Genomic DNA, 57,183 nt, shown 5'->3' with positions numbered 1-57,183 from the left:
CTCGGGTGCGAGCGCGCCGAACGCCTCGGCATCCCTGCCGAGCGCATCGTGACGACGTGGCCGGTCGAGGACGTGCGGGCGTGGGCCAAGGGCTGACCGGGGGCCGATCCGGGGCTCCTGACGGCGGATTTGGCGGGTGCCCGAAACTCCCCTATAGTTTCGACGTCCCAACGGATAGGTAGGGCCGGTCCCCATCGTCTAGCGGCCTAGGACTCCGCCCTTTCACGGCGGCAGCACGGGTTCGAATCCCGTTGGGGATACGCAGTACAGTTCAACCCGCACCACCCAGTAAGGCCCCGTAGCGCAGTTGGTTAGCGCGCCGCCCTGTCACGGCGGAGGTCGCCGGTTCGAGCCCGGTCGGGGTCGCAGCACACGAAGCGCCGCTCTCACACGAGAGCGGCGCTTCGCGCATTCCGGGCCCGGACGCCGCCGTCGGTGACCGCCGCCTACGCTTGCCCCGTGCGGATCGCGGTGCTCGACGACTACCAGGGCGTGGCACTGACGAGCGCCGACTGGTCTCCCGTGACCGCCCACCCGACGGGCCCGTGCGCGGTCGACGTCTTCCGCGACCACGTGAGCCAGCCCGACGTGCTGGTGGCGCGGCTGGAGCCGTACGACGCGGTGGTGGTCATGCGCGAGCGCACGCCGCTCACGCGCGAGGTGCTGGCCCGCCTCCCCCGCCTGCGGCTCGTCGTCACCACCGGGCGCCGCAACCCGAGCATCAACACCGCAGCCGCGGCCGAGGCCGGCATCACGGTCTGCGGCACCGACAGCCTCGCCACTGCTCCGGCCGAGCTGACCTGGGCCCTCGTGCTCGGGCTCTCGCGCCACGTGGTGCTCGAGGCCGAGGCGATGCGCAAGGGCGGCTGGCAGACGACGGTCGGGCGCGACCTGGCGGGGCACACGCTCGGCCTGCTGGGACTCGGGCGCATCGGCAGCCAGGTCGCCGCCGTCGGCCGCGCCTTCGGCATGCACGTCGTCGCGTGGAGCCGCAGCCTCACCCCGGAGCGCGCCGAGGCCGCCGGGGCGCGCTCGGTCCCCTTCGACGAGCTGCTCTCGTCCTCTGACGTCGTGTCGGTGCACCTGCCGCTCGCGGACGGGACCCGCGGCCTGCTGGGTGAGCGCGAGCTCTCGCTCATGCGCCCCGACGCGCTGCTCGTCAACACCTCACGTGGCCCCATCGTCGACGAGGCGGCCCTCCTCGCGGCGCTCGAACGGGGTCATCTCGGTGGCGTCGGCCTCGACGTCTTCGACGAGGAACCCCTGCCCGCCGACCACCCCCTGCGCACGGCGCCGCGCACGCTCCTCACGCCGCACCTCGGCTACGTCACGCGCGACGTCTACGCGACGTTCTTCGCGGGCGTCGTCGAGGACGTGACGGCATACCTCGACGGGGTGCCCATCCGGTTGCTCTGACGCGTGGTCGTTCCCGACGACACCCATGGCGTATGCCGTCGCCCGCGCCCCGCCCGCGCCCGCGGTCCGTGACCCCGTGGTTCAGCGGTGGCCGGCGCGCAGCACGAGCTCCAGCTCGAACCGGACCTCGGGGTCCTCCAACGCGTCGCCGAAGAGCTCCTTGAGCTGGGCAACCCGGTAGCCCACGGTCTGCTGGTGCACGAAGAGCTCCTCCGCGATCGGCGCCCGCTGGCCCTGGTGGCGCAGCCACGCCAGCAGCGTCTCGGTCAGGCGCTCGCGCACGGCCGGTCGCAGCCCGTCGAGGGGGGCGAGACGGGTGCGGGCGAGGTCCTGGGTGGCGAGCGGCTCGGCGTGCACGACGAGCTCCGCAAGGTGGTCCTCGACCCAGACCGGGGCCGTGTCGCGCACGGGCTGGTCGGGACCGGGGGCGAGACCGTGGGCACCTGCCGACGCCGCCAGGTGCAGCGACTCGCTCGCCTGCTGCCACGGACGAGCAGGCCCGACGATCGCACGGCGCCCACGCAGCGCCCGCTCGAGGTCGCGCCGGCGCGGCTTGCGACTGACGAAGGGAAAGACGACGACGACGTCGGTGCCGCGCTCGGCAGCGAGCCCGTCAGGGCCCAGCGCAGCCCGCAGGCCGTCGACGTGCGGGAACGGCACGAGCGCCACGACGACGACGTCGGGCAGGGTCCAGCCGACAGCGGCAGCGAGGCGCCCCACCCCGCCATCGCTCGAGTCCCCGCGCAGGATCATCTCGAGCAGCTCACCCCGCAGCCGCAGCTGCTCGCCCGCGCGCTCGGACTGCTCCTGCGCATAGCCCTGGGCGCTCGCGGCCGACAGCTCGTCGATGTAGGCGAAGAGCGACTCACCCAGCGCGAGCAGCGTCTCGGGAGGCAGCTGCGACACGTCGATGGTGCGCGAGATCGCGCGGAAGGTGACGCGCGCGCCGTAGCGGTAGGCCGCGAGCAGCGACTCGAGGCTGCGGCCCGAGCGCACCTCGCCGCGGCCGAGGCGCTCGTAGACCCACTTGCCGTCCTCGGAGAGGGCGGGCAGGTGGGTGCCGGGCAGGTCGAGGAAGCGGTTGAGCGCGACGGTCACGCCCTGCCGGACGCCCTGGCCGAAGCGTCCCTCCATGGGCATCGCGTAGACCGGGACGTCACGGGGTATGCCCTCGATGATCGCCTCGACGATGTCACCCACGACGGGACGCAGTACTGTGCTGACTTCGGCCGGAAGAAACAACCACGGCGGATCAGAAGTGGTCTGCGCCACTGACTCCACCTCCTATTTGTTGCCTCGCAACAGTTTCTCACTTCAAACCCTACGCGTCGCCGCAAGACAGGGAAGGGGTCGGAGCGCGACCATGGAGGTATGGCCCAGATCAGAGCTCTCCGGCGTGTGGCGTCGATCCTGACGACCCCTCTCGCGCCCGAGGACGTCATCGGGCTCTTCAACCCCCTGTCCTCCTCACGTCAGCTGCGCGGCGTCGTCACCAAGGTGACCCGCGAGACGCCCGAGTCGACGACGATCCACTTCCGCCCCGGACGCGGCTGGAACCCCCATGCCGCCGGCCAGTGGGCGCGCATCGGCGTGGAGATCGACGGCGTGCGGCAGTGGCGCAGCTACTCGCTGTCGGCAGCCGTCGGCCACGACCCCGCCATCACGGTCACCGCCATCGGCTTCGTCTCGACCGCCCTGGCCCGCAACACCAAGGTCGGCGACATCCTCTTCCTCGACACCCCGCAGGGCGACTTCGTGCTCCCCGAGCACCCGCGCCCGCTGCTCATGCTCACCGCCGGCAGCGGGCTCACCCCGGTCATGTCGATGATCCGCACCCTGGTCCCGCGTCGCCCGGACGCCGACGTCGTGCTCGTCCACTCGGCGCGCACCCGCGAGGACGCCCTCTTCCACGACGAGCTGCTCGAGCTCGCCGACCAGTTCCCGGGCCTTCGGGTCGAGCACTGGTACACCCGCGAGCAGGGCGGCCGCCGCCTCGACCTCTCCACCGTCACCGACCTCGAGACGCTGTGTCCCGACTGGCGCGACCGGGCGGCATACGCCTGCGGCCCCACCGACTTCCTCGACGCAGCCAGCGAGCTGTGGCTGCGCGACGGGGACGACGAGGCGCACACCAACCTCACCATCGAGCGTTTCGCGCCCGTCCTGCTGGAAGGATCCGGCGGGGAGGGCGGCCTCGTGACGTTCGAGAAGTCCGACAAGGAAGTGGAGGTGGGCGGCGACGTCCCCCTCCTCGAGGCCGGCGAGAACTGCGGAGTGGTCATGCCGAGCGGGTGCCGTATGGGCATCTGCCGCAGCTGCCTCACGCCGCTCGTCGCCGGCAAGGTCCGCGACCTGCGCACCGGTGAGGTGCACGGCGACGAGGGTGAGCTCATCCAAACCTGCGTCAACGCGGCCGCCGGACCCGTCCACCTGGACATCTGAGAAGGGAAACCCATGACCGCCACCATGAACCGACCGACCACAGCGCCCACCGGCGCACGTGTCGCCGTCGACGGCGCCACCACGACGATCCGGCCCAGGAAGCCGATCCTCGCGTCGTCCGGCGGCCCCACGAAGCGTCCCGCCGCCGCGGCGCACCTGTCCGACGCCGACGTCGAGCGGCTCGGCCAGGAGCTCGACGCCGTGCGCGACCGCATCATCGCCTCCCGCGGGGCCAAGGACGCCGCGTACATCCGGCGCGTCATCCGCGTCCAGCGCACCCTCGAGATCGCCGGCCGCGCCACGCTGCTCCTCTCCAGGCGCAAGAGCGCCTTCGTGGCCGGCACCGCGATGCTGTCGGTCGCGAAGATCCTCGAGAACATGGAGATCGGCCACAACGTCCTGCACGGCCAGTGGGACTGGATGCGCGACCCCGACATCCACTCGACGACGTGGGAGTGGGACTTCGTGACGCCGGCCGCGGCGTGGAAGCACACCCACAACGACCTGCACCACACGTGGACCAACGTGCTGGGCAAGGACAAGGACGTCGGCTACTCGACGCTTCGCATGGCCGAGGACCAGCCGTGGCGTCCCTTCAACCTCCTCAACCCCGCCATCAACGCGGTGCTGGCTCCCTTCTTCGAGTGGGGCATCGCCATCTACGACCTCGAGCTCGAGGCCGTCAAGGAGGGCGAGAAGTCCAAGGAGGCCCTCAAGAAGGACCTCAAGGCCGTCGGCCGCAAGGTGGTGCGACAGGTGACCAAGGACTACGTGGCCACACCGGTCGCCGCGTTGCCGTTCGGGTCGTCGAAGCAGGCCCTCATCGGCACGTTCACGGCCAACGCGATCCGCAACGTCTGGGCGCACTCGGTCATCTTCTGCGGCCACTTCCCCGACGGTGTCGACACCTTCACGGAGGAGGAGATCGAGGGCGAGACCCGGGGCGACTGGTACATCCGCCAGATGCTCGGCTCGGCCAACATCTCGGGCAGCAAGCTCATGCACCTCATGACCGGCAACCTCAGCCACCAGATCGAGCACCACTGCTTCCCCGACCTGCCGAGCAACCGCTACCACGAGGTCGCCGTCGAGATGCGGGAGATCTGCCAGCGGTACGGCCTGCCCTACACCACCGGCCCCATCCACCGTCAGGTCGGCCAGGCCTGGGCGAAGGTCTTCCGCCTCGCGCTGCCGCCGCGCCCCAAGGCGCTGCCGAAGAACGCCGTCAACGCGCCGGTCCCGCCGCGCCGCGCCGCCCTCCCGATGGTGGCCAGTGTCGGGTGAGGCGCAGGCACGACCCGCGCCGACGGCCGCCTTCTTCGACCTCGACCGCACGCTGATCCGCGGGTCGGCCAACTACCCCCTGGCGATCGCCGCCTTCCGTGGTGGCCACGTGCCGTGGCGCGACCTCGTCAAGGACACCGTCAACGCGATCACCTTCCACCGCAAGGGATCCACCGACGCCGGCTCGGAGGCACTGCGCGAACGCATCCTCCGGGCCGTTGCCGGCATCCGACAGGCCGACATCATCCACCTCACCGACGCGATCGTCCCGGGCATCGTGCGCAAGGCGATCCCCGCCTCGATGACGCTGCTCTCCGACGCGAAGGCGCTCGGCCAGGACCGCATCGTCGTCTCGGCCTCGCCCATCGAGCTCGTGAGCCGCATCGCGGCGGCGCTCGGCCTCGAGGGCGCCGTCGCCACCCGTAGCGAGCTCGACGACGAGGGGCGTTACACCGGCCACCTCATGGGCGAGTTCTGCTACGGCGCCGGCAAGGTCATCGAGATCGAGAAGCTGGCCGCCGAGCGGGGCTACGACCTCGCGCAGTGCACGGCCTACAGCGACTCGATCAGCGACCTGCCGATGATGGAGCGCGTCGGCACCGCCGTCGCCGTCAACCCCGACCGTGAGCTGCGCGACCTGGCCCGCGAGCGGGGCTGGCGCGTCGTCGAGGTCGGGCGCCAGCGCCACTGACGCCAGCGCCGCGTCATCCGCCGGGACGTCAGCGGAGCTGATCGTGTCGCAGGTCGAGGGAGGCCATCGTGTCCTCGACCCGGGCGAGCGCCTCGTGGACGTTGCGCAGCGCCTTCTTGATCGTGTCGCGCACCGCGAGGTCGGTGAAGACGTTGTCCCACCAGATGTCGAGGCCCCGCGTCATGCCGCTGATCTCGGGAAGCGTGATGCCGGGCATCCGCAGGTCGTCGAGCTCGTGGGTGAAGCGGTCCAGGGCGTCGGTCGCGAGCGCGAGACGCTGACGAGCCTCGTCGAGGCGCTCGTGCTTCAGGGCCGACGAGAGCATGCCGCCCCCGCCGAAGGTGTCCCAGCCCGACCAGGCGTCGGCGCTGTCGAGCTTGTCCTTGGCCGCGAGCAGGGCCTGGAGGGCCGACCTGCCGGCCACCCGTGCCTGGTCGACCTCGCGTAGCTCACGCAGCCGGTTCAGCTCGCCGACCGCGGCGCGCACGTGCTCGTCGGCGACGGCTCCCCCGCTGCCGGCGACCGCCTCGAGAGCCGAGACGTACTCGGCGTCGGCGTCCTCGAGCTGCGCCGCTCGACGTGCGAGCGAGGCCGCACGGTCACGCAGCGCGTCCACGACGGCGGCCTGGGCGGCGACGGCGGCCTCCGCCTCGCCCGCCTCGGCCCGCTCGCGGACGAGGTCCTGCTCCCGGGAGCCCTTCAGCGAGGACCAGACCCTCAAGGCGGACACACCTTCGAGGCGCTCGACGTCCAGCTGCTCGCGGGTGAGCCGGTCGCGCAGCAGCTGGTGCTGGGCGCGAGCCTCGTCGAGGGCGATGTTCTCGCGGCGGAGCTCGCGGTGGAGACGGGCACGCTCGGCCAGGTCGTCCCTAGCGTGCTCGAGGCGGCGGAGTGGGTGGATCACGTCGTCGGGCACGGCACCGTGGCTCGTCATGCCACAACGATGGCGCAGCGCCGCGGCAGGTTCCCGCTGCCGTCCACAGGCCCGTGCGACACTTCGCCGCATGACCCGACGCCGGCCGCGTTCCCCGTCTGCGCCACCGGCCGTGCGCGCTCTCGTCGCCGCCGGCGCGGTTGCGGTGCTTGCCGGGTGCGGGTCGCCGCACGGCCCCGCCGGAGCGGCGACCCCGGTCGCGTCGGTGGACGCGTCCGGGTGGTTCTCGTACGCCCCGACGGCAGGGCCGCCGCCGTCGACCGGCGGCGTCTACGCGACCGGCACCGCGTCGCCCGCCCCGTCGCCAGATCCGACCGGTCCGACCACGACAGGAGTGGCAGGCATGACGCCGGATGAGTTCTGGGCGGTCGTGGACCGCGTCTCCGACCAGGACACCGAGGCCGCCGCTGCGAAGCTGGCGACCGAGCTCGAGCCCCTGAGCCCCGAGCGCCTCGTCGCGTTCGAAGCCCAGTTCGTGGCCCAGATGGCCCGCGCCAACACGTACCGACACCTCGGTGCGGCCGAGGTCATCCTCGGCTTCACGAGCGAGGACGTCTTCGTCGACTTCCGGACGTGGGTGCTCTACCAAGGCCGGGCGGTCTACGACGCGTTCGTGGCCGACCCGGACTCGCTCGCCGCGCACGGTCCCAGCGACGACGAGCAGATCGGCGCCGCCGAGCTGCTCGAGTCCACCCCGATCGAGGCGTGGCAGACCAGGACGGGACGTGACCCGTTCGCCGAGGGCAGCGGGGCGCCCGACGGCGGAGACGTCTACGACGAACCGTCAGGGACGCCGGTGGAGCGGTCGCAGCTCGCGGCGCGCTACCCCCGGCTCACGGCGGCATACGTCGGCGGCGACCCGTCGGCAGGCCCGGCCCCGGTCAGGCCCCGCTGACCGTCACCAGGAGGTGTGGAGGGGCCGGCCCTCGGCGAAGCCGGCGGTGCTCTGGAGGCCGACGACCGCCCGCTCGTGGAACTCCTCGAGACTGCGCGCACCGGCATACGTGCAGCTGCTGCGCAGCCCGGCGACGATCTGGTCGATGACGTCCTCGACGGAGGGACGGGCGGGGTCGACGTACATCCGCGCCGTGCTGATGCCCTCCTCGAAGAGTGCCTTGCGGGCGCGGTCGTACTCGGAGTCGGTGGCGGTCCGGTTGCGCACGGCGCGCGAGCTCGCCATGCCGAACGACTCCTTGTACTGCCGGCCGTCGTTGTCGGTGTAGAGGTCGCCGGGCGACTCGAGGGTGCCCGCGAACCACGACCCGACCATGACGTTGGAGGCGCCGGCGGCGAGCGCGAGAGCGACGTCGCGCGGGTGGCGCACACCCCCGTCGGCCCAGACGTGCTTGCCGAGCTCCCTTGCCGCCGTGGCGCATTCGAGCACGGCCGAGAACTGTGGGCGACCAACAGCTGTCATCATGCGCGTCGTGCACATGGCGCCGGGGCCCACGCCGACCTTGACGATGTCGGCACCGGCCTCGATGAGCTCGCGGGTGCCGGCGGCGGAGACGACGTTGCCGGCGACGACCGGGACGCCGGGGTCGAGGGCGCGGACGGCGCGCAGCGCCTCGATCATCTTGTCCTGGTGCCCGTGCGCGGTGTCGATGACGAGGACATCCGCGCCGGTCTCGAGCACCTCTCGCGCCTTGGCGGCGACGTCGCCGTTGATCCCGATGGCGGCGGCGACGCGCAGGCGACCCTGCGCGTCGACGGCCGGCCGGTAGAGGCCGGCGCGCACCGCACCGCCCCGGGTGAGGATGCCGACGAGCTCGCCGTGCTCGGAGACGACCGGCGCCACCTTGCGTCGCGCGGCCGAGAGGCGTTCGAAGGCCTCCTGCGGGTCGATGCTGTCGGGCAGCACGACCATGTCCTCGTGCATGACGTCGTGGACCTGCGTGTAGCGGTCGACGCCGGTGAGGTCCTTCTCGGAGACGATGCCGACCGGCTTCGGGCCGTCGACGACGACGGCCGCACCGTGGGCACGCTTGCCGATGAGCACGAGCGCCTCGCCTGCCGTCATGTGCCGCTCGAGCGTGATCGCCGTGTCGTGCACGAGGTCACGCTGCTTGACCCAGCCCACGACGTCACGCACGACGTCGACCGGGATGTCCTGCGGGATGACGGCGATGGCGCCACGCCGGGCCACGGTCTCGGCCATGCGACGCCCGGCGATGGCCGTCATGTTGGCCACGACGAGCGGGACCGTCGTGCCCGAGCCGTCGACCGACGACAGGTCCACGTCGAGTCGGCTCGTCACGGACGAGCGGCTCGGCACCATGAAGACGTCGTCGTAGGTGAGGTCGAGCTGGGGCTGGAGGCCGTTGAGGAACTGCACGAGCAACCATGCTAGGCGGCTCGCCGCGGTGCGGGGCGCACGGCCACCGGTCAGGGTCAACCCGGAGCGACCCCTGAGGCCGACCCCGGTTCCTCGCCGAACCCCTGTGCGCGGGCGCCGCCCGGCCCTAGCGTGGATGCGGGCCGCTGGGCGCGACTCCACTCCGGCAGAGGGGCAATCACCATGCAAGAGAACAAAACCGGTGAGATCGGACGCTTCGCGAGGATCCCGTCGACGCGGGTGACGAAGTGGCTCGTCGTCGGCTTCTGGATCGTCGTCCTGGGCCTGATGTTCGGCCCCGCGTCGAAGCTGCCCGACGCCCTCAACAACGAGGCCGCCTCCTGGCTGCCGCAAGACGCACAGTCGACGCAGGTCGTCGACCAGATCGCCGACTTCCAGAGCAAGAACGAGTTCCCTGCCGTCGTCGTCTACGAGCGCCCTTCGGGCATCACGCCCGCCGACCTCGCGGCCGTGTCGGCCCAGGTCGCACGGTTCGACGCGATCGACACCGTGAAACGCGATGCGGTCGGCCCGATCCCGTCCGCCGACAAGCAGGCGCTCCAGGTCATCGTCCCGGTCGACGCCGGCGACGCGGGATGGGACTCGCTCGGGGCCACGGTGACGAAGATGCGTGACGCCGCGAAGGACACCCCGACCGGCCTGTCCATGCACATCACCGGCCCGGTGGGCTACGCCGCCGACTCGTCCGAGGCGTTCTCCGGCATCGACGGCAAGCTGCTCTACAGCGCGATGGCGGTCGTCATCGTCATCCTGCTGATCACCTACCGCAGCCCGGTCCTGTGGCTCGTCCCGGTGCTGTCGGCCGGCACGGCACTCTTCGTGGCCCAGGGCGTCATCTACTTCCTCGCCGACGGCGACGTGCTCACCGTCAACGCGCAGAGCTCGGGCATCCTCACCGTCATCGTGTTCGGCGCCGGCACCGACTACGCGCTGCTGCTCGTCGCCCGCTACCGCGAGGAGCTGCGGCGGCACGAGGACCGCCACGAGGCGATGGCCGTGGCGCTGCACCGCGCCGGGCCCGCCATCATCGCGTCCGGCGCCACCGTCATCGCCGGCATGCTGTGCCTGCTCTTCGCGACGATGAGCTCGACGAAGGGGCTCGGGCCGGTCGCCGCCATCGGCATCGCCGTGGGCCTGCTCGTCATGCTGACCCTGCTGCCTGCGCTGCTCGTCGTGCTCGGCCGGTGGGTGTTCTGGCCGGTGCGCCCGACCTTCGGCTCGGTCGACCACACCCGTGACGGAGTCTGGGCGCGCATCGGCGCTCGCATCGCCCGCGCCCCGCGACGCACCTGGGTCGTCACCTCGCTGCTGCTCGCGATCGCCTCGATCGGCGTGCTGCAGCTGAACGCCGTCGGGCTGTCCAACAAGGACTCCTACTACACCGCGCCGCCCTCGGTCATCGGCGAGCAGATCGCGGCCAAGCACTTCCCCGCCGGGGCCGGATCGCCGGTGCTCGTCCTCGCCGACGAGGCCAGCGCCGGTGCCGTCTCGACCGCCGTCAAGGGCGTCGACGGTGTCGACACCGTCGCGCCCGCGATCTCGCGCAACGGCCGCTCGCTCATCCAGGCGACCCTGGCCGACGCGCCCGACTCGGATGCCGCGACCGCGACCCTGGACCGCATTCGTGAGGCGATCAGGACCGTGCCGGGCGCCGACGCCATCGCCGGTGGCGACACCGCCACGCGCGCCGACACGCTCCGCGCCAGCGCCGACGACAACGTCCGCATCATCCCGGTCATCCTCGGCGTCGTGCTGCTGATCCTCATCCTGCTGCTGCGCGCCGTCACGGCCCCGCTCGTGCTGATCGGAACCGTGGTGCTGTCGTTCGGAGCCGCAATCGGCTTGTCCGCATTGGTGTTCCGTCACATCCTCGGCTTCGCCGGCGCCGACTCGTCACTGCCGCTCTTCGTCTTCGTCTTCCTCGTGGCGCTCGGCATCGACTACAACATCTTCCTCATGACGCGCGTCCACGAGGAGGCGAAGCAGGTCGGCACGCGGCGCGGCGCCCTCATCGGTCTCGCCGCGACCGGGGGCGTCATCACGTCCGCGGGACTCGTGCTGGCCGGCACCTTCGCCGTCCTCGCGACGATGCCGATCGTCGCCTTCGCCGAGATCGGTTTCGCGGTCGCCCTCGGCGTGCTGCTCGACACCCTGGTCGTGAGGTCGGTGCTCGTCACTGCGCTCAACCTCGACATCGGCGGCCGCATGTGGTGGCCGAGCCGGCTGGCGCGCGACGACCGCGCCCTCGGCGACCGCGCCGACTCCGCCGAGCGCTCCCCGGAGGCCGAGCCCGAGCTCGCCCCCACCCGCTGAGTGCCGGCCACGCACCCGAGGACGTATGCCGTCGCGCCCGGCGGGACGGCATACGTCCTCGAGGATCTGCCGGGGGCGTAACCCGTTGACCACCGCTCGTAATGGAGTAATCCTGATTACATGATTACGAACGAAGCACTGGAGCGGGTGCGCGGCTGGTTCGTCGGCCGCCTCCCCGAGGAGTGGCGCTCGACGCCACCCGAGATCACCGTCGACCGCGAGGAGATCACGGTCGTGCTCACGGTCGACGACGTCGACCTGCCCGACGGGTCCAGCGACGCCGAGCGCGACGAGGCACGCGCGGGCCGCACCAAGGCGTTCCGGGAGGACACCCGCGGTCGCCGCATCGAGATCGCGCGCGAGGCGGAGCACCGATTCGAGCGCAAGGTGTCGTGGGCGGTGCGCGTCGGCGACCGCACCGAGCTCTTCACGCACGTCGCGGCACCGGCGATGACCCGCCTGCGCCAGCCCGAGCGGCTCGTCCTCGACACCCTCGTCGACGCGGGTGTCGCCCGGTCACGCGCGGAGGCGCTGGCCTGGTGCGTCAAGCTCGTCGGCCAGCACGAGAGCGACTGGCTCGGCGAGCTGCGCGAGGCGATGTCGCACGTCGCGGACGTGCGCACGAAGGGTCCCGCCGCCTAGGCGAGACCCTTCGGGGCGGTCGCTCAGCCCTGGTCGCCGCTGCCGCGCTTGACGGCCGAGATCTCGAACTCGAGCGAGATCTTCTCCGACACGAGCACACCGCCCGCGTCGAGCGGCATGTTCCACTCGAGGCCGAAGTCACGCCGGTTGATGCGGCGCGAGCCCTCGAAGCCGGCGCGCAGCGCACCGAACGCGTCGGTCTGCACCCCCATCAGCTCGAGTGGGATCGAGACCGGCTTGGTGATGTCGCGGATCGTCAGGCGACCGGCCACCATGTAGGCGTTCTCCTCGATCTCCTCGATCTGGGTGCTCTCGAAACGGATGTCGGGCCACTTCTCGACGTCGAAGAAGTCGGCGCTGCGCAGGTGGTCGTCGCGCTGCTGGTTGCGGGTGTCCACGCTGGCGGCCTTCAGCGTCACCTCGGCGTAGGACTTCGACATGTCGTCGAGGTCGGCGTAGAAGCGGCCGGTGACGTCGTTGAACGAGCCACGCACGGTCGTCACCATGGCGTGGCGCGCGGAGAAGCCGATGCGGGTGTGGGCCGGGTCGAAGTCCCAGTCCCCGCTCAGCGCGGAGGCGTTGTCGGTCATGGTCTCTCCCCTGGCACGTAGGACGGGTCGTCGAATGGTTTCACGAGCCCGTTGTCATTGAATACTTCACGGTCGTCGCCGCCGGAGGCAAACCGGCTCTCGCCGGCCGCCCGCACAGCGTGCCGAACCCCCGACCCGACGAGCCTATCCATACCCCTCCCCACTCCCGCTACGACGCACGGAAGCGCGGCGAGCAGGCCCTCCCGGGGCGGTTTGCGAGAGGGGGTGAGGGGTCGGCTATAGTTCGTCACGTTGTCCCGGCCAGGTAGCTCAGTTGGTACGAGCGTCCGACTGAAAATCGGAAGGTCGGCGGTTCGACCCCGCCCCTGGCCACTCACGAAACCGCAGGTCAGCGCTGTGCGCGGCCTGCGGTTTGTGCTTTCTCAGGGTGGTTGACACCAGTAATTGACACCAACGCCGGCGGGGCGGACGTCACCCGAGACGCTCACCGAGCAGCCGCAGCGCCTTGCGCTTCTCCTCCAGCGAGGTGTGCGCATAAATCGTCATGGTCACGTCGATCGCGCTGTGACCGACGATCTCCTGAACGATGTGCGGCGCGACGCCCTCTGTCAGCAACAGGGTCACGCAGGTGTGTCTCAGGTCATGGAAGCGGGGCCGCGGCTCCGGCAGGACCTCACGCACCCGATACCAGCTGCGGCGCAGGTTGTCCGGCTCCATCGGTGTACCGACGGCCGAAGGGAACACCATGCCCGCATCACGCCAGTCTGGACCGGCCGCCAACCGCTCCTTCCCTTGCGCGATCTTGTGCGCCTTCAGCGCCTCGACCACCGGTGGCGGCAGCGGCACCGTGCGTCGCGACTTGCGCGTCTTGGGCGACTTGAGCTGCAGCTCGCCACCGACTCTCTGGAGGCTCTGCACGACCTGGAGCGTTTCGGCGTCGAGGTCGACGTGCTGCCATTGGAGCCCGAGCAGCTCGCCGCGACGCAGACCGAGGTAGACAGCAACGACGTACAGCGCAGAGAGCCGCTCCGACTTGGCGGCCTCGAGCAGCTTCCTTGCCTCGTCGGGCTTGAGGCCTTGGCCAACGGCGTACTCGGGTGCGGGCACCTGGACGAGCTTGGCGACATTCCGGCTGACCAGCTCGTCTCGCATGGCGTTCTGCAGCCCAGCGCGCAGGACGGCGTGAACGAACTGGACGCCACGACGTTGCATCCCGCTTTGGGCGAGGTCTTGGCACATGAGCCGGACGTCCCGCACGGTCAGGGTCCGGAGCTTCTTCTTGCCGAGGCGCGGTGCGATGTGGCGTCGCACCGCCAGTTCGTAACCTTGGTACGTCTTGGGTGCCCGGTTGGGTTTGACGACGATCTCCAGCCAGTACTGGAGGTAGCCCTCGACGTTCCAGTTCTCCACCGAGACCCGGACGCCGGCGTCCACCTCACGGAGCAGCTTTTCCAGCTTCTCCTTGGCCTCGGTTCGGGTGTGAGCGTAGAGCCACACGCGCTTGCGTCCCCCGGTGTTAGTGGGCACGAAAGCCACGGCTGCCCACCTGCCATCCTGCCGCCGGTAGATCGTGTGATCTCCGTTGGCGCGCCTGGTCACGCCGACTCCTCGACCATGCGCTTGACCATCTCCTGACAGGCCTCAACCGGCACGAGACGACGACGGCCGATCTTGATTGACGCGAGGATGCGCATACGCATGAGGTCGTAAATCGTCGACCTCGTGACGCCCAGGATCTCGGCCGCCTCCTCCGGACTCAGCAACAGCTTCTCCACTCCACTCACCTCTTCCAGTTGGTCTTCGTTGTCAGGTCGGCGGCGTCGCTAGGCAGTTCGAGCCATCGCGGCCGAGCGGACGGCCTCGGCGGCTTGGTCCAGCTGCAGATAGCCGCGACCGACATAGACGAAGCTCGACACAACCTCGAAGCCCTCTGGTGCCGGCTCGTCCAGGACTTCACGGATGTTCGCCTCTGGGTCGAGTGCCGCCGGGCGGGACCGGAAGAGTCGTCTGGCACGTCGGATCTGTCCGAACGTCACGGAGTAGAGCCGGGACTTGGTGATCGGGTGGCCGCGGTAACCCAGGGTGGAGTAACGGTCGGCGATGCGGGCGTACTCGTCGCCTTCGCGACTCAGGGCCTCTGCGGCCTGAATGATCCGCACCACGTGCGGCGTCGCGCCGAGCAGGCGAGCATGCACCGATGACCCCACGGCGCTGGACAACCCGAAGTCCTCGGTGGTCTTGGTCAAATACTTGGCCAGGTAAGCGGCGACCTGCTCAGGGTGAACCCGTTTGGTGCTGCGCGCCGAGTCCCGTCCGGCTCCGTCGCTGATCGTTCGTGTATCCGCCTGCGTTCCCCAACGCAGACGGTAGGACGTGCTGTCAGCCAGTGGAGTCGAGTCCAGGTACACAGCAGCGGCAGCCGCCGAGACTGCCGCCTCGAGGTCGACCACGGTCAGCGCGAGGGGGCAGGCCGGACCATCAGGACCGGAGGAACCGTCGAGCCGAATCGGCGCGTGGACGTGGACGAGACCGCGCGCCTGGAACTCGACGACCTTGGAGTAGGAGATTCGGCAGGCCTTACGAAAGTGCGTGACCTTGAGGCCGGCGCGCTTCGCCAGGTCGCGTTGCAGCGCGATCGTGAACCGCCTCCAGAGCTCAGGCGCGTGCCACTGCCAGAGCACATGCCCCATGTAGTCGTAGCACTCCCAGCAGAGGGGCTGCCCGACCTGCCGGTCTTGTTGCGCATGACGCTTGCTGCACCACAGCGGCCGGCCGTGCGCGCACACCGGATGGTCGCGACGAGCGCGGCAAGGGCCCTTGTCCCGGACTCCGTGAACCGTGCCGAACGAGGGTGCCGTGAGCGTCACGAAGGTGCAGGGCCGGTCAGCGACCGACTCAGGGATGCCCTTCCCGCCGGCCAGGCCACACATCAGGAGGTGCCAGGCGTCGCCCTTGTACTCGCGGCTGCAGGTCGGACAGACGCTGGCCCGGCGGTTGTTGCACCTGACGTACGTGTGGCCGTCGAGCTCGGCCGAGGAGCTGTAGAGGGTCTGGACCTCGCCCGTTTCGGTGTTCACGAGCTGTTTGGAGCCCTGCAGGCGCACGGGACGGGCGCAGCCCGAGGCGCGCCGTTCGGCAGACTCAAGACCCGCAGAGCCCAGGAGCGAGTCGCTTGGTGTCGAGACCTCACTCGTCGCCGTCATCCTCCGGCCTCGACCCTCAGGAGATCGCGACGAACAGGCGGCATCTGAGCTGAAACATCAGGCGGCCCCCCGCTGGTCGCGTTCGGTGGCGCGGGTCAGGCCGGCAGCGAGGACATCCCCGAGCGCCTGGCCTCGCATGAGGCGTTGTTCGAGCGGCCGACGCTGGCTGGGCGTGAGGCCGCCGCTGATGCCGTACTCCTCGCGGAACACGAGGGCGGAGGCAAGGCACATCTGCCGCACGGGGCATTTATGGCAGAGCGAGATGGCACGTCGCGCCACGGAGGTGTCGGACTCTTCGAACCACATCTCCGGGTCGACGCTTGCGCATACGGCTCCGCGCATCCAGGCGGGATCGAGCAGGGATTGAAGACTCGGTCCTCGGCTCGAGTTGAGGCTCTCGATCGGCTGTCCGTAGTCGCGCAGCCAGTTGCCGGGGGTCGCCTGAACGCGCCCGTACGGGGCAGGTGCGCGGCGCTGGGTCGTCTCCTGCTCGCTCATGACGCCTCCACGTTGCTGGTGGGCGGGTAGTAGCCCTGTCGGGTGATGTCGGCCTGGGCGAAGTCGAGTACCTCACCGAGACGACTTGCGTGGCCGGCGGCAACGCGCATGCTGTCCATGGCGTAGGCGACGCTTTCCTCGGGGTTGCCGCCGTCCTCCTCGAAGACCGCGTAGACGGCCAAGGAGGAGGCCAGCGACCGCGCGAGCTGACGAAGTGCTTGGTCGAGGCCGTAGCCCAGGCACTTGAGATCGCCGAGCACCTCGAACATCTGTGGGGCCGGGATCGGGGGCGAGCCAAGCGTCAGGTGGGCGATCCCGCGGATGGCCTCTGTCGCGGCGTTGGCGAGTTCGCGCTCCTGGGCGCCGGCTGTCCCCGGCGGCTGTTGCATGTCGTTCGTGGTCATGAGGGGTCTCCTTCAGGAGTGGGCCGCATCGTCGGTGGCAGGTCTGCCGTCGTCAGAACGGGCTCACCAGTGTTGTGGCTTTCGGTTCGGTTCGCCCGTTGTGTCGTGACGTCGTCGACCAGTCGGGCGATGGCCTGGTCATCGAGGTAGGCGGCGCGGGCGCGAACGATCTCGCGCGTGCCGTCGGTGCGGACGTAGGCGACGCCGGGTGTGAGCTCGCTGATCTCGTCGGCCCGGGCGCCGTCGTCGCGGGCCGAGTCGCCCAGGACCATGGCGACCTGCACCGGGTTGTCGAGCCGCATGGCAACTCGGGTCGGGAAGAGATCCCGCCACCCGACGATGTCCTTTCCGGGGTCCTGCACGGCGGCGACGACGGTGATCCCGCAGGCCCTGCCCTGGGTGAGCAGCAGCCCCAGGGCGGTGTCGATGCGTCGGGTCACGGAGCGGTCCGCGAAGGCGGTCAAGGTCGCCAGCTCGTCGAGCACCGCAATGATGTGCGGGGACCCCGGGTTCGGCTGGTGGACTCGCACGCCTTTGTCGGCGAGGTCCTTCGATCGTGTGTCCTTGACCTCGACGAGGTCCTCGAGGAGTCGGCACATGTCCTCTGGCGAGGCATCCGCGTACCGGGTGAAGAGCGGGCGACCGGGTCGAAGCTCCATCCCGCCCTTGGGGTCGACCGCCCATATCTGGACGTTCCCGGCAGCCAAGCCACGAGAGACACCCTGGAGCAGCGACCACAGGACGGAGCTCTTGCCGGCTCCCGTTGCTCCTGCGATCAGGAGGTGAGTGCCCGCCACCTTGAGCTGCCACCGTGTTCCGTCCTCGCGGGATCCAACCGGGACTGCCGCGAGGTCGACGACGCCCATGGAGGGCAGAGGATCAACCGCCCGGATGAGGTTGTCTCGTCGGGCCAGCTCGAGCCAGCACCGACCGGGGCGGTCACCGTGCACGCTTCCCCACAGGCACCCAGTCGCGTGCGCGATCGCCTCGGCTCGGGCTGCGACGTCCGCGGGGACGAGCCCGTTGGGCAGACGAAGTAGCAGCCTGTCGGTCCCGTGCGCCGTGGCGTGGACCTTGAGCAGCCGGACAGAGCCAGCCTCTCGACCGCGCCTGCCACTTCTCCGATGGGCACCTTGCACCGACTCGTGGACCACCAGATCCACACTCCGCGCGATGCTCTGCCAACGGACCCGGTAGTAGGTGGATCGGGTCAGCGTCAGGACGGTGACCACGACGCGCTGCTGGTAGCTGATCGGGTGCGAGAGACGCCAGGTAACGAGGGCGATGGTCATCACGACAAGCCCAACGACCAGGCTGCGCCAGCCGAGGAAGAGGCCCCATGCAGCAATCACCATGCCCGCGATGGTCAGGGCCGGAAACCGGACCATGGCCAGCAGGATGGACGCGACAGCGCGGATGATGCCCCAGGTGGTCCAGAGGACCGCCTCCAAGGCGACAGCCAGAAGGTCGTCACTGCCGAGCAGTGCCTCGTGCGTCTCGCGATTCCGGTAGATCATCGGTTCACCTCCCTGGCCTGCACTTCGGGTTCGCGTGTCCTCATGCCGAGCCCCGGCTCATCTGCCGGATGGCGATCTGCAGGCACTCGACCGCTTGTGACATGGACCGCGTTGCCGACCGGATGGACAGAAGCAGCTCGTCGTCGGGCACGTCCCTGAACGCGGTGTACAGGGAGCGGAGCTCCTCCTCCGTGTCCTGGAGCCGTCGCAGACGCTGCTGTAGAGCGCGCTCGACGAAGCCGTGGTGCACGCCGAAGGCTTCGGCCCAGGCGGTGGAGTCAGCCGTGTACATGTCGCGTCACCGCCCTACGCGGCCTTGTTCGGCGAGCTGGGTGCCTGCGACGCGTGGCCGTCGGTCGGCTTGCTCGATGCCGACTTGCCGGGAGCGGACATCCCGTCGGCTCGCATGGACCATGCGGCCTGTGCACCGCAGCGGTGGGACCGACCCTCTTCCGGCGGCCGGCACTTCGACGAGTCGACCCACAGGGTCGCAGTCAGGTTCTCGAACACCACGCTGGTGAACGGCGACGTCCCGTCGTTGGCCGGCGGGACCGGCTGAACCTTCGCCAGGATCTTGACCGACAGAGTCCGGTCCTTCTTCTTCGCCTCCGGGTCCGCGTCGATGACGTCGATCGACCACATGGGCAGGCCCGTGTCGACGTCGACTTGCTGGACCTTGTTCTCGCGGGTGGACCGGTCGTAATCGACGACCGGTGTCACCTCGGACACGATGTAGGCGCCATGCGGGAACACCTCGTCGTGGCCGAGCTTGAGCTTGCGTGCGACTGCCATCTCGATCTCCTTCGACTGGCAGCAATGCCCTATGCATCACTGCATGCTTCGAGGGTATGCACAACTGCATAGATGGCACGACTTCAGGTAGCCCCCGGCGTGTCGCCGAGGCGCAACTCAGTCGCCCCCTCCGCGCGGCAAGGGCGATCCAGCACAGCTTCTATAGTCCTCGTCGAGTCCCAGCCACTCTCTTACGGCAGGGGCGGTGACGTGTTGTGCATGCCCGACCTGAGTTGCGCCGACCTGGCTGACCAGTGCCAGATGGCAACTGCCAAGTCCTGTGTCCACTTGGCGGCAGAGCCCTCGCGAGACCGCACGGCTCTACGTCAGTCTGAGAGCCGTCCGCAATCGAGCGTCCTGTACCCACTCCAGATGGCCGGCTTCCACTCGTGACCGCTCCGACACCCGCGCCGTATCTGAGCGCCCGCCGACGAGGTGGTCACTGAAGCCAGGCACCGGCCGACTCAAGAGTGCCAAAGTGATGCAGTCTCCGCCCCGAGGGATGCTCGTCGAGTGATACGAACCCGCAGGCATGGCATGACTTTGGGCGGATCCGTAGCGTGCTAGCCCCCCACGCGGAGAAACCAAATACCGCACAGCCTCGAGCTCGATGCGATCGAACCCGTCGCCCGTAGGCGGAGAGACCCTCCAGCCCTCCCAAGAGTTAGCGCCGCCATCGCTTTCGGCGACATCGAAGAGTGTCTCTCGATACTCACCCGCCAAGACCCGCGAATAAAGATGGAAGACGTGCGTGTGCACCACCGGGTGACCCTGCCTCGTCATGCGGGGGCCCTTGGGCCACACATGGACACGCACGATTCCTATGCCCGGCACGTCCAGAATCGGAAAAACCTGAAATCCGTTAGGGTGCCAGCGCCCTTCCGGTAGGGCGGACATAAGCAAGGCACCCAAGTCGGTTTCGACCTCGTCAAGAATCGCCAATGCAGAAGACAGAAAATCCTCGAAACTTTGATCGACCCACTCCGGAAAGCTGACAGCCATCAGTGACGCCCCAGATCATACAGAGTAGCCTCCGCCGAGAACTCTTTAGCAGACAAGGAGGCTCTACTCACTTCACTTCTCCGAAGCTGCTCGAGTGCAGATTCATCGAGACGACCCGCCACCTCGTCACTGATGACTCCTTGATGCTTGGGCGCCTCCGCTGAACGAACACGAAAGAACTCGCTCATGGCGCCTTCGAGCCGGGCCGCCTCCACCACCGCACGGCCGTTGAATCCCACGACTACGCTTCGCGGTCCCGAGATTCGGCCAAACTGATACTCCCCGTAATGAATGCTCATTCGCGAGCCCACCTCGAACTTGGACGACGACGTTCGAGCATTGAGCGTTTCCAGGCCCTCGATCAGACGGGTCCATGACTCGACGACTCGCGTGAATCTTTCCGGCACGGCATCCCCAATCCTGTCGGGCAACGCGGCAATGACGCCATCCCCGGCTAGCTGAACCTGGATAGTTCCCAGAGAACGGATGAAGTCTTGCAAGAGCGAAGACACTTTGCGCGCGAAAGTCTCGGCCGCATCCTCCCCCGATCCAAGGTAGCCGCTCATTGTGGATCTAGCGAGTGTCAATGCAGAGCCGTACCGACTCAGGTCGCAGGCGACAACGAGTCCACGGTCATTCGACAAGAAGTCTGCCGCGCCCATTGGGATCGCATCCGCCAAGATCTGGGAAGACATAGTCTCGTCGCATAACACATGCTCCAGATTGCTTTGAATGGGTTTTCCAGCTACCCACATCTCATCGCGCTGGTGCAATGCACTGAAACGTCGAATTCCGCTGGCGGCAGAACCGTTCACAAATGGAATGTAAAGAAATCCGAATAGGGCGTCCCGGTCCGCCAAGTTGGGAATGCAGTCATCACTCAACCGCGTGAGGCCAAACCTCCGAATGCTGAATGCCTTGACGAGTTCCGGAGAGCGAGGTGAAACCTTGATCTCAACGAAGCCCTCACGCTCAACCAGACTCACGTCGCGCAAACCCAACCTATAGGCAAGCTGTTCCATATCTCTCGCAATGCCGTCTTCAGAAACCGCACGCGAACAATGATCTGTCAGAGAGCCTAAGGTCGAGGGGGGCGCGAATGTAAACGGCACGGGGTAAGCAACGAAGGGGGGCGCCCAGTACCCTTCATTGTGTTCGGCCGCCAAACCCTGGTTCCTGAGTGCATAACTAGACAACTGCGCAACTAGAAATGGCTCATCGTCCACAGCGATACCAATTTCGAGCGTAGCGATCACCCAAGCCTGGGACGGGTTAGCCGCTAACCGAGTCTGTGCTGGAGCGTTCCGGCTCAGACGTTGATACAGGCTTGGGTCACTCTGCCGAGCCACGCTTGGCCGTCGCACGCACGAGATCGAGAACGTTGCTGGAGACTGTTCGACCTTCAAGTTTCGAAGGGTCCTTTAAGAAGTCTTCCGCCTGTGCCGTTGGAATCCAAAGGTGAGGAAGGTCGACTTGCAGATCATCTAGGTCTGAGCGACGATATTCAAAGAGATACGCGGTGAAGGAGTTCGACGTCTTGGAGAACTTCAGCGAATAGTTTTCGAAGAATGCGCTCGCCTTCCATCCATCTCGAATACCAGACACGATGTTGTTGACTTCAGCCTCGACGTTTCGTTCGTACTCGCTTTCCAGCATAGAGCGAGCTTGCTTCATGTAATCCGCGAGTGCGGAGAAGGTGAGCACCTTGGGGAGATCGGGGACACCACGCTCCTGAAGTTCGTCGCCAGTGAGCACGAGGGACGCGTACGGGAACATCCAACTAAGCCAGTTGCCACTGGGGTGGGGATCCACCACTAGAAGTTCGGCACCCCCCGCCCGATAGATGCATTGCGGTGCCGTGAGTGCGAATCTCGCGGGCCGCTCATTCTCAGGGACTTGCTTCCCTGAGAGTTCATCGTCGCCGGTCCACGTGTAGTCAGCCATCATATCGCCTCTATTCCTTGGTTCTCTCTAGTAAGGACTTGGCCCCGCTGACCAAAGCTGGGCCATCACGCCAGACTCTGCCGGCATCGCCGAGGTTCGACCTCTTCGTGTCAATTGGAGAAACGTTACGTCTTACTGCAAGATCCGCCATTGAAACCAAGTTGCACGGTGGATCTGCGAAACTCATTGAGTAGGTGAACACTTTGATTGCGGGAATTTCCAGCTGCCAAGCGGCCTTTGCCCGATGAGTGCCGTCCAATAACATCAGCCCCGCGGAGGTCCACTCCGCCAAAACGCCGAGGTGCACTCCCTGATCAAAAACCGGCATAAATGGCTCGATGCCGCTCACTCGGTAAGCATGCACAACCTCGACTGCTTCTTCCAAGCGACCAGCGCCGACATAATCCAATGGCGTCAGCAGTGTGCGTGTGGGGTACGTCTGCTGCTCGACGTCCGAGCACTGGACAGAGATGAGCTGCCTTAGTGTCTCGCTCAGTGCCGCGCAACACCTTTGCACGTCGAGTTGCATCACGCGCCTGAAACCTTCGCCCCGTAGTAATCCGCCCAAGGGGGATTCGATGCCAAAACACCGTCGCTAGGATCTGCCAACAGAATGGGTGTCGAGAATCCTGAACCGTGCAGGAGCACGCCACAGATCTGCGCGCGGTCGCCTATCGCGACATCGCCGCGCGACCTGAGGTCAAAGTCAACAACCTGAATCGTGCCGAAGCTCTCCGTACACAGACTGAACACTGACGGGGTGTAACAGGCGAGGTCGTCTTCTTCTACAACCCCCGAGACGCTAATTCGCTGCGTTGCGACCGGTTCGACCTCGGAAGACATCCAAGCCTCGTCCGAGATCTGCCAGTCATCGGCCACGAAGAACGGGCAAAAAATCCCGTAGGGAGTTCGTAGTCGGAGTCGCCAGTACTTCCCATACTCGTGCAGGCGCATTGCTGGACGCGCATAAGAAAGGCCGCGCAATGCGCGTGTGAAATCTCTCAGCGTCGAGCGGGTACCTGAGAAGACGACGTCATAGTCATGTGGCGCCGCCAGGGAACCCAGGCCCAAAGAACCCGTAGGCGCAGTTCTCAGCGACGCAGACGATTCCCCGGACTCAGCCAGGACCCACGACACTATCTCACGCCAATGACGCCAATGATCGGTCCGCTCGAGCCGACCCAGCAGCTCGTCAGCGTCGATGACGGCGGCTACTTCCGAATATGTTATGACACTCTTATGACGCAAGATCTGCAGTCTCGGAAGCCGTGCAAGCGCCATTTCGGACCGAATGATGCCTTCTGCTGACATGTCTCGACCTGCCCCGCGATCGAGATAGGGTTTGGAGAAACCACCTTCGGGCAAGTAGTAGTCAGGTGAATGACTAGGTACGAATGCCAGGTCCCCGACGAGAACCTCTGCCTCGGGGAATGTGCAGTGCACGCACATCAGGGCCCCATTAGTCAGCAAAACATATTCGTGAGGCCGTAAGTCCATAGAGTCAACTTACTTCGTCGCGATGGCATTGACGGCGAGGGACAATAGCATCAATGGAAGCCCAATACCAAAGGACCAGAGGGCGCGTCCTATTGCCCGATATTTTGCGACGACAATCTCGGAAACATTGAATAATTGGTCCAGGAGGTAGTCATCAGCCGCACCCTGCTGCAAAGCGGTCTTCAAGGCACCCCGGCCGACACGCACCACATCAGCGTAGTAGGCGACGGCCGGTGAGCCTGTTCGCCCTGGGGAGGACGTTTTGGGATACACCGCGGTTCCAAGAAGGACGATTCCGGCCCCGATAATGATCGCGCCAGCCCACCAAAATGCCTGAGCCAACCCAGAAAGGGAACTAGGGCTCCAGGACCGCGCCAGAAGGGCCGCCAGAAGCGCTCCAACGCCAACGCCGCTCGCGGTTAGAAGTAGCGATGCCTTGTTATCCGCACGAGCTAGTTCTTCCCGGGCGTCTCGAAGTAGTGCATCAGCGTGTGCTGTCATCTTGCCCCCCTCTGATCAAGGGCAGCATAGGGCCGTCGGCAGGTCCGCGTCAGGATTCACGCACGGAATTCTCGAAACTAGAAGCGGGTGCAGCCGCGGGGCGGCCCCTCGGAGGGCGTTTCCACGCTACGAGGCAGCTCCGGGAGCCCCGACCAGACAGGCGTTAAGTTTGCAGCATGGGCCGACCGAGCTCCACCCGCTCATGAGCGGGGCGGTGAGGTGCGACTCCGCCACAAGACATCGACGTTCTGGGGACCAGCCGTGCGGGAGTCGAGCGTTCGCGGTGAATCTCGCGTTGGGTGGTCAGGCCTAGAACGCAGACCTCGCACCGTGCAGCGAGAAGCAGGGAGTCAGTTCCCGTCTCGCCTGCGTTGGAAAGCGGACGACCCAACGACGGTGAACACCGTCGCGCCGAGTGCCGCGATGCCGCTGGCCGCCAGTAACGGACGAGACAGGCCCCCCACATCGCCGAGAATGCCGCCGCAGAGCGCACCAAGCGCCGCTGCCCCTATTCCGGCGACCCGCGTCGTGGCACTCACGCGTCCTAGCAGCGCATCGGGGGTCAACTGCTGGCGGGCCGTGCCACCAAGCACCGTCACCGACATCGACGCAGCACCTACGACGGAAAGCGCTAGGCCGCCGACCCAGGCATTCGGAGCGACGAGCACGATGAGCCATCCGACGCCCTGCGAAGCCAGTCCCACGCCATAGATAGCCTGCGCCGGCGGCTGCACACGGATCTTGGGCACGAGGTAGCCAGCGACAAGCCCTCCAATAGCGGATGCGGCCAAGAGGAAGCCGAAGCCTGTCTCCGTCACCTGAAGGCGCTCACGAGCAAAGAGAACGAGCGTCGAGTAGGCGAGGTTATACACGAAGTTGAAGACGGCCATGCCGATCGTCAGCAACCGGAGCTCACCGTGACGCGCGAGGTAGCTCAAGCCCTCGCGAACTGAGCGGAGAACGGGAGGGTGCTCGCTGACTGTCGTGGCTGGCGCCAGCCGGCCAAGGCCTATCAGCAGTACGGCTGAGAGCAAGAATGCGATTCCGTTACCGAAGAAGGGGATCGACGCCCCGAGCACGAAAAGTGCCGCACCAAGCGGCGGGCCGATCATGCTCCTCCCGAGCAGATCCAGTGACCAGATGCGCCCGTTGGCAGTCGCTAGCCGACGCTGGTCCCGGCCCACGACGAGTGGAAGGGCGGCCTGGGCCGCGGGGTCGAAGAAGCAGCCCGCAACGCCGAGCAGGAACACACACGCAACCAGCGTCCAGAGCTGCGCCACGCCCATGAGCACCGCCACTGCTAGGCCACTGACGAGGACGGCGCGGACCAGATCGGTGACGACCATCGTGGTTCGCCGAGGCCACCGGTCCACGAGTGCACCCGCAGGCAAACCCACGACGAGCCAGGCCGCATACGTGGCGGCGACCGTCAGGGAGACCTCGAAGGGGTCAGTGGTCAGGCGAGCGGCAAGCAACGGCACCGCCGCGAGCACCATGCCCTGGCCGGCGATGGAGACGCCGGTGGAGGCCAGCAGCCGATTGAGGCCTCGCCCTGGCAAAGCTTCGATCGGCTGCTGGCTCCCCATGGCTGTGGTCATCCCGTCGTCTTCAGCAGGTCGTACTCGAACTCACCATCGCGTGCGCCCGCGACGAACGCCCGCCACTCCGCCTCCGTGAACTCAAGGATCGGTCCGCGTCCGTGCGCCTTCGAGTCCCTCACGCCGATCCTGCCGGCGGACTCAGCAACCTCGACGCAGGCGCCGGTGTCGCTGTGCACGGACTTTCGCCATGCCGCGGTGCTCCAATCGGGTTCCATCGGTATCCCCTTCGTTGCGTCACGACGCCCAGTGGCGCCGCGCGTCCTCGATCGCCTTGCGTGAACCCGCGGCGTCGAGAGCGTCCTTGTGTAGCCCTCGGAAGAGCTTTTGGTATGCCGTGATGTCGCGTTCAGCGGAGAGGTAGAGATCCGCAGTTTGGTTCTCGCATAGGACGACAGGTGACCCTGCCTTGAACTCATAGAGCACGAAGGAGCCCACCGCGAACGTCGGAACAACTGCGCCCAGCTTCAGGACGCGCAGGTCGGCGTAGCCGGCGTCGAGCAGGTCTAGCAGGTGAGTCATCTGATCCACCATGTCGGCGGATGTAGCACGCGGAAAGCGACGCAGCGTGGACTCGTCCAGCACTACCTCGTATCGGACGCCACGGCGCTCCGCCAGCAGCCGTTGGCGCTCGAGTCGTGCTGGCACGACCACATCTGCGCTCAGGCCGGCCGCCTCGCAGATCGCTGTGGCGTACGAGGCGGTCTGCAGCAGACCCGGGATCCAGGCTGTCTGGTACTGCCTCAGGCGTTTGACCCGGGATTCCACGGCCTCGACGGCAGCCTGTCGACGCGGGGCACCACCGGCACTCACCACCCAGGCACCCTCGAGACCACTACTTCGGGCGACTGAGCCGAGGATCTCGGCCCGGACCTCCTCGGCGACGCCGTAGTACGCGAGCAGCTCGGCCACTTCGCTCACACTTGCGCCGAAGCGGCCCGTCTCGACGCGGGAAATCTTCGACTGGGACCATCCAAGGTCGCGCGCGACAGCCGACCCCGAGATACCCGCCGCCTCCCGGATCCGCCGTAGCTCGAACCCAACCTCTGCCATTTCGCCCTTCCATGCACTGATGAATAGGACGACGATATAGACCTCAAGGTTCGGGGCACGACTGGCCGCGCCGTGTGACACGGTGCCGGAGGCTGTTTGCATCACTCGACCCAGACCTCCTCCGCGGGGATGTGGCCCACGCTTCGGTCCGAATCCGTGTAGCTGCCTTGATGCCAGCGATACCACTGCTCTTCGGTGACCGCAGCGATCGCGAGCGTTCCGTCGCGGCTCATGAGTGGACCTGAGACAGCGCGCAGGTCGACGTCGTATCGCCCCTCCTCCAGGGCCCTGACCAGGCGCGAGCCGATGAGGTGCTTGCGTCCCGGCACGGGGCTCAGGGGTTCGACGCGTGGCTCGTTCGGGTCCTCGAGCACGGGCTGCAGCCATGAGCCGGCTTGCGTGAGACGACTTCGCGGGACTCGGACGAGCTCCTCGACCCAGACACGCGACATGTCGACCACCACCCCGCCCTCACCACCGCTGAGGTAGTGCTCGCGCTCCTCGACGAGCCGGATTCCGGGCTCCTTGAGGCCCGGAAGGTTGAGCGGGTCGGCCGATGCGACTCGCAGGTCGTTGCGCCAGCCGTATGCCGTCAATTCACCGTCGTCGTAGGTGGTCATGAGAAACCGTGCCCGCGCACCAACCGGAAAGCTGTCCCCGTCTCGTAGCCGGCGGACGAGCAGGGCGGGGGCCCCAGGCACTGAGTTGCCCAAGTTCTCGTCGTCCCAGCCGAAATCGCCGACCAGGGCGTCGAAGCGTCGATCGACGTCACGCGGAGTCAACTCACCCACGGTTGGCCACCACCTGGGCGTCGCCCGTCGGCGAGGACACTCGCCCCACGAAGGCGAGCTCGCGCTTGTAGTAGTCCACCGTGAGGAAGTCATGGACGACCTCAACCGTGAGCCCTGGCCGTGGAGCGTGCACGATGCCGCCTTGCCCGTCGTACATCGCGACGTGGTGGAAGTAGTCAGGTGGGTCGCCCGGCGTGTGGAGGAAGACGAGGTCACCCGCACGCCATGTCGAGGGGTCAGTAGGAAGCCGCTGAACACTTGCTGCCTGGGCGCTGGCGAGTCGCGGCAGGGCGATGCCGGCTTGGTGCCAGGCGTACTGGACCAACGACGAGCAGTCGAAGCCGATGACGCCCGCCCCGACCCCGAACCCGCCGCTCGGACCGCGGGGTGTCCCTCCGCCCCAGGAATAGGGCACCCCGATCTGCCCCAGCGCGGCAGTGACAGCCTTCCCTCCCGCGCTGCCATCGCTGAGGAACGCCGCGTTGGCGTAACAGGCTGCAGAGAGAACGGTGGGGTCACCGACGACCTGCAGCGCGAGTGACTGCCACTTCGCGTAGGCACCCGGGAAGGCACTGCGCTGCACGGCCTGAGCGGCGTCGGTGACTGACATCCGGTCAAAGCCGGAGATGTCGAGCAGGCCCGGCTGTCCTTGCTGGCCGCCCGTGTAGAACATGCGCGCGGACGTCGCGGGGTCCATCCGGTCAGCGGCACTGCCCCAAGCGGTGCGCTGCTGGAAGAGGCCCACGCTGTCGCGGTCGCCGTAGGGCACGTTCACGAGGTTCGACTCCTGCATCGCGGTCGCCACGGCGATCACCCAGCCGTAGGAGGGGACCTTCAGGTCACGGCCGACGGCCACGATGGTGCGAGCGTTCGCCGCCTGCTCCTTCGTGAGGCCATCGATGCTCGTGCCAGCGCCCGCGCTGTCGATCACCGCTCCGGGACAGCCACCGCCACCGGCCGGCCCTTCCTGCTGCTGACCCGCGCCACCCACGAGCGCGAGCATCAGGACGGTCGCTAGACCGCCGGCGAGAAGGATGGGTAGGACGACCAGCAGGGCTCGCCGGAGCCTGCGCCACAGCAGGGCACGGCCAGCGACGACGAGCGGTCCGACCATGTCAGCCGCCTGCCTGTGCGGCTGTCAACGTCGGTGTCGGCGCTCCGGGCACGTCATTGGCTGGCTCGAGACCGCCCACGAGACAGGCCGCACCCGACCTCTGCGTCGTGACGTCGACGCGACCGCCGTCAGTCGCGAATCGGTATGCGCCCGCGCCGGGCCCAGAGAGCACCTGAACGGGATTCGGTGAGACCTGGCTAGCCGGGACGCTGCTCGGGTCCGTGTGACTCAGCTGGTCGATGAGCTCGGGCACCGCGTAGGGGCGAAGTCCGTCCAGCCACTTCGGCTGCGGCAGGTTTGTCTTCACCCAGCCGCCCATGAACGATGCTGCCGCGGCTTGGCATGTGCGGTCCGTTGACGGCCCGACTCGGGATGAGCCGGTTGAAGCGCTCGGCGTCGCCGTCGGGGTCCGGCCAGGATTCGGTGTCGCCTTGCTCGTCTCAACGGGGAGCGCTTCCGTAGGCGGTGGTGACGTCCTCGCGGTGGCGTCCACCGGGGCCGCCACGGGGCGCGGATCCAAGAAGCTCACAGCCCGGCCCACGATCGCGAGCGCGATGAGCAGCGCAGCGACGCTGACGCTCACATTCCGCCACGACCAGAGCGGCCACGCGATGAGTCGAGTCAGTCGGCTACTCATGGCGGCCCCGCTCGGACTTGCCAGGCTCGACCGTCACCATCGACTTCGTATTCGCGTCGAACATCCGCACGCGCAGGCCTTGCCCGGTCACCTCGGCGTGGGAGTCATGCGTGCGCTCGATGGGGGTCAGCACCTTGACCCCAGAGGGCACCTCATCGACGAGCTGCCCTTCCAGGCCGCGGGTGGGGAGGCCGTGGCGTGGCGCACGAGTCATGGGGGTGTCGATGCCGCTCGGCTGCACTCGACTGCCTGCCGACACCCCGACTGAGGCAGCAGCCCCCGTATCGAATTCGCGTTGCCGCCCCGTCGGGCCCACCGGCGTCCCCGGAAGTTCGTGACGCGGACCCACGACTCGACCGGACACATACCGCTGGGCGTCTGGAACGTCGGGTTGAGTCAGGGTGACTGAGTCGAAGCGCCGGCCGATCGACTCCGGCGGAAGGTTGACCCGTCGCACGTATCGGGCAGGCCCGACATCGCGCGGACCATGGCGGCCGTTCTGCCCATCCGCGTCCCCGTCGGAGGTCGTCCCGGTGGCGATCTTCTTCTTGGCAGCATCCTCGTTTCCGTCGTCGACGGCCTTGCGCCCGACGAAGTAACCGAGGGTCGTGCGCCCGACGTTGCGCAGCATGGCTCGATGCGAGGTCTGGCCGAGCATGCTCGTAAGCGACAGGAGCGGCATCAGCAGGACGAAGGCGGCGAGCGAGACGACGAGACACATCACCAGGGACAGAATCCCCATGCCGGCACCGTTGGCCTCCTTGATAATTGCGGCGATCGCAACGCTGTGGATGGCCGAGCCGACGCCGAAGGCGATGACGTTGACGACGGAGGCGCCGGCGATGTTGCCGATCCGCCTAACGATGCTGGCCATCGGCGCGATGACGCCGAACACCGCGGCAGCGGGAAAGAACATCACCAGGAGGCGCAGCATGACGAGCCCCGCGAACATGAAGATGTCTGCGATGAGCCGGAACACCGCTGTGAAGGTGACGCCGATGAAACTCATGAACCCGGCGCCGGCGCGGCCCTTGGCCTTGCCCTGGACGGCCGCGTAGGCGAGCGGGTCCTGGTCCTGGATCTCCTGGGTTGTTGCGACCCAGTCGTCGGCCTTCTGCTGGGTCATCTTCTCCACGCCGTCAGGCTTGGAACGCGCGGTGGCGAGCTCGGCGCGGCTGAACGTGGACTCGCGGAAGAGCAGCGGTCCCCACTTCTTGGCTGCCGGGCTGTCGGGGTCGCCGAACTCTCCGCGCAGCCAGGACTGGTAGAGGATGTCGTCGACGATGAGAGCGCCTTGTGCGCGAGTGGGGTCTCCGGCGCTCGGCCCGGTGAGGCCGGCTGCGCTTTCGTTGACCGACGCCACCGAGCTCGTGATGGCCTGGTCGAAGAAACTCGCGACGCGGGTCGGGTACTGCGAGATGCCAGACAGCACCGCAAGGACGAAGATGGCCCAGACCGCACCGGACATGACGGACGAAAGCCGTCCGCTGAGTGAGTAGAAGAGCAGCAGGACGGCGACACCAAGGAACGACACGATGCCCCACGGGGACCAGATCGCGTCATGCAGTCGCATGGTCACGGTCGCGACGACGTTGTCGAGCGGCTTCATGTACTGCTCTGGGTGCGCGACGCGGTTGTGGATTCCGTTGGTGGCCGAGCTGATCCACACTCCCCCACCCAGGAGTGCGTTGCCGATGAACGTGTCGATCGTCGCGTCCATCTCGCCCAGACCACCCATGCACCCGGTGTCGTAGGTGCTCCAGCCGAGACCGGCATAGCCGTACTGGTCGTAGATGGTCGTCCTCCGGCCGGCAGCCCAGGGATCGCCCTTCGGCGGGGCGGGCGTGGGGGCCGGGTCGAAGAACCCCGGCAACCCGGTGTCGGGAAGCGATGCTGTCGGTGCCGACTTGCAGTCCCATGGCGCGGCAGGCAGCGCGGGCCCAGCCTCGGGTGAGGCGGGGCTTGCGGACGCCGAGGCACCAACGGCCAGCATCCCGACCGCCGCGACGACGAGGGCGAGGACGAAACGGCGTACGCGTGTTACTGACATGTCAGGCGCTCGCTCTCTCGTCCTGCTCATCTGGTTCGTCCGCGTGCCCGGCCTCGCCCAGGTCCAGGTCGTCCACGGAGGTGCCGGCACGTGCGACCCGGTTGCGGGCCTTGTCGGGTGCAGCCGTGGTGTTGAGCGCCTCGAGAAGCTCTGGGTGGGCGGAGAGGTCCATGCGGATGCGCTCGATCCCTCCGGACCCGTCACTGAACACGAACTCCCTCGGTCCGCGAAGACCGTCACGCGAGGGCCGGGACAAGGTGCCGAAGATCTGCTCGTAGCCGAGGCCGTCGCGGATGCCGGGGATGAACCGCAGGGCATCCCGCTGCGCGTCCTCACCGGTGAGGCGACCGATGAACGCGGCCGAGCAGAGGTTGGCCAGGTCGAGCTTGAGCAGGTCGGCCGGGTTCTGGGAGGCCATGAGGACCCGCGTGTTGTGCTTGCGCGAGTCGCGCGCGGCTCGGTCAATGAAGCGCCGTCCGCTCGAGAAGGTGGACAGGGCCCAGGCCTCGTCGATGAAGATGCCCTTGCGAGCGTGGACGTCGCCGAAATACATGCCGCGCTGGGTGAGCCAGGCGGCGAGGTACATGACGCACATCGACAACCGCTCGTCGAGGTCTTCACCGCCACGTGTGCTCTCGTCGGGCAGCGCCAAACCCCTCAGGGAGTACACCGTGAGAAGCGGCTCGAACCCGCCCTCGCCCGCGGGTCGCCCAGCGGGGAAGATCAGGCGGCCATGGCTGGTCTTAGCCGCCTCGCGCAGGAAGTCGGCCATGTAGCCGGCGTGCCGGGCCAGGTCGGTGTCACCGGTGGGCTCACCGTGTGGGCCGCGGTCGAGCTCAGCGAGAGCGTTGACGACCTGATCGCAAGAGGACCACACGTTGGCCGGCACGGATCCAACGGCGCGCATCAGTGCGACCTCGGAGAGGACGTGCTCCTGCAACTGCTTGGGCAGCATCGCGCGCAGGACGCTGCTCGTCAGGAGTCGCCTGGTGTCCTTCGCCTGCTCCATCGCAGCCCGCCATGACGCCTCGTCCGGGTAGTGCTTGCGGTCCGGTTCCGCGATCACGCGATAGGTGGACAGCGAGCCGGGCGCGGCGTCGAGCAAGTCGACAGCGCGTGAGTATGCCGCGAGCTCGGGCAGCTGCGTAAGCGCGGCGAGACGGCCGGACGGGTCGAGCACCGTCCACGGGACGCCCTGGATGACCGTGCGGTAGATGATGTTGCCGCCGGCGGTCGATTTGCCGCCGCCAAGGCCCGCGCAGAGGACCGCGAGACCGGACTCCTCTTCGCGCTCGGTGGCGAGCCATGGTTCCCACGTGACCACCCGGGCGGAGGTGCCGGACGTCTGGCCCAAGTGGATGCCGATGCGGTCGCCGACGGTGGCGGTCGCGGCAGGGACGGCGGCCGCGAGGGTCGTCACAGGCATACGGCGTCGGTATGCCGTTGAGCCGAGGCGTTCGTCGGGGATGAACTCGCGGGCCACGGCGTACTGGTCCTGCGGGCGGGCGATCGTGATCTGTGGCGCGTACAGCTTGCGCACGAGGCTGGCCCGATCAATGGCCTCGTCCTCAGTGGCTCCCGCGACAGCGATGCGGTACCAGCCGGTGGTGCGGGTAGACAGACCAGACAGGCCCATCGAGATCTCGTCCTCGACCGCCAGGGCGCGGTTGGCCTGACGCTCCAGGGCCCCGGGGGCGGGCTCGTGGTGCTCGAGCTCGTAGTGGTTGGCCTGCGCGCGGATTTTCTGGATGTTGCGACGCATCGCGGCCCCGACCTTGGCGGCGTCCTCGACCAGGATGCGGCCGGACCACTCGACCGGAAAGGGCAACTCGTCGGTGCGCTGCATCCAGGGGATGCCCGGCGGGATGTCGAGATCCGTCATGCGTCCCACCGACAGGACACACACGTGTCGCTCGATCCGTCGGTCGTCGTGCTCGCCCACGACGCGGATCGTGCGGCCGTAGGGGGTTGCGAACCAGTTGACCCGGTCGGTGAACTCGCCCAAGTCGTCGAGGTCCCAAGCACCTCCTTCGACGCCTCCCAAAGTCAGCGGAGCCGGCAGCCCCAGAGAGCAGGAACGGTGCAGCAGCCACTCGAGCTGCCGCGCAGTCGCTGGCGCCCCTTCGAGGCCGGGTGAGCTCATCAGCTCATCGGTGGCCCGGATCTGCTTCTCGAGCGCCGTGACCTCTCGCTGCGAGACCGCTCCGGCGAAGCTGTCGCTGAGGCTGTCACCGATCGAGCCGAGGGCTTTGAGCAGCGGGCTGCGGCTTGGGATCTCGACGCCGAGGTAGACCTCCTTGTCCGCCATCGACAAGGACGCGAGTCGGTGTTGGTCCGTCGTGAGGTGCTGGGCCCAGGCAGGAAGCGGTGCCGGCGCGTTGGCGTCGTGGTCGCGGGCCCACTTCGCGACCGGGTACGGGCGGGTCGTGACACGCAGGTGAACCTCTCGCTTGGCGAGCTGTGACAACACGTCGGCGCCGTCGACGATCAGCTGCTCCCGCACGCCATCCGGCCTGAACGACCAGCCCTGCGGGTCAAGCAGATACCACGCCATCACCTTCTGCGCGGTCACCGTGCAGTGTCCGGAGATCCGGCGGAGTGCCAGGCCTCTCTTTCCGCTCATGCGCTCGTCCCCTCGGTGATGGGCTTCCGGTCGACGGCAGCTGCCTCTGCTCGCGCTCGGCGTTGGGCCTTGCGTAGGGCCCGGCTCGGGCGCGAGGGGACAGCACGCACTCGAGCCGGGCGGACTGTGTGCGCTCTGACCTTCTGGTCATCGCGGGGCGCAGAGACCTCGTGCGCGAACGCGGCTAGCACGGCCCCGAGCGGACGGTCGGGGTTGACCACGGACAGGATGAGCCGGGTCAGGGCGACCGTCGCCAGAAGGCTGTAGGCGAGGGAGAAGAAGCCCAGCCCGATGCCCAGACGGCGCTCAATCATCTGCAGCAGCACGAACACGACCGCGCCGACCATGTAGGCGCTGTATCGGGCTCGGAAGGGCAGGGTCCGGTTGGGCGGACCGAGCCAGACGGAGTTGACGTTGTAGATCTCGTCGTCGACCGGTAGACGCATCGTCAGCTCATCCCGTTACGAGCGAGGCCATCCACGAGCCGACACTGTCGGCCTTTCCGCTCGTGGCGAGGCCCAGAACTGCCAGCGCGATGACGACTCCGGCGACAACTCGCATCGCCTTGGCGTTGTCACCACGCTGCGCGAGCACGAACAGCATGGTCGCCACGAGCAGGAGCAGCAGCGGGATGATGTTGGACTTGATCCAGCCCTGGAGGCCGGTCGTGCCAGCCGCGGTGGCCAGCGTTGCGATGGTGCTCATGATGTCCCCTTCTGGATGGAATCGGGCATATCGCCCACTCCAGAGCAGCGCGACCCTCACCAGAAGAAAGAAGAAACACGCCGAGGGCTGACCAAGTTCTGAACGATCCGTCGCCCTCCGTTCACCAACAGCCTTCTCAGCCAGGGACCGAAGTTGCAGTTGAGGGACCCGATCCGAACACGGCCCCTGCCTCGCGCGCACCACGACGGAACTGCACGGAGCGGCCGTCATCGCCCCAAGAAGCGACTATCCAGTCTGACCTTCGTGAAGGGAACCGCTGCCCCACACGGCTGTGAACCCAGTTCACGGTTGACAGACGAGCCCATGTGCGCGTACCTTACAGCCATTCCCGAAAACCGGGTTCACAGCCATCGAGAGGTCAAGTAATGTTTACGAGCAGTGCGGCGGTCGCGCTCCCGCAGAAGAAGCGCATGCTGCGGGGCCGTCGCCTCGTGGTCGTGGACATCGAGAATGTGGTGGGAGGAGCAGTCTTGAGGGTCGAGCAGGCAGAAGGAGCTCATGGCTCCGTCAGGGAGGCGGCACACCTTGATGGAACCGAGCATGTGGTCATCGGCACCAGCCACATCGGTCTCGTGTCGACCGGGCTCGGCTGGCGCGGGTCTCGGCTGGTTGTTCGGTCGGGCGAAAACGGCGCTGACCTCGCTCTGCTCGACGTCCTCAAAGGGGAACGTGTCGAGGAGCGGTTCGACGAGGTCGTGCTGGTGTCGGGGGATGGCATATTTGCCGATTCGGTCGCCGCCCTAGGAGCCGCAGGCGTCCGCGTCACAGTCCTGGCGCCCTTGGGCCATTGCTCGAAGCGTCTCCGGATGGCGGCGACGCACGTGGTCCTCTTTGACCGCATGGCTATCGATTACGGGGGAGCGGCATGATTCAGGGCATGGATGAGGGCCTCGTGTCACCAAGCGACATCGCAGATATCGCAGGCGTCTCGCGTGGCGCGGTCAGCAACTGGCGAAAGCGAATCGAGACCTTCCCCGCCCCGGTCGCCGGGTCGCCGAGCAAGCCGCTGTTCTCGCGCAACGAGGTGACCGAGTGGCTAGAGCGTCACGCAAGCAAGACCAAGAACGAGTCCGTCCGTCCGAAGGTCGGCGAGAGCGGCGAGATGGACGTGTGGTCCGCACTCAATCTTCTGCGCGACCGGCTCTCTGCCGACGATGCGGCCGAACTCGTGCTGTCGCTGGCGGTTGCACGCAAGACCGGCAGCGACGCCCTTCTTGAGGTGCCGAACGTCGCTGAGCACACGTTGGCGCTAGTGAAGGAAGCCGTCGACCGGGTGGAGGTCCCCGAGCTCGGAACTGCAGCCGACTTCGCTCTCGAGCGGCTCGCTCGTTCCCAGGGCAAGCTTGGCGCAGACTCTGGTTTCGTGGGTTCGCGCACATCCACTCTGTTAGCCAACCTTGCGGCGGCGCAGCCCGGTGGGGTCTTGTACGACCCGGCCTGCGGCATTGCAGCCGCCCTCATAGAGTCCGTGCGGTTGGGAGCGCGCCCCAGCCACCTGGTTGGGCACGACATCAACCAGCGCGCGTTGAAGATCGCTGCTCAGCGGGCCGCGCTGCATGACGTACAGATCGAGCTGACCCTGACGGACGTGCTGTCTGAGGACATAGACCCAAACCTGCACGCCGACGTCATCCTCCTTGAGCCGCCGTTCGGCCTCCGGCTCAATGCTTCCCGTCGCCTGACCGACGCACGCTTCGATTTCGGTGCGCCACCTCGGTCGTCTGCGGACACGGCATGGCTCCAACACGCCATTGCGCACCTCGCGGATGACGGGCGCGCCTACGTCATGAGCCCAACGGGGACGCTCTTCCGGAGCGGTGAGGAAGGCCGGATTCGCGCCGAACTCGTAAGGCAGGGCTGCGTCGAGGCCATCGTAGGTCTCCCTGGGAAGCTCTTGCCGCACACGTCAATCCCATTGGCGCTCTGGGTGCTCCGCCGCCCCGTCCCAGAGGCTGCCGTAGAGAGCATTCTCTTTATTGACGCTGCCGAGACGGTCTCACCCGAACACAACGTCGCCACCTGGCTGACGGACCCGCAAGCGCGCGAGGGCGTCCCTCACGCGGTGGTGGGGATCACCGACGTCCTCGCGGCCGAGTCGCTTCTCACGCCGCAGCGTTGGGTGGACCGCATGGTGCGTGAGCCAAGCGAAGTTGCCGACACCTACCGGTTAGGTTGGTCGGCGATCAATGACACCATGACGAAACTGCAGAACGTCCTCAAGTCGTTTGAGCACTTCGCGAGCTTCTCGAAATCGCGGGTCATGACTGTAGGCGAACTGGTGGACCAGGGGGTGCTGGACCTGCGCATGGGCCGTCCGAAGGACCGCTACGAGGACGCGCCTGAAGAGCTTCGCGAGCGCCTAGCCACAGCCTCGGATGTACGGGACGGCACCCTACGTGCGGTCGGTATCGACAACGGATACGACGCCTACCCCGAACTGACCTGGGAAGGCGACGTCCTGGTAACGACGATGAACAAAATTTGCGCCCGGGTCGACGAGGCCGGCGGTCACCTGCCGACAACGGGGGTCTATCGGCTCCGAGTGCTAGACCGAGAAGTGCTGTCTCCTGGTTATCTCGCCATCGCGCTTTGTGGCAGCTGGAACGAGAGGTTCCAGGGCGGTTCCACCATCCAGCGGGCATCGATCAAAGATCTTGAGATCCCGCTCGTTCCCCTGCTCGAGCAGGGTGACATTCGACTCGCGGTGCTCTCACTCCAGCTGCTACACGAAGACTCCGCCCATCTGGCTGAAGAAGCAAGCGCCGTTGGATCCGCCCTCCTTGACGCCATCCGCTACAACGCACGACTAGCCAAGCCGGACAATTTTGTCGCACGTACCCAGCAAGACGGCCCAGACGACTCCAAGGGAACCAAGTGACTGACCGCATCACCCTGCCCGAACTGGAGCAGTACCTCGCCAAGGCGGCGGATCTGCTTCGCGGAAGCATCGACCAGGCCGACTTCAAGGCGTACATCTTCCCGCTGATGTTCTTCAAGCGGATCAGTGACGTCTACATAGAAGAATTCGCCCAAGCGCTCGAGGAGTCCGGCGGCGACCGCGAGTTCGCTGCCTTCGCAGAGAACCACCGATTCGCCATTCCCAGCGACAACCTGTGGAACGACGTGCGCAACCGCACAGAGAACATCGGCAGCGCCCTGCAGACAGCGTTCCGCGAGATCGAGAAGGCCAACCCTGAGACGCTCTACGGCATTTTCGGCAACGCAAACTGGACCAACAAAGACAAATTGCCGGACCGCAAACTCGCCGACCTGATCGAGCACCTCTCAACCAAGACGCTCACCAACGCGAACGTGGCCCCTGACGTGTTCGGCAACGCGTACGAGTACCTCATCAAGCGCTTCGCCGACCAGTCGAACAAGAAGGCCGGCGAGTATTACACCCCGCGCTCGGTGGTTGGCTTGCTGATCAACATCCTGAACCCGGTCGAGGGCGAGAGCGTATACGACCCGGCTTGCGGAACTGGCGGCATGCTGATCGAAGTCATCGAGCACGTGAAGACTGCTGGCGGTAGCCCAAAGACCCTTTGGGGCAAGCTCTACGGCCAGGAGAAGGTTCTGGCCACCTCCGCCATCGCCCGGATGAACCTGCTCCTGCACGGTGTCGAAGACTTCAAGATCATCCGCGAGGACACCCTGCGCAACCCAGCCTTCTACACCGGCAATCACCTCGCACAGTTTGACTGCGTCGTCGCCAACCCGCCCTTCTCGTTGAAGAACTGGGGCGATACCGAGTGGCCGTCCGACAAGTGGGGCCGCAACGCTCTTGGGGGCGTCCCGCCGAAGGGGTACGCCGACTGGGCATGGGTCCAGCACATGCTCACCTCCGCACGCCCCAAGACCGGTCGCGTCGCCGTCGTCCTGCCGCAAGGTGCACTCTTCCGTCAGGGGGCGGAGGCACGAATCCGCACGCACATCCTCAAGTCCGATGTCGTCGACGCCGTCATCGGTCTCGCGCCCAACTTGTTCTATGGCACCGGCCTGGCCGCCTGCGTCTTGGTCCTGCGCCACCACAAGCAGCCCGACGAGCAGGGCAAGGTCCTCTTCATTAACGGAGAGAACCTGCTCAAGAAGGGGCGCAACCAGAACACCCTGGAACCCGAGCACGCTCAGCGACTGCTGGACGCATACGAGACCTTTGGCGACATCGACGGCCTCTCACGCGTCGTCGACCTCGATGAGATCGCTGGCAATGACTACAACCTCAGCATCCCCCTCTATGTGGCTCCCGCCGATGCTCGCGAGAAACTGACAGCGGAGCAAGCGCTCGCGGGCCTCGAAGAAGCGCACGCAAGCGCATCGGAGACCCGGTCGGCCTTGGAGGCAGAGCTGGCGAAATGGGGGCTGTCAGCATGAGCACGCGCATCACCCAGCGCGAGCTGGAAAGCTACCTCTGGGGCGCCGCCATCGTCCTGCGTGGCCTTATCGACGCCGGCGACTACAAGCAGTACATCTTCCCATTGGTCTTTTTGAAGCGCATCTCCGACGTCTACGACGAGGAGCGAGCCGCCGCAATGGAGGTATACGGCGACGAAGAACTCGCCGACCTCCCCGAGAACCACCGGTTCGCCATCCCCGATGCCTGTCACTGGGACGACATTCGCTCTGTCACCAGTGACATCGGCTCGACGGTCCTGAAGGCCATGCGCGCGATCGAGTCCGCCAACCCCGACACCCTCCCAGGCGTGTTCGGTGAAGGCGACTGGGGCAACAGAAATCTGCTGCCCGACTCCACGCTCAGTGACCTGATCGAGCACTTCTCAACCAAGACCCTGTCGATCGCGAACCTGCCCGAAGACGAACTCGGCAACGGGTATGAGTTCCTGATCAAGAAGTTCGCCGACGACTCGGGCCACACGGCGCAGGAGTTCTACACCAACCGCACCCTCGTTCACCTGATGACGCTCATGTTGGAACCGCGGCCGGGCGAGTCGGTCTACGACCCCACGTGCGGTACCGGCGGCATGCTGATCTCCACTGCCGCCGAGGTCAAGCGGCAGGGGAAGGAGTGGCGCAACCTCCGCCTCTACGGCCAGGAACTCAACTACGGGACGTCAGCCATCGCGCGGATGAACCTGTTCCTTCACGGCGTCACCGACGGTCACATCGCTCACGGCGACACCCTGTCGCGGCCGGCCTTCCACGACGCGAAGGGACGCCTGCAGACCTTCGACGTCGTGTTGGCCAACCCCCCTTACTCCATCAAAGCGTGGAACCGCGAAGCCTTCGCCACCGACCCCTACGGCCGCAACGTCTGGGGTGTCCCGCCTCAGGGTCGTGCGGACTACGCCTTCTTCCAGCACATTGCCAAGAGCCTCGATCCCAAGACGGGACGAGCAGCAATCCTGTTCCCGCACGGCGTGCTCTTCCGCCGTGAGGAGGCGGCCTTACGCGAGGCACTCGTGAAGTCAGACCTGGTCGAGTGCGTCCTCGGGCTCGGCGCCGGCCTGTTCTACAACTCGCCTATGGAAGCCATAGTCATCACGCTGAGGGCCAACAAACCTGCGGATCGTGCGGGAAGGGTGCTATTCATCAACGCGGTCAACGAGGTGGCGCGTGAACAGGCCCAGTCGTTCTTGCGCGAGTCGCACCAGACCAAGATCCTCAACGCGTACCGCGGGTTCAGCGACCTCGACCAGTTTGCGGCGGTAGCAACCCTCGATGAGATCGCGGGGAGGAAATACAGCCTCGCGATCCCTCTGTATGTCACCGGCGCGAAGGCAGCTGATGCTGGCGGGCAGATCGACTTAGACGGTGCCCTTGAGGCATGGAGAGTCGCGGTCGCCAACTCTGACGCCACGATCGCCGAAGTCATTGCCCTGCTACGAACGGAGGTGTCGACGTGACTCTCAATCTCGACAAGTCCACATGGAAGCGTGTCTCTTTCGGAGACGTCGTGAACAACGTCAACGTGACCGTTCGCGACGCCGATGGCGCCGGCATCGACCGCGTCATCGCCATGGAGCATATGGACCCTGGCGAGCTCAAGATTCAGCGATGGGGGTCGATTGCGGATGGCACGACCTTCACTCGCCGCGTAAAGCCTGGCCAAACCCTCTTCGGAAAGCGCCGCGCCTACCAGCGCAAGGTCGCCTACGCCGAGTGCGATGCCATCTGCTCAGGGGACATCTACACATTCGAAGCCGACGAGACCCAGCTGCTAGGCGAGTTCCTGCCATTCCTCGTCCAGTCCAACGAGTTCTTCGACCACGCACTCGACACCTCGGCCGGATCGCTCTCGCCGCGCACCAACTGGCGCGACCTCGCCAACTTCGAGTTCAACCTCCCGGGCATCGACGACCAGAAGCCTCTTGCGGATCTCCTTTGGGCCGTCGAACGCCATCTCTTCGCATTGAACGCTGAGCGGGACGCGGCAAGCACCGCACTTGGACGCTTCGCCCATCACCGGTTGTTAAAGATGCCGACAACGACTCGCCTTGGCGAGGTCGCCACCACAAGGTCCGGGCCGTCGTTTGCGGCCTCTGCCGTCAACGACCACCCAGTCGAGGGATCCGTTCCAGTGCTTGGAATCCCCAACACCAAGCCCGACGGCACGATCAACCTCGATGGGGTCGGGCATGTCACAGGGCTCGCGCAGAGTGTCGGCAAGATCGACGACGCAAGCTTGGTACTGATCCGGACGAACGGGAACAGACAGCGCATTGGGAATGTGTACCTGCCGCCGGCGCAGGCACATGGACACGCAGTTTCAGCGTTCCAGTTCCTCATGAAGTCGAACGATCCCGCTGATCGTGAGTACCTGTACTGGGTTTTGAGCGAGCCGACAATGCAGGAGCGGATGAGCGAAGCGGCTTCCGGATCGGTGGGTCTTGGCAACCTTGCAGTGCGGTGGCTGAACGAGCAGCGGATCCCGTGGTCGACGGATGGCGCCTCCCGGCGGGCGATGGTGAGAGAAATGCGTAGTCTCGCGAACGTCGTGACAGTCATCAACTCGGAGCGCGAGGCGCTCATTGCTCTCCGCACCTCTCTGTCGGCCAGCGTCTTTGAAGGCAACTGATGGCCCAGTTCAACGAGGCCAACTCGGTCCGGGACTTCGTCCGCGACTTGTCGAAGTCGATCGATGTCCAGTTCCTGCCGGGAGCGGTGCTGCCACGTCGAAGCGACGAAGTGCTACTCGAAGGGGCCGTAAAAGCGGCGCTGATCCGTCTTAACCCAGAGATCGCGGCCGATCCAGCGAAAGCCGACGAGGTCATCTACAACCTCCGGGCAATCCTGATCGCCGCCAGGACCAGCCCGCACCCCGTGGTGGCGAACGAGGAGTTCATGGCGTGGTTGAACGGGCAGAAGTCGATGCCCTTCGGCCCGAACGGCGAGCACACGACGGTCCGGTTGATCAACTTCGATGACCTTCAGGACTACTCGGCGAACCAGTGGGTCATCTCGACCGAGGTCACGTTCAAGCAGGCACGCGTTGAAAAGCGCTTCGACCTAGTGCTGTGGTGCAACGGCATGCCGCTGGTGGTGGGTGAGGCGAAAACTCCGGTTCGAGCGGCGTACACGTGGATCGACGGTGCTGCGCAGGTGCACGACGACTACGAGCAGAGCGTGCCGCAGTTCTTCGTACCGAACGTCTTCTCTTTTGCGACTGAGGGCAAGGATTTCCGCTACGGCACGGTCGGAATGCCTGTCGAACTCTGGGGTCCGTGGCGAGAGGAAACGACCAGTGACGACGCTCCGGCCAAGGTCGGCCTGGTCGCCGTCAAGGAGGCGGTCGAGGGCGTCCTCAACCCAGCAGCCGTCCTGGAGTTTCTGCGGTTCTTCACGGTCTTCGCCACAGACAAGAAGCACCGCAAGATCAAGATCATCGCCCGGTTCCAGCAGTTCCAAGCGACCAACCTGATCGTCGAGCGGGTAATGCTCGGCAAGATCAAGCAGGGTCTGATCTGGCACTTCCAGGGCTCGGGAAAGTCGCTGCTCATGGTCTTCACCGCGCTCAAGCTGCGGGCAATGGCTGCCCTGACTAACCCGACAATCCTGATCGTCGTCGACCGCATCGACCTCGACACACAGATCACTGGCACCTTCAACGCCTCCGATGTACCTGGTCTCGTCTCGACCGACTCGCGCTCCCAGTTGCAGACGCTGCTGAGCCAAGGTGCACGGAAGGTAATCATCACGACGATTCACAAGTTCGGCGAGGCGCCCGGCGTGCTCGATGCCCGTGACAACATCATCGCGATGGTCGACGAGGCGCACCGTTCCCAGGAGGGTGATTACGGGCAGAAGATGCGCGAGGCCCTGCCCAACGCGTTCCTCTTCGGCCTGACCGGCACACCGATCAACAAACGCGATCGCAACACGTTCATGTGGTTCGGATCCCCCGAGGACGAGGGGGGCTACATGTCGCGCTACTCGTTTCATGACTCGATCCGGGACGGTGCCACCTTGCCGTTGCACTTCGAACCTCGCCTTTCGGAACTCCACATCGACCAGGAGGCCATCGACACTGCCTTTGAGGAACTGGCGGTTGAGGAGCGACTAACGGAGGTGGACAAGGTCACCCTGTCCAGGAAGGCTGCCTCGATCGAGGTGCTCATCAAGACGCCCTCTCGCATCGCCAAGATCGCCGCAGACATCGCTGCCCACTTCAGAGCCAAGGTCGAGCCGGATGGCTTCAAGGCACAGGTCGTCGTGTACGACAAGGCGTCCTGTGTCGCCTACAAGGAGGAGCTCGACAAGCATCTCGGCCCGGACGCGTCGACGATCGTGATGTCGAAATCGCGCGGCGACGCAACGGAGTGGGCCACGTGGACGCCTGGCGCGGACGAGCTGGAACATGTCGTCGCGCGGTTCAACGATCCCGCCGACCCGCTGAAGATACTGATCGTCACGGCCAAGCTGCTCACCGGCTTCGACGCCCCGATCCTCTACTGCCAGTACCTCGACAAGCCGCTCAAGGAGCACACTCTCCTGCAGGCGATCACCCGCACCAATCGGGTCTACCCGCCCAACAAGACCCACGGCCTGATAGTCGATTACCTCGGCATTTTCGACGACGTCGCCAAGTCACTGGCCTTCGACGAGAAGTCCGTGCAGCAGGTGATCTCCAACATCCAGGAGCTCAAGGAACAACTCGCACCAGCCATGGCGGCCGCCGTTGCATTCTTCCCCGGCGTGGACCGAACGGTCGGTGGCTACGAGGGACTCGTTCAAGCACAGTCGGCGATTGCCGATGTTGCGACGAAGGATAAGTTCGGCCTTGCGTACAGCATCGTGTCCCAGTTGTGGGAGGCGCTGAGCCCAGACCCGATGCTCGGCGCCTTCCGCGACGACTACCGCTGGCTCACCGACGTGTATGAGTCCGTCCGTCCCTCTGACATAGCCGGCCGGCTCGTTTGGCACGCCTTGGGCGCAAAGACCGTCGACCTCATCAACGAGCACCTCGAGGTGGAGATCCCGGAAGGCGCCGAGACGATCGTCCTGGATGCGCAGACCATCGAGGACCTGATGACCGGAAAGCGCAAGGACATCCCGGTTGACGAGGTCGAGAGGCAGATCACCGCCCGGATCGCACGCCACCTCAACAACCCGGTTTTCATCGCACTGGGACAGCGCCTTCTCGCGCTTCGGGAGAAGTACGCCGACATCCAGCAGTCCAGCCTGGACTTCTTGCGTGAGCTTCTAGAACTGGCCCGTGACACCGTCGCGGCGGAGAAGGCCGCCGCCGACGTGCCTCGGGAGGAGCAGGGCAAGGCGGCACTGACTGAGCTATTCGAGGCCCTCAAAGGCGATGAGACACCAATCATCGTCGAGAACGTCGTCAGCCGGATTGACGAAGTGGTTCGAGCTGTCCGCTTCGACGGCTGGCAGTCGACCATAAGAGGAGATCAGGAGGTCCGGCAGGCCCTGCGCAGGACTCTCTACGTTCAGTTCAAAATTCGCGACAACGACGTATTCGAGAAGGCATTGGGCTATGTCCGCGAGTACTACTGACCAAAGCTTCCGCCGGAGCCCGGCATTCTCGCTCACTTCGTGCTCATCACCGCCTTTTGGAGGGTCTGGTGTTTCGAGCGTCCGCTGAAATCTCATCGAGAGGCTTCTCCCTGGCCCGGACGATCCCCGTACGACCTGCGGCCACGCGCTACGCTCGCCTCGTCTCGAGCTATGAGGAGGGATAATGGCCTACATATGGGCGGCCATCATCGGCGGTGTCATCGTCAGCTCCATGCTTAGCCAAGCATCCGGCGACCAGCCAGTTCTGGTGGGAGGCCTCGGGGCCATCGCAGGCATGTTCGTTCTCATGGTGGTGCGCGCAGTCCGCACCAGCCCGGCACCTTCGGACCATAGGTCAGGCTCCCCCGTACGCCCACCACAGGCGAGCACAGAACCTTCCCTTGATGCCCGGACCTTCCGAGCGGCCACCTCCCCGCAAAGCAGCGGAGAGCGGGACATGTTGGCGCTGAAAGAACTCGCAGACCGCCTCGCGCATCTATATCCCGGATGGGACGCGCGGATCACCCAGTTCGACCGGTCCCTTCACGCCGTACAAATCGATCACTTCCCAGGTCTTTCCACGGTCCTGTTCACACTCGTAAACGAGGAATGGTCCGTTCTCCCCCTCTTGCTTGATTCTTCCGGCGAGCCCATCCCGGGCGGCCCGCAACCCCACCCCCTCGGCACTCGACGTGACCAGTTGGACGAGACCGTCGTGCGAATCATCAGAGCCGAAGTCGATGCGTACAGGCGCACTGCACACCCGGACTCAAGCCCCCACGCTTCCCTGGACATATCCCAAGCCATGCGCCAGCGTGCCACCGAGGCACTGCGCTTTTTGACCCCCAGCGGCTGATCCCGGCCTGGTCCGGAAACACAGAACCTTCGCGCGGTTGGCTGAATATCTGATTAGCCTTTCGTAACTATCGTCGCGCGGCACCTGCTGGCAACTGGCAAGGTTACGGATCGAGGCTAGACTTCGGCGCCGAAACGCCACCGCGTAGGAAGTCGTCGGCGCGCCGCACCGACCACTAGCCTCCGGCCGCCGCGAGGCGCGCCAACAGGTCGAGTCGCAATTGTTCGAGCAACTCAGGATCCGGGTTCTGGACCGCTCGACCATTCATGTCGAAAACCGCACCCTCTGAAGTGACGATGAAGTCAACTGACGGCCCCCAGGCCGGGGGATCGGCCCAGCCCGGCTTTGTGGCCACCCAGCCGCGGTGGTTCACGCGTGATCGGATCCACCCGGGCACTCTGTGTACATGGATGGGAAGATTCGCTGCACTTGCGCGAGGTGAGAACCATGAACAGAACCGCCGGAACTCGGCGCGCGCCACTGCTGCTAGATCTGCTTGGCGGCGAACCTGCTGCGCCCTGGCCTCCCCGACCCGATTGGACTCGACGATTGCCTCTCGGGCTGCCTCGAGCTGCGCATCGAAATCCGACCCACTCATGCGACGATGATCCCAGCGAGAGCACCGCTTTCGCAGCGAAATGCCCAGCCGTCTCGTGCCCTTCCACGTCACCCATACAGCACAACCCAGACCCCATGTGCCACCCGACAATGACCACCATTGCTTCCTCTGCACCAAAGCCCCTGCCCGCTACAGCTGCCGGGCGTTCTGGACGAAGTAGCTGGTGAGGAATCTCTTTTCTCCGTCAAGGCGCCGGCTTCGCCGGCGCGGGGCCCAGCTGCGGGCGGCGCCGCCGCGCCGTCCTCGCCCGGGCCCAAGCAAACGGGCCTCATGACGGCGAAGGCCGACACCCTGCAGCCTAATCGTCCGGACCCCGGCCAGCGCGTCAAGGGCGCAAAGCGTCGCTTCGCGATCGAGCAAGCTCGACCCTTGACCCACTGACCGGGGTCCTGGTGCTGGCCGCTATCAGGGTGCCGGGCAGATGTGGCGCAAGACCTGCGTTGACATCAGCAGTGACACCAACGTGACCGGACTCAAGGACCTGCACACCGGACGCCTTCCGCCGCCCGCCCACATCAGGACGACGTCAGTACCCCTCGCCGGATGGCTGCCGACACCTGAAAATCGGAAGGTCGGCGGTTCGACCCCGCCCCTGGCCACAACCCACGAAGCCGCAGGCTCAGAGCCCTCTGACCTGCGGCTTCGTCTTTCCTCCGTCGCTCGACAGGCCGGCCCCGGGCAGGATCGGCGCGATCGTGACTGTCGACCGGCAGGCTGGGATCTCAGGGGGATGGAAGCAAGGCGTCCCGCGAAGGGTCGGCAACGACGCTCGGAGCCGTCAACGCGGCCAGGGCTGCAGGGCCGACGGGATCCTCAGCGAGCAGCGGGAGCACGGCGACGCGCGGGCAGAGACGACTGACGCGAGCGAGCGGAGCGGTCTCGGCTCGGGCCCGCGTGCGCAGGAACGGTGAGGTCGGCGCCGCCGCGGTGAGGCTGGCGTTGACGACCCAGGCCCAGGGTGTGATGCCGGCACGACCGAGGTCGTCGCGCAGCTCCTCGGCCTCCAGCACGGGCGTCGTCTCGGGGAGGGTGACGATGATGACCTTGGTCTGGGCCGGGTCCTGCAGCCGCATCAGCGGGGTGACGAACCGTGCGCCCTCGGTCATCTGACGGGTGATCTCGCGATGGTAGGAACCTGTGGCATCCAGGAGCAGCAGCGTGTGTCCGGTCGGCGCGGTGTCGAGCACGACGAACTGCTTGCGGGCCCGGAAGACCACGTGGGAGAACTGCTGGAACACGGCAACCTCGTCGGTGCACGGCGACTTCAGGTCCTCGGCCAGCGCTGCCCTGCCCGCATCGTCGAGGGCCTTGCCCTTGCCGGCCATGACCCGGGACCGGTACTCGGTGATCGCCTGCTGCGGGTCGATCCGTTCGACGGTGAGGTTCTCGACCCGGGCCTGCAACGTCTCGCCCAGGTGGGCCGCGGGATCGGTTGTCGTGAGGAGGACTTCATGGCCGCGGTTGGCCAGCTCGACGGCCACCGCGGCGGCCACCGTGGTCTTGCCGACCCCGCCCTTGCCCATGCACATCACGAGGCCGTGCCCGTCCCTCTCGAGGTCGTCGACGAGGTGACGCAGGCCGACTGCGCCCAGGGGCAGCGACACGGTCTCGCCACTGGCCCCACCCCGCGCAGCGGATGCCGGGCCGAGGAGCGCTCGGAGCGCCGGGACACCAACGGTGTTGAAGGGCAGCAGCGGCAGCGTGGTCCTCGGCAGCGCGGAAAGGTCCGCCGGAATCGCGTTCAGCGCTGCCTGCTCGCGAAGACGGATGGCCTCCGTCAGCTCATCCGCATCATCGTCGGCCGCAGACGCCGACATGACGCCGTTGACGATGACGTGGGCGTTCGTCATGCCCAGCGCCCGCAGCTCCTCGTAGGTCCGGGCGGCTTCCCCGATGGCGGATCGCTGCGGCCTGGTGACCAGGACGAGTCGAGTGCGTGCCGGGTCGGTCAGGGCGGCGAGCGCGCCGGCATAGTCGCGGCGGAGACGGTCGAGGCCGGCCACCGGGCCGAGGCAGGAGACGTCGCCCTTGCCGTCGGACAGATAGCTCGTCCACTCGCCCGGGAGCTGGAGAAGGCGGATCGTGTGCCCCGTGGGAGCGGTGTCGAACAGGACGTGGTCGTACGCGGCGGTGACGCCCTCTCCCGCAAGCAGGGTGGTGAACTCGTCGAAGGAGGCGATCTCCGTGGTGCACGCCCCGGAGAGCTGCTCTGTCATCGCGGAGATCTCGTCAGCGGGAAGCACGTCCCGGACCGGGTCGATGATGGCTGCGCGGTAGGCGTCCGCGGCCTGCTGCGGGTCGATCTCCAGGGCTTCCAGGCCAGGCACGGTGGGGACCGCGGAGATCGTGTTGCCGATCGTGACGTCGAAGACCTGCCCGACGTTGGATGCCGGGTCGGTGCTCGTCAGCAGCACCGTGCGACCCTGCTCGGCCAACCAGACCGCGGTCGCGCAGGCGAGCGACGTCTTGCCGACGCCGCCCTTGCCGGTGAAGAACACGAAGCGGGGCAACGCCTCGAGGAACGGTAAACCAGTCATCAGCGGCAGCCTCTCCGCGGTCCGCGCCCAACGGCAACGGAGCGCAGTCGCTACTTCCACGGTGGCAGCCAGGGCGATCGGTGTCGATGGACTGAGGCGAAGTTCACGGAAGGGCCTCCACCGGACCACCGGACCACCGGACCACCGGACCATGATGCCCCGCCGCACAGCGGATTAGCAGGTTGTTAGCGGTCCTGCGTTGGCTCCTCCCCGGAAAGCCCCCCACCCAAGGAGAAGCCATGAAGCACACGTCCCGCGTCCGCCGCATCCAGGCTCTGGCCGTGTCGGCCGCGCTGGCCGGCGGCCTCGCCATCGCCGCCGCACCCTCGGCCCTGGCGGCCGACTGCTCGACCGCGTGGCAGGACCGCTCGAGCGGCAACAACAGCCTCAACCAGGGCGCCCCCATCAAGGCCGGCCCGCACGCCGAGTGCGGCACGCGTTACACGCAGAGCGGCACCAGCAGCGGCGTCGAGCTCGACTGCTGGACGAAGAACACCGCTGGCAACATCTGGTGGCACCTGCGCCACATGGGCACCGGCACCGTCGGTTGGGCCTACGAGGGCAACCTCTACTACTCGATCGTGCGCAACGACTCCAACCGCTGCCTGGCCTGATCCGTCGCGGCGCGGCCCCACGAGTCCCGGGGTCGCGCCGCGACGAGCCCACCTGTTCGTGGGTAACGTCACGACATGACGAGCACGACCGAGCAGACCTACGACCTCGACGGCATACGGCGGGGGCTCGAGACCGACGGCATCATCGCCTGCCGCGGCGCCTTCTCCACGGAGTGGGTCGCCCGGCTGCGCGAGGACATCGACGTCGCGTTCGACGAGGCCCGCTCCCGCGAGGGCGGCGCCGTGGGACGCGGGCCCAACCGGTGGTACGTCGAGATCCACCCCGAGGCGCTGCGCGGTTTCGTCGACCTCGTCGAGCACCCGTGGGTCCGGACCGTGTGCGAGACCGTCCTCGGCCCCGACTACACGATCGTCGAGGTGGGCTTCGACACCCCGTTCCCCGGCGCGAAGGTGCAGCCGTGGCACCGCGACTTCCGCAGCCCCCGCGAGACGACGGAGGAGCACCGGCTCACCTCGCTCGCGTTCAACCTCACCACCGTCGACACGACCGATGAGATGGGACCCTTCGAGATCGCCCCGGGCACGCAGTGGGAACGGGGCGACACCTTCGACCACGAGCAGTTCCCGCCGGAGTCGGAGTACCCCCGCTACGAGGCGCTGGCACAGCGCAAGTACCCGCAGGTCGGTGACATCTCCGCCCGCTCGGCGCTGACCATCCACCGCGGCACGCCCAACACCTCCACGGTCTCGCGGCCGGTGCTCGTGCTCGGCGTCGACGCGCCCGGTGCGGGCAACGACGCGCACCACGACGTCGCCGTGACCCACGGGTTCTGGGAGAGCCTGCCCCAGCGGGTGCGCGACCACCTCGCCTGCCCCGTCGTCGACGAGCTGCGGCCCATCGTGCAGAAGCACGACATCGAGGGTCTGGTGATGGGCTGAGCGACGTCAGGCCGCGGCGACGATGCCGAGGCGGTCGAGCAGGAAGAGGACCATGGCCGCGAAGTCGTTGTCGGCCGTCTCGCGGCACACCCGCTCCCAGTCGACCTGTTCGCGCAGGGCGCGCAGCACCGGCAGCACCTTCGCGACGTCGCAGTAGTGCTCGTCGAGCGCGTTGAGCTTGTGCACGACGAGCTCGGTCGACTCGAGCACCGGCATCTCGACCGAGAGCACGTCCATGAGGGTGGCGCGCTGGACCTCCGGCCGGTGCACCGGCCCGCCGACCGGGCCGTGGATGATGTCGACCATCGCACCGTTGCAGAAGACCTTGAAGAGCCAGTCCTCCGGGGGCTGCACGACGTCGAAGTCCTGCTCGGCCAGGTACTGCGCGACGTGGTCGGCGTCCTCGTCGGCGACGAGGAAGTCGACGTCGTGGTCCGGCTCGGGGCCGCCGCGCGCCCACGCGGCGTAGCCGCCCATCAGTGCGAACGGCACCCCCGAGCCCTTCAGCGCCACCGCCACCGCCTTGAGCGCCTCCCGCAGGTCCGGCTCGTCCTCGACTCCCATGCCCAACGCATACCCGTCGGGCAGCTCTCCTTGCGTATGCCGTCCGGCCGGCCCGGGCGCGCCACCGACGTGTGCGTCCGCCGAATCGCGGGTAGGGCCACGGCATGAGAGTGGCGACGTTCAACATCCTCAACGGGCGCGTGCCGACCGACCAGCACGTCGACCTCGCCGGGTTCCGGTCAGCCATCCGCGACCTCGACGCCGACGTCCTCGCCCTCCAGGAGGTCGACCGCAACCAGCACCGCTCCGACCACGCCGACCTCACGTCCATCGCCGCCGAGGCGATGGACGCGCCCGAGCACCGGTTCGTCGCAGCCCTGTCGGGCAGTCCCGGTGCCACGTGGATCGCGGCCACCGGCGAGGAGCAGCCCGACGCGGCGGCATACGGGATCGCCCTGCTCTCACGCTTCCCGGTGCGCGGCTGGCGGGTGGTGCGGCTGGCCCCGGTGCCGGTGCGCGTGCCGATGCGGTTCCGCGGGCGCCTGCGCCCGGAGCTGGTGCGCGACGAGCCGCGGGTCGCGGTGGTCGCGGACGTGGAGACGCCGGACGGCGTCGTGACGGTGGCGAACACGCACCTGTCGTTCATCGACTGGTGGAACGGCCGCCAGCTGCGCCGGCTCATGGCCGACGTCGCCGACGACGAGCAGCCGCTCGTGCTCATGGGCGACCTCAACATGGGCCCCGACCGCGCGACGCGCATCACCGGCCTCCGGTCGGCCGCGTCGGAGCCGACGTTCCCCGTCGACGACCCGCAGCAGCAGATCGACCACGTGCTCGTGCGCGGTGCGGTGCGCACGACGGGTGCGGCTTCCGTCCGGCTGCCGGTCTCGGACCACCGCGCGCTCACCGCCGAGCTGACCGTGGCGTCCTGAGCGACCTGACTCGCAAGCCCGCCGAGGCCACCGAGGCCACCGAGGCCACCGCGCATACCGCCACGCGCGCGCCGAGCACGTCCCCCTCTGGCCGCTACCGGCCGCAGGCCAACCTTGGACAGGATCGCGATGGGCACGTCCACTGCACCCTAGGGTTGACGCCATGGACGTCGGCCTCGCGCTCGCCGCGGTGAGGGCCGCCCCCACCATCCTCGAAGGCATGCACGCGGCACCCCGGCTGGCCGCGGCCGCCGCCACCGAGCCGTCCGACCATGCCGTTGCGGCGCTTCGCTCCGAGGCGCTGACGGGCGATCCACTCACGGCGATCGCGGCGGTCCACGCCCTCGGCGCCAGCAGGCACGCGTCTGCGGGCCCCACCCTCGGCCGCCTGCTGACTGGGCAGCGCGGCTACGTGGCCGAGCACGCCGTCGACGCCCTCCGCGGCACCGCACTCGTCGAGGAGGCACTCCCGGCCCTCGTCCGTGCCTGCCGGGCCGGCGGGTTCATCGGGATGCTGGCCCAGCGCAGCCTCGAGCAGTGGGCCGAGCACGCGCCCGAGGAGGTGCGCGGTGCAGTGCTCGACGCGCTGCCGGGCTGCACCGACGCCGCGGCCCGGGCTCGCCTGGTCGAGACCCTCGGCCTCGTTGCCGGTGCGCCGTCCACCCGGGCCCTCCTCGCACTCGCCGGCGACGAGTCGGAGCCCCTGCCCGTCCGCACTGCGGCGGTCTGCGCCCTCGGCGACGGGCCGGCAGCCCACCGCAGCGCCGAACACCTGCTCGTCACGCTGTCGCGCAGCGTGGGGCCGTTGGCCCGGACCGCCCGGCTGGCACTTCACGACCTCTTCCCGGCGCCCGCGACGGCGGCCCCGCGAGGACTCACGGTGGCGCAGCTCTTCCTCCACTCCGACATCGACGGACAGCTGAACCACTCCGGGCAGGGGGACACCGGGGGCATCGCCACCCTCCTCGTCCACCTCGGTGACGCCCTGCTGCGACAGCCAGCGGTGGAGCGCGTCATCACCATCTCCGGCGGCGACCCTGACCCGGCGCACTTCCCCGTCCTCCGGGGTGCGGCACGGCCGGCTGGACAGGCGCCGGCATCGACTCTGCTCGTCCCGGGCCACCACTACGCGCACGTCCCCCGCCCGGGCGCGCGTCCCGGCGTCGCGCAGGCCTGGCCGACGCGCGTGGCCACCCGACGCGGCATACGCAGGATCCTGCGAGCGGCAGGACACGTCGACACGATCCACCTCCGGATGGCCGACCTCGGGTCCATGGCCGCCGCCGAGGTGGCGGCCGAGCTCCACATCCCGGTCGTGCTCACGCTGGCCCCCGACCCCCAGGCCCTCATCGCGTCCCGCGACGCGGCAGGCACGTTGACCCGGTCCACGTTCGTGGAGGCCGACCGGACCGAGCACCTGTGGTTCCGCGACCGGCTGCTCCTCGAGCTCGCGGCCCAGGCCGACCACCTCGTGCTCTTCCCACGACCCCACGTCGAGCGCGACCTGCGCCGATTCCTCGGGCTCGAGCTCCGGGCACAGCAGGCGACCGTCGTCGGGGAGGGCATCGACGTCGCGGCCCTGGACCGGATGATGCGGGAGGTGCGCTACGAGACGAAGCGCGGGACTGCGGTCTCGGCAGCACTGGACGAGCTCGGGCGGCTGGTGGCGACGCTGCCCGCCGAGCGTCGCGACCTGCCGATCGTCGTGTCGGTCGGCCGCCTCAACGCGGTCAAGGGCATGGCCACCCTCGTGCGCGCCTGGCGGGACGACTCGAGCCTGGCGGCACGCTGCAACCTGCTCCTCGTCGGCGGCGACCTCGACCAGCCGAGTGACGAGGAAGCAGCCGAGCTCGGTCGCATCCGCTCCGCCGTGCCCGCGGACGAGGCCACCCATCGTGGGCTGCTCCTCGCCGGACACCGCCCCAACGCGACGGCGACCGCCTGGCTCGCGGCGCTCGGTGCAGGCGCGCAGGAGCCGGAGGACGCCGCCACGGGCGCACCCGCCGCGCCGACCCGTCGCCCAGCCGGTGCGCCGCGCGGGGTCTACGTGAGCGCCAGCGTCAAGGAGGAGTTCGGGATCGCGATCCTGGAGGCCATGGCCGCCGGACTCGTCGTGGTGGCGCCGGCGGGCGGCGGCCCCGCAACCTACGTCGCTCACGGCGACACGGGGATCCTCACCGACACGTCCACCCCACAGGTCGTCGCCACCGCCACCCACGCCGCCCTCGACCTCGCGGAGTCCCCCGGCGCGGCGGCGCGCGTCCGGCGCGCGCGGGACATGATCCGCACCCGGTTCGGCATCGACACCATGGCTGCTGACCTCGCCTCCGTGTACGAGCAGGTCGGGTCCCGGACCGCAGGAGCCGGCGTGCGGTCGCCCGTCGTCGCGGAGGGGGCGTCGTGACCCTCCTCGTCATCAGCCCCGACTACGCCTCCCACCTCTACCCGCTGGCCACGCTGGCGACCGCCTGGCGTGAGGCGGGCGAGCGTGTCGTCGTGGCCACCGGACACGCCACGGACGCCCTCGTGGCGCAGTTCGGCTACGAGCGTGAGCACCTACAGCTCGGCCGCGGTTCGAACCCTGGCGTCATCCGCGTCGAGGACCAGCCCGCCGGTGAGGACGACTCGCTGAAGGGGTTCTTCGCCGCGACGCGCCTCGGCGCGGTCGAGACGCTCGCCTACCAGGCGCGGGCTCGCGGCGACGACCTGCTCTGGAACGCCGTGGGCGTGGCCCGCGCCGTGCACGACGTCGTCGACCGGGTCAGGCCCGACACCGTCATCGTCGACCATCTCGCGTTCGGGGCGCGCCTCGCGCTCGTGAGCAGCGGCATCCCCCACGCGGACGTGGTGCTCGGCCACCCGTCCGCACTCACCGTCGGCGACGAGGTCTACGGCTACCCGCCCGCCTGGCCGCGGGCGTTCGACCCCGAGCCAGGGGCACTCGCCGACCTGCGCCGGCTCTCGGAACAGGTGCGCGACGAGTTCACGACGCAGTGGAACGCCGCTCTCGAGGAGCTGAGCCCCGGTGCGTCGCCGAGCGCCGACGCGTTCGCCGAGACCGGCGACGTGCTGCTGCTCAACTACCCGGCGGAGCTCCACGAGCAGCAGCGCACCGCGCTGCTGCCGCGCCACACCTTCCTGGGATCGGCGGTGCGTGAGGAGGCGCGTGACGAGGAGGTGCAGGACTGGCTGCGTCGCGGCGGCGAACCAGTGGTGTACGTCAGCCTCGGCAGCTTCCTCTCGGCGCGGTCCGACGTGCTGGCCCGCATTGCCGCGGCCCTGCGCGGTCTCGACGTCCGGGTCGCGCTCGCGAGCGGGTCCACTCCACGCGACCTCCTCGGCCAGCTGCCGAGCTCATGGCTCGTCCGCGAGATGCTGCCGCAGGTGACGCTGCTGCGGCACGCGGCCCTCGCGATCTCGCACGGCGGCAACAACAGCGTCACCGAGGCCCTGACGGCGGGAGTGCCGCTGCTCGTGATGCCACTGTCGACCGACCAGTTCGCCGGTGCCGCCGCGATCGAGCAGCGCGCTCTGGGCGAGGTGCTCGACCCCAACTCGGCCGACCCCGCGACGATCCGCGCCGCAGTCGCCCGGCTGCTCGGGTCGGACGGCCCGCGAGCGGCCGCGCAGCTGCTGGGTGAGTCGCTACGAGACCTGCCGGGGCCACGACGCGCGTTCACGGCGCTCGTCGACGCGCCGGCCGCCCACTGAACCCGGGCCCCGCCGACCTCGTTCGCAGGTCACGGACGGCCTGGTCGTCGCCAGTGGCCGGCCGCGATCTGCTCCCCGCCCACCCACACGCCGGCGATGTCGGACGTGGTGCCGAGGGCGAAGACCTTCGACAGCGCCTCGTCGGCGGACGAGGCGTTGGCCAGGCCCACCGCGAGGGGGTCGCCGGGCTCGGGAAGCACCCAGATCGCGTCGAACTGCCGCCCCACCGACAGGACACCGACCTCCTCGCCCAGGCCCAGCGCGTCAGCGCCGGCCGCCGTGGACAGCCAGAGCAGGTGGGCCGACGTGAGCGGCAACCCTGCCTCACCCAGCAGCTGCTGCAGGAAGTACGCCTGGAGGCCCTCCTTGAAGAGGCAGAAGCCGGTGCCCGCCCCGACGTCGGAGCCGAGCGACACCCTCACCCCGGCATCGACGTGTCTGCGCAGGGGGAACAGGCCGCTGCCCAGCGCGGCGTTGCTCGTCGGACAGTGCGCGACGGCGGCCCCGCGCGCCGCGAGGGTGCGCAGCTCGGGGTCGGACGGGTGCACGTCGTGCGCCAGGACGGCACGCGGGGTGAGCAGCCCGTGACGGTCGTAGGTGTCGACGTAGGCAGAGCCACCGAAGAGCCTTGCGACCTCGCGGATCTCGTGGAGGTTCTCGTTGACGTGCGAGGTGAAGAGCGATCCCGGCACCTCGGCCAGGGTCTGCGCACAGGCCTCGAGGAGATCGTCGCTCGCCGACAGCGAGAAGCGCGGCGTCACGGCATACCGCAGCCGCCCCTTTCCGTGCCAGCGGTCCGCGAGCTCGCGCGATTCGGCGCGGGCGCGGTCGGGGGTGGTGAGGAGGGGTTCGGGCAGCAGCCTGTCGGAGGTGACGAGCCCGGTCGTCACGCGCAGGCCGGACTGGTCGGCGACGTCGAACATCGCATCGACCGCTCCGGCGTAGTGCGCGCCGAAGACGAGCGCGGTCGTCGTGCCTGCGTCGACGAGTCCGGCGACGAAGTCCCGAGCCACACCGCGTGCGTGGTCGACGTCCGCGAGGCGCATCTCCTCCGGGAGCGCGCACTGGTCCAGCCAGTCGAGCAGCGGCAGGCCGAGGCCACCGATGATGCGCACCTGCGGGAAGTGGACGTGGGTGTCGACCATGCCGGGCAGGAGCATCCCTTCGCGCAGGTCGAGCACCGGCTCGTCGGGATGCGCCCTTCGCAGGGTCTCGAACGGCCCCCGCGCGGTGATGACGCCGAGCTGGACGAGCAGCCCGCAGTCGTCGTCCGAACGCAGACGGCCGCCGGTGAAGGGGTTGGACGGGGTGTCGACGACGGTCGCCCGGAACAGCGTCACGACGGCGCGCCCTGGGCGGCCCGGTCCCGCTGGAAGGCCTCCAGGAGGTCGACCGCTACGGCGAGGGCGATCTCGGCCGGGCTCTTGCCGAAGAGACCCGGCGCACCGATGGGCGACGTGATCCTGCGCAAGGATTCTGCCGAATGCCCTTCTGCGGCAAGACGTTGCTCGAAGCGACGCCACTTGGCCGATGACCCGATCAGACCGATCGACCCCAGATGGGAGCATCGCAGCGCGGCGTCGCACAGGGCCGCGTCCTCGGCGTGGTCGTGGGTCATGATGAGCACGTGCGTGCCCTTCGGGACCTGTCCGAGCACCAGCTCGGGCACCGGCGCGTGCCGGACGTGGATACGTGCCACGGCGTCCTCGAGCCCGGTGAGGTGACCCGGCTCGAGCTTGTCCTTGCGACCGTCGACGAGGTGGAGCTCGAGGTCGTGGCGACACAGGACGCGAGCCAGCTCCAAGCCCACGTGACCCAGGCCGAAGATCGCGACGGAGGGCACCACCGTGAGCGGTTCGAGCAGCACCGACACCTCCCCACCGCAGCACTGCTGCCCGTGCTGCACCGGGGCACGCTCGTTGAGCGACAGGACGAGCTGCTCGGGGACCGTGACGCCGT

Annotated in this window: 49 protein-coding genes and 3 tRNA genes (2 of these 52 running past the window's edge); 22 read left to right on the top strand and 30 right to left on the bottom strand. The window is 67.5% G+C overall.

From position 1 onward, the window contains the following. The 4 genes from ACYVNR_RS04285 to ACYVNR_RS04270 form a co-directional block, all read left to right on the top strand. Positions 1-96, top strand: partial view of a PHP domain-containing protein gene (locus tag ACYVNR_RS04285; protein ID WP_458802848.1) — the 3' end only. 951 nt of this gene lie to the left of the window's left edge; the window shows 96 of its 1,047 coding nt (coding positions 952-1,047); its start codon lies off the left edge, out of view; its stop codon occupies positions 94-96. A gap of 91 nt (positions 97-187) precedes the next feature. Next, a tRNA-Glu gene (locus ACYVNR_RS04280) sits at positions 188-260 on the top strand. A 32-nt stretch (positions 261-292) separates the two neighbouring features. Then, a tRNA-Asp gene (locus tag ACYVNR_RS04275) sits at positions 293-366 on the top strand. A 93-nt stretch (positions 367-459) separates the two neighbouring features. Further along, on the top strand, positions 460-1,416 hold the full coding sequence (locus ACYVNR_RS04270) for a D-2-hydroxyacid dehydrogenase family protein (protein ID WP_461046808.1): 957 nt from the start codon (positions 460-462) through the stop codon (positions 1,414-1,416). A gap of 81 nt (positions 1,417-1,497) precedes the next feature. Here the strand turns inward: ACYVNR_RS04270 and ACYVNR_RS04265 are convergent, their stop codons facing one another. Next, complete coding sequence (locus ACYVNR_RS04265) at positions 1,498-2,616, bottom strand: PucR family transcriptional regulator (RefSeq protein WP_461046806.1); 1,119 nt, start codon at positions 2,614-2,616, stop codon at positions 1,498-1,500. Positions 2,617-2,787: 171 nt separating this feature from the next. Between ACYVNR_RS04265 and ACYVNR_RS04260 the strand changes: the two genes are divergently transcribed. The 3 genes from ACYVNR_RS04260 to ACYVNR_RS04250 are packed head-to-tail and all read left to right on the top strand — an operon-like array spanning position 2,788 to position 5,833. Next, positions 2,788-3,858, top strand: a complete 1,071-nt coding sequence (locus ACYVNR_RS04260; protein ID WP_045190982.1) for a ferredoxin reductase — start codon at positions 2,788-2,790, stop codon at positions 3,856-3,858. Positions 3,859-3,870: 12 nt separating this feature from the next. After that, on the top strand, positions 3,871-5,142 hold the full coding sequence (locus ACYVNR_RS04255; protein WP_045190983.1) for a fatty acid desaturase family protein: 1,272 nt from the start codon (positions 3,871-3,873) through the stop codon (positions 5,140-5,142). Then, on the top strand, positions 5,132-5,833 hold the full coding sequence (locus ACYVNR_RS04250) for an HAD family hydrolase (RefSeq protein ID WP_458802855.1): 702 nt from the start codon (positions 5,132-5,134) through the stop codon (positions 5,831-5,833). Before ACYVNR_RS04255 ends, ACYVNR_RS04250 begins: the two co-directional genes overlap by 11 nt. Before the next feature lie 28 nt (positions 5,834-5,861). Here ACYVNR_RS04250 and ACYVNR_RS04245 read toward each other — a convergent pair whose 3' ends face one another. Further along, the gene (locus tag ACYVNR_RS04245) at positions 5,862-6,767 is read right to left on the bottom strand and encodes a hypothetical protein (RefSeq protein ID WP_461046804.1); all 906 of its coding nucleotides are present in this window, start codon (positions 6,765-6,767) and stop codon (positions 5,862-5,864) included. Positions 6,768-7,110: 343 nt separating this feature from the next. On the opposite strand from ACYVNR_RS04245, the gene ACYVNR_RS04240 reads away from it, so the two are divergent. Beyond that, the gene (locus tag ACYVNR_RS04240; protein ID WP_461046802.1) at positions 7,111-7,662 is read left to right on the top strand and encodes a DUF4240 domain-containing protein; all 552 of its coding nucleotides are present in this window, start codon (positions 7,111-7,113) and stop codon (positions 7,660-7,662) included. A 3-nt stretch (positions 7,663-7,665) separates the two neighbouring features. Here the strand turns inward: ACYVNR_RS04240 and ACYVNR_RS04235 are convergent, their stop codons facing one another. Further along, on the bottom strand, positions 7,666-9,102 hold the full coding sequence (locus ACYVNR_RS04235) for a GuaB1 family IMP dehydrogenase-related protein (RefSeq protein ID WP_461046800.1): 1,437 nt from the start codon (positions 9,100-9,102) through the stop codon (positions 7,666-7,668). 183 nt (positions 9,103-9,285) lie between these two features. Between ACYVNR_RS04235 and ACYVNR_RS04230 the strand changes: the two genes are divergently transcribed. Continuing rightward, on the top strand, positions 9,286-11,436 hold the full coding sequence (locus ACYVNR_RS04230; protein ID WP_461046798.1) for an MMPL family transporter: 2,151 nt from the start codon (positions 9,286-9,288) through the stop codon (positions 11,434-11,436). 120 nt (positions 11,437-11,556) lie between these two features. After that, positions 11,557-12,078 carry a hypothetical protein gene (locus ACYVNR_RS04225; RefSeq protein WP_461046796.1) on the top strand — a complete coding sequence of 174 codons (522 nt, stop codon included), beginning with the start codon at positions 11,557-11,559 and terminating at the stop codon, positions 12,076-12,078. Positions 12,079-12,101: 23 nt separating this feature from the next. Here ACYVNR_RS04225 and ACYVNR_RS04220 read toward each other — a convergent pair whose 3' ends face one another. Then, entirely contained in the window at positions 12,102-12,668 is a 567-nt protein-coding gene (locus ACYVNR_RS04220) for a YceI family protein (protein WP_461046794.1), read from the bottom strand. Between the two features lie 259 nt (positions 12,669-12,927). Between ACYVNR_RS04220 and ACYVNR_RS04215 the strand changes: the two genes are divergently transcribed. Then, a tRNA-Phe gene (locus tag ACYVNR_RS04215) sits at positions 12,928-13,001 on the top strand. Positions 13,002-13,100: 99 nt separating this feature from the next. On the opposite strand, the gene ACYVNR_RS04210 is transcribed toward ACYVNR_RS04215, so the two are convergent. The 22 genes from ACYVNR_RS04210 to ACYVNR_RS04105 all read right to left on the bottom strand — a co-directional run bounded on the left by ACYVNR_RS04210 (position 13,101) and on the right by ACYVNR_RS04105 (position 34,558). Then, positions 13,101-14,228, bottom strand: coding sequence for a tyrosine-type recombinase/integrase (locus ACYVNR_RS04210; RefSeq protein WP_461046792.1), 1,128 nt, complete (start codon positions 14,226-14,228; stop codon positions 13,101-13,103). Continuing rightward, positions 14,225-14,404, bottom strand: a complete 180-nt coding sequence (locus ACYVNR_RS04205) for a helix-turn-helix domain-containing protein (RefSeq protein ID WP_461046790.1) — start codon at positions 14,402-14,404, stop codon at positions 14,225-14,227. The genes ACYVNR_RS04210 and ACYVNR_RS04205 overlap by 4 nt, the downstream gene beginning before the upstream one ends. 48 nt (positions 14,405-14,452) lie before the next feature. After that, positions 14,453-15,832: a replication initiator gene (locus tag ACYVNR_RS04200; RefSeq protein WP_461046788.1), complete on the bottom strand. Its 1,380-nt coding sequence runs from the start codon at positions 15,830-15,832 to the stop codon at positions 14,453-14,455. Positions 15,833-15,889: 57 nt separating this feature from the next. After that, positions 15,890-16,330, bottom strand: coding sequence for a WhiB family transcriptional regulator (locus tag ACYVNR_RS04195; RefSeq protein WP_461046786.1), 441 nt, complete (start codon positions 16,328-16,330; stop codon positions 15,890-15,892). Further along, positions 16,327-16,734, bottom strand: coding sequence for a hypothetical protein (locus tag ACYVNR_RS04190; RefSeq protein ID WP_461046784.1), 408 nt, complete (start codon positions 16,732-16,734; stop codon positions 16,327-16,329). The genes ACYVNR_RS04195 and ACYVNR_RS04190 overlap by 4 nt, the downstream gene beginning before the upstream one ends. Continuing rightward, a complete protein-coding gene (locus ACYVNR_RS04185; RefSeq protein ID WP_461046781.1) occupies positions 16,731-18,251 on the bottom strand; it encodes an FtsK/SpoIIIE domain-containing protein in 1,521 nt (506 codons plus the stop codon). The genes ACYVNR_RS04190 and ACYVNR_RS04185 overlap by 4 nt, the downstream gene beginning before the upstream one ends. A 40-nt stretch (positions 18,252-18,291) precedes the next feature. Beyond that, positions 18,292-18,543, bottom strand: coding sequence for a hypothetical protein (locus ACYVNR_RS04180; protein WP_461046779.1), 252 nt, complete (start codon positions 18,541-18,543; stop codon positions 18,292-18,294). A gap of 14 nt (positions 18,544-18,557) precedes the next feature. Further along, positions 18,558-19,043: a plasmid replication, integration and excision activator gene (locus ACYVNR_RS04175; protein ID WP_461046777.1), complete on the bottom strand. Its 486-nt coding sequence runs from the start codon at positions 19,041-19,043 to the stop codon at positions 18,558-18,560. A gap of 1,001 nt (positions 19,044-20,044) precedes the next feature. Continuing rightward, positions 20,045-21,301 (bottom strand): hypothetical protein, encoded by a 1,257-nt coding sequence (locus tag ACYVNR_RS04170; RefSeq protein ID WP_461046775.1) that lies wholly within the window; start codon positions 21,299-21,301, stop codon positions 20,045-20,047. A gap of 76 nt (positions 21,302-21,377) precedes the next feature. After that, positions 21,378-21,989 carry a hypothetical protein gene (locus tag ACYVNR_RS04165; RefSeq protein ID WP_461046774.1) on the bottom strand — a complete coding sequence of 204 codons (612 nt, stop codon included), beginning with the start codon at positions 21,987-21,989 and terminating at the stop codon, positions 21,378-21,380. Between the two features lie 10 nt (positions 21,990-21,999). Beyond that, positions 22,000-22,521, bottom strand: a complete 522-nt coding sequence (locus tag ACYVNR_RS04160; protein WP_461046772.1) for a hypothetical protein — start codon at positions 22,519-22,521, stop codon at positions 22,000-22,002. Continuing rightward, a complete protein-coding gene (locus ACYVNR_RS04155) occupies positions 22,518-22,832 on the bottom strand; it encodes a hypothetical protein (RefSeq protein ID WP_461046770.1) in 315 nt (104 codons plus the stop codon). Before ACYVNR_RS04155 ends, ACYVNR_RS04160 begins: the two co-directional genes overlap by 4 nt. Positions 22,833-23,495: 663 nt before the next feature. Continuing rightward, positions 23,496-23,987: a Pycsar system effector family protein gene (locus ACYVNR_RS04150; RefSeq protein ID WP_461046768.1), complete on the bottom strand. Its 492-nt coding sequence runs from the start codon at positions 23,985-23,987 to the stop codon at positions 23,496-23,498. A 350-nt stretch (positions 23,988-24,337) separates the two neighbouring features. Then, positions 24,338-25,585, bottom strand: a complete 1,248-nt coding sequence (locus tag ACYVNR_RS04145; protein ID WP_461046766.1) for an MFS transporter — start codon at positions 25,583-25,585, stop codon at positions 24,338-24,340. Further along, positions 25,582-25,803 carry a DUF397 domain-containing protein gene (locus tag ACYVNR_RS04140; protein WP_461046764.1) on the bottom strand — a complete coding sequence of 74 codons (222 nt, stop codon included), beginning with the start codon at positions 25,801-25,803 and terminating at the stop codon, positions 25,582-25,584. Before ACYVNR_RS04140 ends, ACYVNR_RS04145 begins: the two co-directional genes overlap by 4 nt. 19 nt (positions 25,804-25,822) lie before the next feature. Continuing rightward, positions 25,823-26,740 (bottom strand): helix-turn-helix domain-containing protein, encoded by a 918-nt coding sequence (locus tag ACYVNR_RS04135; protein WP_461046762.1) that lies wholly within the window; start codon positions 26,738-26,740, stop codon positions 25,823-25,825. Next, entirely contained in the window at positions 26,740-27,258 is a 519-nt protein-coding gene (locus ACYVNR_RS04130; RefSeq protein ID WP_461046760.1) for a hypothetical protein, read from the bottom strand. Before ACYVNR_RS04130 ends, ACYVNR_RS04135 begins: the two co-directional genes overlap by 1 nt. Before the next feature lie 163 nt (positions 27,259-27,421). Then, entirely contained in the window at positions 27,422-28,543 is a 1,122-nt protein-coding gene (locus tag ACYVNR_RS04125; RefSeq protein WP_461046758.1) for a C40 family peptidase, read from the bottom strand. Between the two features lie 629 nt (positions 28,544-29,172). Next, positions 29,173-31,260, bottom strand: a complete 2,088-nt coding sequence (locus ACYVNR_RS04120; protein ID WP_461046756.1) for a hypothetical protein — start codon at positions 31,258-31,260, stop codon at positions 29,173-29,175. After that, positions 31,232-33,853, bottom strand: coding sequence for an ATP-binding protein (locus ACYVNR_RS04115; protein ID WP_461046754.1), 2,622 nt, complete (start codon positions 33,851-33,853; stop codon positions 31,232-31,234). The genes ACYVNR_RS04120 and ACYVNR_RS04115 overlap by 29 nt, the downstream gene beginning before the upstream one ends. After that, positions 33,850-34,299: a hypothetical protein gene (locus ACYVNR_RS04110; RefSeq protein ID WP_045190999.1), complete on the bottom strand. Its 450-nt coding sequence runs from the start codon at positions 34,297-34,299 to the stop codon at positions 33,850-33,852. The genes ACYVNR_RS04115 and ACYVNR_RS04110 overlap by 4 nt, the downstream gene beginning before the upstream one ends. Before the next feature lie 7 nt (positions 34,300-34,306). Continuing rightward, positions 34,307-34,558 (bottom strand): hypothetical protein, encoded by a 252-nt coding sequence (locus ACYVNR_RS04105; RefSeq protein WP_045191000.1) that lies wholly within the window; start codon positions 34,556-34,558, stop codon positions 34,307-34,309. 458 nt (positions 34,559-35,016) lie between these two features. On the opposite strand from ACYVNR_RS04105, the gene ACYVNR_RS04100 reads away from it, so the two are divergent. The 6 genes from ACYVNR_RS04100 to ACYVNR_RS04075 are packed head-to-tail and all read left to right on the top strand — an operon-like array spanning position 35,017 to position 44,551. Further along, the gene (locus ACYVNR_RS04100) at positions 35,017-35,448 is read left to right on the top strand and encodes an NYN domain-containing protein (RefSeq protein WP_461046752.1); all 432 of its coding nucleotides are present in this window, start codon (positions 35,017-35,019) and stop codon (positions 35,446-35,448) included. Between the two features lie 8 nt (positions 35,449-35,456). Then, positions 35,457-37,457, top strand: coding sequence for an N-6 DNA methylase (locus ACYVNR_RS04095; RefSeq protein ID WP_461046750.1), 2,001 nt, complete (start codon positions 35,457-35,459; stop codon positions 37,455-37,457). Continuing rightward, a complete protein-coding gene (locus ACYVNR_RS04090) occupies positions 37,454-38,953 on the top strand; it encodes a type I restriction-modification system subunit M (RefSeq protein ID WP_461046748.1) in 1,500 nt (499 codons plus the stop codon). The genes ACYVNR_RS04095 and ACYVNR_RS04090 overlap by 4 nt, the downstream gene beginning before the upstream one ends. Continuing rightward, on the top strand, positions 38,950-40,443 hold the full coding sequence (locus tag ACYVNR_RS04085; RefSeq protein WP_461046746.1) for a type I restriction-modification system subunit M: 1,494 nt from the start codon (positions 38,950-38,952) through the stop codon (positions 40,441-40,443). The genes ACYVNR_RS04090 and ACYVNR_RS04085 overlap by 4 nt, the downstream gene beginning before the upstream one ends. Beyond that, entirely contained in the window at positions 40,440-41,615 is a 1,176-nt protein-coding gene (locus ACYVNR_RS04080; protein WP_461046744.1) for a restriction endonuclease subunit S domain-containing protein, read from the top strand. The genes ACYVNR_RS04085 and ACYVNR_RS04080 overlap by 4 nt, the downstream gene beginning before the upstream one ends. Beyond that, positions 41,615-44,551 carry a type I restriction endonuclease subunit R gene (locus ACYVNR_RS04075; protein ID WP_461046743.1) on the top strand — a complete coding sequence of 979 codons (2,937 nt, stop codon included), beginning with the start codon at positions 41,615-41,617 and terminating at the stop codon, positions 44,549-44,551. Before ACYVNR_RS04080 ends, ACYVNR_RS04075 begins: the two co-directional genes overlap by 1 nt. Before the next feature lie 2,197 nt (positions 44,552-46,748). Here the strand turns inward: ACYVNR_RS04075 and arsA are convergent. Then, entirely contained in the window at positions 46,749-48,563 is a 1,815-nt protein-coding gene (arsA, locus tag ACYVNR_RS04070; protein ID WP_461046741.1) for an arsenical pump-driving ATPase, read from the bottom strand. 239 nt (positions 48,564-48,802) lie between these two features. On the opposite strand from arsA, the gene ACYVNR_RS04065 reads away from it, so the two are divergent. Both ACYVNR_RS04065 and ACYVNR_RS04060 read left to right on the top strand, forming a co-directional pair. Further along, positions 48,803-49,177: a hypothetical protein gene (locus ACYVNR_RS04065; protein WP_461046739.1), complete on the top strand. Its 375-nt coding sequence runs from the start codon at positions 48,803-48,805 to the stop codon at positions 49,175-49,177. Positions 49,178-49,252: 75 nt separating this feature from the next. Continuing rightward, positions 49,253-50,077, top strand: a complete 825-nt coding sequence (locus tag ACYVNR_RS04060; RefSeq protein WP_045191007.1) for a phytanoyl-CoA dioxygenase family protein — start codon at positions 49,253-49,255, stop codon at positions 50,075-50,077. 6 nt (positions 50,078-50,083) lie between these two features. Here ACYVNR_RS04060 and ACYVNR_RS04055 read toward each other — a convergent pair whose 3' ends face one another. After that, positions 50,084-50,641 carry a nucleotidyltransferase family protein gene (locus ACYVNR_RS04055; protein WP_461046737.1) on the bottom strand — a complete coding sequence of 186 codons (558 nt, stop codon included), beginning with the start codon at positions 50,639-50,641 and terminating at the stop codon, positions 50,084-50,086. 104 nt (positions 50,642-50,745) lie between these two features. Here ACYVNR_RS04055 and ACYVNR_RS04050 point away from each other — a divergent pair, with 104 nt between their 5' ends. The 3 genes from ACYVNR_RS04050 to ACYVNR_RS04040 all read left to right on the top strand — a co-directional run bounded on the left by ACYVNR_RS04050 (position 50,746) and on the right by ACYVNR_RS04040 (position 55,224). After that, positions 50,746-51,513: an endonuclease/exonuclease/phosphatase family protein gene (locus ACYVNR_RS04050; protein ID WP_461046735.1), complete on the top strand. Its 768-nt coding sequence runs from the start codon at positions 50,746-50,748 to the stop codon at positions 51,511-51,513. Between the two features lie 163 nt (positions 51,514-51,676). Beyond that, the gene (locus tag ACYVNR_RS04045) at positions 51,677-53,917 is read left to right on the top strand and encodes a glycosyltransferase (RefSeq protein ID WP_461046733.1); all 2,241 of its coding nucleotides are present in this window, start codon (positions 51,677-51,679) and stop codon (positions 53,915-53,917) included. Further along, positions 53,914-55,224 carry a nucleotide disphospho-sugar-binding domain-containing protein gene (locus ACYVNR_RS04040; RefSeq protein WP_461046731.1) on the top strand — a complete coding sequence of 437 codons (1,311 nt, stop codon included), beginning with the start codon at positions 53,914-53,916 and terminating at the stop codon, positions 55,222-55,224. Before ACYVNR_RS04045 ends, ACYVNR_RS04040 begins: the two co-directional genes overlap by 4 nt. A 29-nt stretch (positions 55,225-55,253) precedes the next feature. On the opposite strand, the gene ACYVNR_RS04035 is transcribed toward ACYVNR_RS04040, so the two are convergent. Further along, the gene (locus ACYVNR_RS04035) at positions 55,254-56,564 is read right to left on the bottom strand and encodes a guanine deaminase (RefSeq protein WP_461046729.1); all 1,311 of its coding nucleotides are present in this window, start codon (positions 56,562-56,564) and stop codon (positions 55,254-55,256) included. Continuing rightward, on the bottom strand, positions 56,561-57,183 hold the 3' portion of the coding sequence (xdhC, locus tag ACYVNR_RS04030; RefSeq protein ID WP_461046727.1) for a xanthine dehydrogenase accessory protein XdhC. Its footprint extends 199 nt past the window's final position; only the last 623 of its 822 coding nucleotides appear in the window; its start codon lies off the right edge, out of view; the stop codon is at positions 56,561-56,563. The genes ACYVNR_RS04035 and xdhC overlap by 4 nt, the downstream gene beginning before the upstream one ends.

This window comes from Terrabacter koreensis (assembly GCF_054783315.1).
Note: the sequence above shows the minus strand (reverse complement) of the source record. Positions and strands in the feature narration are given on the sequence as shown.

Excerpts from the sequence above, each read along its gene's own strand:
- ACYVNR_RS04260 (WP_045190982.1), top strand. The coding sequence starts at position 2,788 with ATGGCCCAGATCAGAGCTCTCCGGCGTGTGGCGTCGATCCTGACGACC.
- ACYVNR_RS04255 (WP_045190983.1), top strand. The coding sequence starts at position 3,871 with ATGACCGCCACCATGAACCGACCGACCACAGCGCCCACCGGCGCACGT.
- ACYVNR_RS04245 (WP_461046804.1), bottom strand. The coding sequence starts at position 6,767 with ATGACGAGCCACGGTGCCGTGCCCGACGACGTGATCCACCCACTCCGC.
- ACYVNR_RS04240 (WP_461046802.1), top strand. The coding sequence starts at position 7,111 with ATGACGCCGGATGAGTTCTGGGCGGTCGTGGACCGCGTCTCCGACCAG.
- ACYVNR_RS04230 (WP_461046798.1), top strand. The coding sequence starts at position 9,286 with ATGCAAGAGAACAAAACCGGTGAGATCGGACGCTTCGCGAGGATCCCG.
- ACYVNR_RS04225 (WP_461046796.1), top strand. The coding sequence starts at position 11,557 with ATGATTACGAACGAAGCACTGGAGCGGGTGCGCGGCTGGTTCGTCGGC.
- ACYVNR_RS04220 (WP_461046794.1), bottom strand. The coding sequence starts at position 12,668 with ATGACCGACAACGCCTCCGCGCTGAGCGGGGACTGGGACTTCGACCCG.
- ACYVNR_RS04200 (WP_461046788.1), bottom strand. The coding sequence starts at position 15,832 with ATGACGGCGACGAGTGAGGTCTCGACACCAAGCGACTCGCTCCTGGGC.
- ACYVNR_RS04195 (WP_461046786.1), bottom strand. The coding sequence starts at position 16,330 with ATGAGCGAGCAGGAGACGACCCAGCGCCGCGCACCTGCCCCGTACGGG.
- ACYVNR_RS04190 (WP_461046784.1), bottom strand. The coding sequence starts at position 16,734 with ATGACCACGAACGACATGCAACAGCCGCCGGGGACAGCCGGCGCCCAG.
- ACYVNR_RS04185 (WP_461046781.1), bottom strand. The coding sequence starts at position 18,251 with ATGATCTACCGGAATCGCGAGACGCACGAGGCACTGCTCGGCAGTGAC.
- ACYVNR_RS04180 (WP_461046779.1), bottom strand. The coding sequence starts at position 18,543 with ATGTACACGGCTGACTCCACCGCCTGGGCCGAAGCCTTCGGCGTGCAC.
- ACYVNR_RS04175 (WP_461046777.1), bottom strand. The coding sequence starts at position 19,043 with ATGGCAGTCGCACGCAAGCTCAAGCTCGGCCACGACGAGGTGTTCCCG.
- ACYVNR_RS04165 (WP_461046774.1), bottom strand. The coding sequence starts at position 21,989 with ATGGCTGACTACACGTGGACCGGCGACGATGAACTCTCAGGGAAGCAA.
- ACYVNR_RS04155 (WP_461046770.1), bottom strand. The coding sequence starts at position 22,832 with ATGTCTTCCGAGGTCGAACCGGTCGCAACGCAGCGAATTAGCGTCTCG.
- ACYVNR_RS04150 (WP_461046768.1), bottom strand. The coding sequence starts at position 23,987 with ATGACAGCACACGCTGATGCACTACTTCGAGACGCCCGGGAAGAACTA.
- ACYVNR_RS04145 (WP_461046766.1), bottom strand. The coding sequence starts at position 25,585 with ATGACCACAGCCATGGGGAGCCAGCAGCCGATCGAAGCTTTGCCAGGG.
- ACYVNR_RS04140 (WP_461046764.1), bottom strand. The coding sequence starts at position 25,803 with ATGGAACCCGATTGGAGCACCGCGGCATGGCGAAAGTCCGTGCACAGC.
- ACYVNR_RS04135 (WP_461046762.1), bottom strand. The coding sequence starts at position 26,740 with ATGCAAACAGCCTCCGGCACCGTGTCACACGGCGCGGCCAGTCGTGCC.
- ACYVNR_RS04130 (WP_461046760.1), bottom strand. The coding sequence starts at position 27,258 with ATGACCACCTACGACGACGGTGAATTGACGGCATACGGCTGGCGCAAC.
- ACYVNR_RS04125 (WP_461046758.1), bottom strand. The coding sequence starts at position 28,543 with ATGGTCGGACCGCTCGTCGTCGCTGGCCGTGCCCTGCTGTGGCGCAGG.
- ACYVNR_RS04120 (WP_461046756.1), bottom strand. The coding sequence starts at position 31,260 with ATGAGCAGGACGAGAGAGCGAGCGCCTGACATGTCAGTAACACGCGTA.
- ACYVNR_RS04115 (WP_461046754.1), bottom strand. The coding sequence starts at position 33,853 with ATGAGCGGAAAGAGAGGCCTGGCACTCCGCCGGATCTCCGGACACTGC.
- ACYVNR_RS04110 (WP_045190999.1), bottom strand. The coding sequence starts at position 34,299 with ATGCGTCTACCGGTCGACGACGAGATCTACAACGTCAACTCCGTCTGG.
- ACYVNR_RS04105 (WP_045191000.1), bottom strand. The coding sequence starts at position 34,558 with ATGAGCACCATCGCAACGCTGGCCACCGCGGCTGGCACGACCGGCCTC.
- ACYVNR_RS04095 (WP_461046750.1), top strand. The coding sequence starts at position 35,457 with ATGGATGAGGGCCTCGTGTCACCAAGCGACATCGCAGATATCGCAGGC.
- ACYVNR_RS04085 (WP_461046746.1), top strand. The coding sequence starts at position 38,950 with ATGAGCACGCGCATCACCCAGCGCGAGCTGGAAAGCTACCTCTGGGGC.
- ACYVNR_RS04075 (WP_461046743.1), top strand. The coding sequence starts at position 41,615 with ATGGCCCAGTTCAACGAGGCCAACTCGGTCCGGGACTTCGTCCGCGAC.
- arsA (WP_461046741.1), bottom strand. The coding sequence starts at position 48,563 with ATGACTGGTTTACCGTTCCTCGAGGCGTTGCCCCGCTTCGTGTTCTTC.
- ACYVNR_RS04065 (WP_461046739.1), top strand. The coding sequence starts at position 48,803 with ATGAAGCACACGTCCCGCGTCCGCCGCATCCAGGCTCTGGCCGTGTCG.
- ACYVNR_RS04060 (WP_045191007.1), top strand. The coding sequence starts at position 49,253 with ATGACGAGCACGACCGAGCAGACCTACGACCTCGACGGCATACGGCGG.
- ACYVNR_RS04055 (WP_461046737.1), bottom strand. The coding sequence starts at position 50,641 with ATGGGAGTCGAGGACGAGCCGGACCTGCGGGAGGCGCTCAAGGCGGTG.
- ACYVNR_RS04050 (WP_461046735.1), top strand. The coding sequence starts at position 50,746 with ATGAGAGTGGCGACGTTCAACATCCTCAACGGGCGCGTGCCGACCGAC.
- ACYVNR_RS04045 (WP_461046733.1), top strand. The coding sequence starts at position 51,677 with ATGGACGTCGGCCTCGCGCTCGCCGCGGTGAGGGCCGCCCCCACCATC.